This window comes from Rhizobium sp. BK376 (assembly GCF_004341625.1).
Classification (GTDB): domain Bacteria; phylum Pseudomonadota; class Alphaproteobacteria; order Rhizobiales; family Rhizobiaceae; genus Rhizobium.
Map to the genome: position 1 here is coordinate 1 of NZ_SLZG01000034.1, position 42263 is coordinate 42263.

General features: G+C 57.8%; 33 protein-coding genes and 3 pseudogenes. 20 read left to right on the top strand and 16 right to left on the bottom strand.

What is annotated here, in order from left to right:
* Positions 1 to 86: 86 nt before the first annotated feature.
* Positions 87 to 951: pseudogene (locus EV561_RS33165) on the bottom strand (IS3 family transposase); the annotation flags it as partial.
* 23 nt (positions 952 to 974) lie between these two features.
* On the opposite strand from EV561_RS33165, the gene EV561_RS33170 reads away from it, so the two are divergent.
* From EV561_RS33170 to EV561_RS33190, 4 genes are all read left to right on the top strand, one after another.
* On the top strand, positions 975 to 1547 hold the full coding sequence (locus EV561_RS33170; RefSeq protein ID WP_165928010.1) for a HipA domain-containing protein: 573 nt from the start codon (positions 975 to 977) through the stop codon (positions 1545 to 1547).
* Positions 1548 to 2410: 863 nt separating this feature from the next.
* On the top strand, positions 2411 to 3814 hold the full coding sequence (locus EV561_RS33175) for a glycosyltransferase family 39 protein (protein WP_132528148.1): 1404 nt from the start codon (positions 2411 to 2413) through the stop codon (positions 3812 to 3814).
* A gap of 135 nt (positions 3815 to 3949) precedes the next feature.
* Positions 3950 to 4900 (top strand): glycosyltransferase family 2 protein, encoded by a 951-nt coding sequence (locus EV561_RS33185; protein ID WP_132528150.1) that lies wholly within the window; start codon positions 3950 to 3952, stop codon positions 4898 to 4900.
* A complete protein-coding gene (locus EV561_RS33190) occupies positions 4897 to 5682 on the top strand; it encodes a ChbG/HpnK family deacetylase (RefSeq protein WP_132528151.1) in 786 nt (261 codons plus the stop codon). The genes EV561_RS33185 and EV561_RS33190 overlap by 4 nt, the downstream gene beginning before the upstream one ends.
* A gap of 398 nt (positions 5683 to 6080) precedes the next feature.
* Here EV561_RS33190 and EV561_RS33195 read toward each other — a convergent pair.
* The 3 genes and pseudogenes from EV561_RS33195 to EV561_RS33205 all read right to left on the bottom strand — a co-directional run bounded on the left by EV561_RS33195 (position 6081) and on the right by EV561_RS33205 (position 7947).
* Positions 6081 to 7118: pseudogene (locus tag EV561_RS33195) on the bottom strand (IS110 family transposase).
* A gap of 98 nt (positions 7119 to 7216) precedes the next feature.
* Positions 7217 to 7648, bottom strand: a complete 432-nt coding sequence (locus EV561_RS33200) for a type II toxin-antitoxin system VapC family toxin (RefSeq protein ID WP_132528152.1) — start codon at positions 7646 to 7648, stop codon at positions 7217 to 7219.
* The gene (locus EV561_RS33205; protein ID WP_132528153.1) at positions 7648 to 7947 is read right to left on the bottom strand and encodes a hypothetical protein; all 300 of its coding nucleotides are present in this window, start codon (positions 7945 to 7947) and stop codon (positions 7648 to 7650) included. The genes EV561_RS33200 and EV561_RS33205 overlap by 1 nt, the downstream gene beginning before the upstream one ends.
* 230 nt (positions 7948 to 8177) lie before the next feature.
* Here EV561_RS33205 and EV561_RS37445 point away from each other — a divergent pair, with 230 nt between their 5' ends.
* Positions 8178 to 8342 carry a hypothetical protein gene (locus tag EV561_RS37445; protein WP_165928011.1) on the top strand — a complete coding sequence of 55 codons (165 nt, stop codon included), beginning with the start codon at positions 8178 to 8180 and terminating at the stop codon, positions 8340 to 8342.
* A 47-nt stretch (positions 8343 to 8389) separates the two neighbouring features.
* Here EV561_RS37445 and ugpC read toward each other — a convergent pair whose 3' ends face one another.
* Genes ugpC through EV561_RS33240 form a run of 7 tightly spaced genes read right to left on the bottom strand, consistent with a single transcriptional unit; the run spans position 8390 to position 16123 of the window.
* Positions 8390 to 9454 (bottom strand): sn-glycerol-3-phosphate ABC transporter ATP-binding protein UgpC, encoded by a 1065-nt coding sequence (gene ugpC, locus EV561_RS33210; protein ID WP_132528154.1) that lies wholly within the window; start codon positions 9452 to 9454, stop codon positions 8390 to 8392.
* A 41-nt stretch (positions 9455 to 9495) separates the two neighbouring features.
* The gene (locus tag EV561_RS33215) at positions 9496 to 10455 is read right to left on the bottom strand and encodes an amidohydrolase family protein (RefSeq protein WP_165928012.1); all 960 of its coding nucleotides are present in this window, start codon (positions 10453 to 10455) and stop codon (positions 9496 to 9498) included.
* A gap of 31 nt (positions 10456 to 10486) precedes the next feature.
* Positions 10487 to 11362, bottom strand: a complete 876-nt coding sequence (locus EV561_RS33220; protein ID WP_132528156.1) for an aldo/keto reductase — start codon at positions 11360 to 11362, stop codon at positions 10487 to 10489.
* 51 nt (positions 11363 to 11413) lie between these two features.
* Positions 11414 to 12880 (bottom strand): hypothetical protein, encoded by a 1467-nt coding sequence (locus tag EV561_RS33225; RefSeq protein ID WP_132528157.1) that lies wholly within the window; start codon positions 12878 to 12880, stop codon positions 11414 to 11416.
* A 29-nt stretch (positions 12881 to 12909) separates the two neighbouring features.
* Complete coding sequence (locus tag EV561_RS33230) at positions 12910 to 13782, bottom strand: carbohydrate ABC transporter permease (protein ID WP_132528158.1); 873 nt, start codon at positions 13780 to 13782, stop codon at positions 12910 to 12912.
* A 5-nt stretch (positions 13783 to 13787) separates the two neighbouring features.
* Positions 13788 to 14774 (bottom strand): sugar ABC transporter permease, encoded by a 987-nt coding sequence (locus EV561_RS33235; RefSeq protein ID WP_132528159.1) that lies wholly within the window; start codon positions 14772 to 14774, stop codon positions 13788 to 13790.
* Complete coding sequence (locus tag EV561_RS33240) at positions 14774 to 16123, bottom strand: ABC transporter substrate-binding protein (RefSeq protein ID WP_165928013.1); 1350 nt, start codon at positions 16121 to 16123, stop codon at positions 14774 to 14776. Before EV561_RS33240 ends, EV561_RS33235 begins: the two co-directional genes overlap by 1 nt.
* A 224-nt stretch (positions 16124 to 16347) precedes the next feature.
* Between EV561_RS33240 and EV561_RS33245 the strand changes: the two genes are divergently transcribed.
* Positions 16348 to 18546: an alpha-amylase family protein gene (locus tag EV561_RS33245; protein WP_132528161.1), complete on the top strand. Its 2199-nt coding sequence runs from the start codon at positions 16348 to 16350 to the stop codon at positions 18544 to 18546.
* A gap of 163 nt (positions 18547 to 18709) precedes the next feature.
* Here EV561_RS33245 and EV561_RS33250 read toward each other — a convergent pair whose 3' ends face one another.
* Both EV561_RS33250 and EV561_RS33255 read right to left on the bottom strand, forming a co-directional pair.
* Entirely contained in the window at positions 18710 to 19492 is a 783-nt protein-coding gene (locus EV561_RS33250) for an IclR family transcriptional regulator (RefSeq protein WP_245513158.1), read from the bottom strand.
* A gap of 279 nt (positions 19493 to 19771) precedes the next feature.
* Positions 19772 to 20866, bottom strand: coding sequence for a LacI family DNA-binding transcriptional regulator (locus tag EV561_RS33255; RefSeq protein ID WP_132528177.1), 1095 nt, complete (start codon positions 20864 to 20866; stop codon positions 19772 to 19774).
* Positions 20867 to 21102: 236 nt separating this feature from the next.
* On the opposite strand from EV561_RS33255, the gene EV561_RS33260 reads away from it, so the two are divergent.
* From EV561_RS33260 to EV561_RS33300, 8 genes and pseudogenes are all read left to right on the top strand, one after another.
* Positions 21103 to 22719, top strand: a complete 1617-nt coding sequence (locus EV561_RS33260) for an ABC transporter substrate-binding protein (protein WP_132528163.1) — start codon at positions 21103 to 21105, stop codon at positions 22717 to 22719.
* Between the two features lie 130 nt (positions 22720 to 22849).
* On the top strand, positions 22850 to 25429 hold the full coding sequence (locus EV561_RS33265; RefSeq protein ID WP_132528164.1) for a hypothetical protein: 2580 nt from the start codon (positions 22850 to 22852) through the stop codon (positions 25427 to 25429).
* Between the two features lie 112 nt (positions 25430 to 25541).
* Positions 25542 to 26480 carry an ABC transporter permease gene (locus EV561_RS33270; protein ID WP_132528165.1) on the top strand — a complete coding sequence of 313 codons (939 nt, stop codon included), beginning with the start codon at positions 25542 to 25544 and terminating at the stop codon, positions 26478 to 26480.
* On the top strand, positions 26477 to 27361 hold the full coding sequence (locus EV561_RS33275; RefSeq protein WP_132528166.1) for an ABC transporter permease: 885 nt from the start codon (positions 26477 to 26479) through the stop codon (positions 27359 to 27361). Before EV561_RS33270 ends, EV561_RS33275 begins: the two co-directional genes overlap by 4 nt.
* Positions 27358 to 28365, top strand: a complete 1008-nt coding sequence (locus EV561_RS33280; protein WP_132528167.1) for an ABC transporter ATP-binding protein — start codon at positions 27358 to 27360, stop codon at positions 28363 to 28365. Before EV561_RS33275 ends, EV561_RS33280 begins: the two co-directional genes overlap by 4 nt.
* Positions 28366 to 28373: 8 nt before the next feature.
* Positions 28374 to 29354 carry a dipeptide ABC transporter ATP-binding protein gene (locus tag EV561_RS33285; protein ID WP_281026233.1) on the top strand — a complete coding sequence of 327 codons (981 nt, stop codon included), beginning with the start codon at positions 28374 to 28376 and terminating at the stop codon, positions 29352 to 29354.
* Positions 29355 to 29826: 472 nt separating this feature from the next.
* Entirely contained in the window at positions 29827 to 30789 is a 963-nt protein-coding gene (locus EV561_RS33290; protein ID WP_132528178.1) for an MYG1 family protein, read from the top strand.
* A gap of 362 nt (positions 30790 to 31151) precedes the next feature.
* Positions 31152 to 31604 (top strand): annotated as a pseudogene (locus EV561_RS33300) (transposase); the annotation flags it as partial.
* Positions 31605 to 31990: 386 nt separating this feature from the next.
* Here EV561_RS33300 and EV561_RS33305 read toward each other — a convergent pair.
* From EV561_RS33305 to EV561_RS33315, 3 genes are read right to left on the bottom strand one after another with little or no spacing between them, the layout of a single operon-like run.
* On the bottom strand, positions 31991 to 32824 hold the full coding sequence (locus tag EV561_RS33305; protein ID WP_132528169.1) for a TIGR01459 family HAD-type hydrolase: 834 nt from the start codon (positions 32822 to 32824) through the stop codon (positions 31991 to 31993).
* Positions 32821 to 34095 (bottom strand): FGGY-family carbohydrate kinase, encoded by a 1275-nt coding sequence (locus EV561_RS33310; RefSeq protein ID WP_132528170.1) that lies wholly within the window; start codon positions 34093 to 34095, stop codon positions 32821 to 32823. Before EV561_RS33310 ends, EV561_RS33305 begins: the two co-directional genes overlap by 4 nt.
* Positions 34095 to 35180, bottom strand: a complete 1086-nt coding sequence (locus tag EV561_RS33315; protein ID WP_132528171.1) for a class II aldolase/adducin family protein — start codon at positions 35178 to 35180, stop codon at positions 34095 to 34097. The genes EV561_RS33310 and EV561_RS33315 overlap by 1 nt, the downstream gene beginning before the upstream one ends.
* A 196-nt stretch (positions 35181 to 35376) precedes the next feature.
* Between EV561_RS33315 and EV561_RS33320 the strand changes: the two genes are divergently transcribed.
* From EV561_RS33320 to EV561_RS33345, 6 genes are all read left to right on the top strand, one after another.
* The gene (locus EV561_RS33320) at positions 35377 to 36156 is read left to right on the top strand and encodes a DeoR/GlpR family DNA-binding transcription regulator (RefSeq protein WP_132528172.1); all 780 of its coding nucleotides are present in this window, start codon (positions 35377 to 35379) and stop codon (positions 36154 to 36156) included.
* The gene (locus tag EV561_RS33325; protein WP_132528173.1) at positions 36153 to 37562 is read left to right on the top strand and encodes a carbohydrate kinase; all 1410 of its coding nucleotides are present in this window, start codon (positions 36153 to 36155) and stop codon (positions 37560 to 37562) included. The genes EV561_RS33320 and EV561_RS33325 overlap by 4 nt, the downstream gene beginning before the upstream one ends.
* Entirely contained in the window at positions 37559 to 39109 is a 1551-nt protein-coding gene (locus EV561_RS33330; protein WP_165928014.1) for a sugar ABC transporter ATP-binding protein, read from the top strand. The genes EV561_RS33325 and EV561_RS33330 overlap by 4 nt, the downstream gene beginning before the upstream one ends.
* A gap of 34 nt (positions 39110 to 39143) precedes the next feature.
* On the top strand, positions 39144 to 40127 hold the full coding sequence (locus EV561_RS33335) for a ribose ABC transporter permease (protein WP_132528174.1): 984 nt from the start codon (positions 39144 to 39146) through the stop codon (positions 40125 to 40127).
* Between the two features lie 73 nt (positions 40128 to 40200).
* Positions 40201 to 41139, top strand: a complete 939-nt coding sequence (locus EV561_RS33340; RefSeq protein ID WP_132528175.1) for an ABC transporter substrate-binding protein — start codon at positions 40201 to 40203, stop codon at positions 41137 to 41139.
* An 85-nt stretch (positions 41140 to 41224) separates the two neighbouring features.
* Positions 41225 to 42121 (top strand): sugar phosphate isomerase/epimerase, encoded by an 897-nt coding sequence (locus EV561_RS33345; protein ID WP_132528176.1) that lies wholly within the window; start codon positions 41225 to 41227, stop codon positions 42119 to 42121.
* Positions 42122 to 42263 lie beyond the last annotated feature (142 nt).

The following is a 42263-nucleotide window of genomic DNA, read 5'->3' on the forward strand; positions in this document are numbered from 1 at the left end:
CAGCCGAAGCCTGGATAACCATCGCCCATATCCGCATCCTTACGCGGCGGCTCGCAAGATATTGCTATCGTTGAACCCTTTTCGAGTCAGACTCTGAGAGAACCAAGGGAGATCTTAATCCGTTTTTCGTTGTACCAGCGGATGCAGGAATCAACGACCTCAACGAATTGCTCAATTGTTGTGGTCTTCTAGTCTCGCGGATAGAACAATTCCGTTTTCAGCCGTCCAAAGAAGCCTTCGCACGCCGCGTTGTCAGGTGAGCACCTCTTGCGAGACATCGAGCGAGTGAGGTTGGCATCCGCGATCCTCGAGAGCCAGCCTGGCCAGCGATATTGAGCGCCACGATCGGAGTGGACGACAAGCCGGTCGTTCGTATCGACCACCGTCTGGATGGCTGCATCCAGCATAGCGTTGACGAGCTCCGCATCTGGATGCACCCAGAGGGACCAACTGATGACCAGTCCGTCGAAGCAGTCGATGATGGGCGAAAGATATACCTTGCCGGCCGGGATCTGGAACTCGGTGATGTCGGTTAGCCGCTTCTCGTTCGGGGGGCCGCGGCCTGGAAGTCGCGATTAATGAGGTTCTCGGGCGCCGGACTGATCTCGCCAAGATAGGAACCGTACCAACGACGCCTTGGCTTGGCAACGACCAAGCTTTCCTGTTTCATCAACCGCTGCACAACCTTCTCAGAGATCGTGACGCGCTGCCTGGCCAGCGACGCCTTAGCCTGCGGTAGCCGTAGCCGCGATGGTTGAGCTCGAAGATTTCAGTGATGCTGCGACGTATAGCGAGGTATTTGTCTGCCACCTTTGCACGGGCTCGATGGTAGAAGTACGAACTTCGCGCCAGCTTCAACTGGGCAAGCAGCTCTGGCAGCTGATAGAGATCTTTAAGGGCGTCAACCAGCAGTGTCTTTTCCCGGTTACTCAGGAGGTGCAGATCGACGCCCTATCCGCACGCCCGCGACAAGATTGGAACTGGCGGACACGCCGTTCCCGGTTGCGCTGATCCATCGGTTTGATCGGCGCGGGGCGACACGGATTCCCTACATCTCCGCGCGCACCGCACTCGGCAAGACGGGGACAGAGTTGGGTTCTTATACCGAGATCAACGATTTCATGCGGTCTTATTCATCAGACCCCGTAGCCGACTTCCGCGAACTCTATCAGCGTATGGTCTTCACCATCCTAGTGTCCAACAAGGACGATCATCTGAAGAACCATGGTTTCCTGTATGTGGGTGCTGGCCAATGGCGGCTGTCGCCGGTGTTTGACGTGAATCCGGCGCCGGATCGAAGCCCTCATCTTGAGACCGCGATCCTAGAGGGCGGCGCCCATGACCGGTCGATCAATCTCGCGTTGGAAGCTTGCATGTTTTTTGAGCTCTCCGAACCCAAGGCGCGGGAGATGATCCGCATCGCGGCGCGGCGTATTTCGGATGGATGGCGAGAAGCTCTGCGCCAGGTCGGTATCTCGGGTGCGCTGCCCCGCGACTATGGGCAAGCCTTCGTGAATGACCAAATGGCGATGGCGCTCGAAATGTAGTCATATCTGACTAGTAATGGTGTCTTGTCCGTCAAATATGGTGATAACTGGTTAAGGAATTGATGCAGCACAGCCTCTGCCAAAGGCAAACCCGACATGTCGAAAGGCGAGCGAGGCTGTAAAGCCTCCCGACATCGCTACACGCAGGTTTGCAGGGTTGGCTAATCTCGACATCTTCATCACAAGCATATTTCGAATGCTAATACCTTACGGCGGCAGCCGCTCCAAGCACCAAGGCGACTCATTCAGTCGCCTTGCCGCGCCGGCTGCGCAACGCGAGCCGTCGGTCGCAAGGCAGGCTTCGCGGCGCCTGCTATCGAGATTGTCGATATGCTAAAGTTGGCAGGCGCGCCCGTCCGAAGTTGGCGCGCAAAACGCGGGAAGGATAGAGATGAAAGGCCGCCCGCGATGCGTCCGGATAAGAAAATGAAGAAAGACGAAAGCCAGACTGCGGGAGACTGTAGGGCCCCAGGTGGTATTCGAAGCCGCCGGTTGGCCCCGATGCGAAAGAAAGCACGAACCGCGCGATGCAGTATCGTCGTGGCCGCGCAAGATTTCGCCGCCGCTGACGGTGACGCTGTGGATAAAATTCCAATCCGCGTCCTAACTCCATTTGCTGAGAGTCTGATCCATTCTCTTCAGTTTGATGTCAGCCTCCCATGCGATGGGTTTTAAACCGCACGGAAGTTGACGGCAGGGCCGCTATCTTGGGACGAATTGACGATTGAAGGCTTTGACCTTGCAAACCAGCAAAAGCTCCGCGAGCTGCGTGACTATCCCCAATGTTGAATCCCGACATGACAGGCACTTCCGCCTGCTGACCAATCCCCCCGCTGCCGAGCGACTTTTGAAAGCAACACAATATGACCTCTAACCGAGCTCTGGTCTCGGGGTTGTTCCTTCTGTTCGCTATTCGCCTACTGGCGATGATCTGGGTTCCCCTTACCGATCCCACCGAGGCGCGCTACGCCGAGATCGCCCGAATCATGGTCGACACCGGCAACTGGATTACGCCCCAATTCGATTATGGTATTCCTTTCTGGGCGAAGCCGCCGCTGCATACCTGGCTCGCGGCGATCGGTATTGAAGCGTTTGGTTCCTCGCCGTTTGCTGCACGCATAGGCATATTATTCTCAACCATTTTGACCCTGGTGATCGTGTGGCGCTGGACGCGAAGTGTCAGTGATCCCAGATCCTCCATTGTCGCCACTTTGGTGACAGCTAGCACCGGCGTATTCTTTTTCTCCGCGGCTTTCGTACAAACCGACATGGTGTTGACGCTCGGCGTTGTTGCGAGCATGGCCGGCTTCTACAATGGTCTGAAGGGCAGCCGTTCCTGGGGGTGGCTATTTTTTCTCGGGCTTGCTATCGGGCTTCTTGCCAAAGGTCCCATTGCGGTAGTTCTGACAATGACGCCCATCGCGCTCTGGATGATATGGCGGCGCGACTGGCAAATACTGACGCGACTGCCCTGGATCGGCGGAACAATCCTGTGCCTAGCATTGGTCTTACCCTGGTATGCAGCAGCAGAAATAGCTACGCCCGGATACCTGCGGTACTTCTTGATAGGGGAACATATCGAGCGCTTCTTGGTGCCCGGTTGGAAGGGCGATCTTTACGGCTCAGGGCGCGAACATGCCAAGGGTACGATATGGCTTTTCTGGATCATCGCCACTTTGCCCTGGAGTCCGCTGCTGCCCGTTTTGCTCTGGCGGTATCGAAAGACACCCATTTTCGACGATGAGGGCCTTCATCTATACCTGCTGTTGTTCGCGCTGACGCCGCTGGTGTTTTTCACTGCGGCGGCGAACATCCTTATCGCCTATGTTCTCCCTGGCATTCCTGCCGCGGCGATACTTGCTGTCATTCTATGGACCCGGATGAGAATCCCGGGAGGTTTCTGGCTCAAGTTGGGACTGGCTGAAATCACGGTGTTCACAGTCGGTCTGATCAGTATCTCTATTTTTGACGGTACGCGTACGTTGCTTCCAACCGAAGACAGGCTCGTTGCCGTCTACCAGGATAGAGGTCGCCTCGCGATATTGCGAGGTCGCAGTTTCTCTTCCGAATTTTACAGCAAGGGTGAGGTCACAAAGATCAAGTCAATGGACGATCTTTCCAAATGGCTCACTGCTGGCGACGGCGTATTGGTGCGCAAGGCCGATAGGGATGCGCTCGACACGCGTTTCGGAAGCACCCTCAGCTTCCTATCGGAAGACAAAAACTATGCGCTCTACATCAGCAACGGAGCGCCAGGTGTCCAGTAGGCCGTTCTCCGTATTCAACGTCTATCAGAACCGCGTTGTCGACCGCATGGACCATGCGCGCAACCTGCTAAAGCAGGATTTCGGTTTCAGCGTTTCGTTTTTCTCGCCCAACCGCTTTTTCGGGTATTACAAACAATGCCACTGTTGTCCGTCATATCGCCTTTCCTAAACGAGCGGGACACCGCTGAGGCCTTCGCGCGGTTCGTGAAATCCATGTCCCTTGACGTTCGCCAACGCTTTGGCCTTAATGTTGAGGTCGTGCTGGTTGACGACGGCAGCACTGATGGCAGCATTGCCCGTTACCGCCAGGTGCTCGAAGGCGATTGGCGGATTGTCGAGCTCAGCCGCAACTTCGGCAAGGAAATTGCTCTCGTTTCAGGCGTCGAGGAAAGCCGCGGCGATTACGTTCTTATGATTGATGCCGATCTGCAGCATCCTTATGAGGTTTGTATCGATATTATCAACACCTTGCTTGCCGACCCCGATCTTGATGTCGTTTATTCAATACGTGCTGACCGCTTGCAGGAATCATGGTCGAGAGCCTTTGGTGCCAAACTCTTTTACCGGCTGATCAATGGCGGCCAGCGTTTCGTCATCCCCGAAAACGCTGGGGATTTCCGCGTCATGCGCCGTGAAGCAGCAAATGCTCTCCTGACCATCCGTGATAAGCGGCGCTTCAACAAAGGTCTCTATGCTTGGATGGGTTTTCGCCAGAAAGGTATTCTCTACACCCCTGATCCACGGGCGGCCGGGAAGACTAAATGGTCCAAGCTCGCCCTGGCTGCCCTTTCCCTAGAAGGCATTACCTCATTTTCTGCCGTGCCGCTTCGGATTATGTCAGCGATCGGCGTAATCATCGGCTGCGCTGGGATGGTTTATGGAAGTGAACTCATCATTAAGGTTCTGCTTTTTGGCACGGATGTTCCAGGTTACCCGAGCCTGATGGCCTCGATTTCCGTCCTCGGCGGTTTCAATCTCGCACTTCTCGGGCTGCTGGGCGAATACATCTGGGTGACGATCGCGGAAGTGAAGGATCGGCCACTTTATATCGTAAGGCGTATTCACCGATCAGGGCCGATACAATGAACGGCCGGATCATCAAAATCATCGCTGATGACTATGGTCTCTCACCCACAGTCGACGGTGCAATCAGGATGCTTATGGGTTGCGAGGCGATCGATGGTACGTCATGCATGACTCTCTTTCCGGAATGGATGGCGCAGGCGAACTTATTACGCCAACAGGCCTCAAGATCCAAAACACAGATCGGATTACATCTTACCTTGACAGACTTTAGGCCTGCCTCAGTATGGGGAGATCACGAACCCATGCCAAAGCTTCGGCGCTTCTTGATATCTAACCTATTTAGCACCCTTCGTCGCGACAAGATTGAAGCAGAGCTCGACGCGCAACTGCAGCTCTTTATCGAAGGCATCGGCAAGCTTCCGGATTTCATTGACGGTCACCAGCATGTACATTTTACCCCGATTGTGCGCCGCTGGTTGGAAACGCGCAAAGACAGGCTCAGGCACGATAATCGCCTGCCTTGGTTGAGAGGTGCCCCCGCGATCGCTTTGGCGAGCGGCACTCGGACGAAGACGAAGGTTGCTGTTGTTCGTATGCTCGCTAATGGCTTTGATCGACAGATGACGGCCGCAGGATACGTCGTGCGTGGACCACTTGTTGGTTTTTACGATTGGGGAAAGCCGAGCAAGTTTTCCGATGTCCTTCACCTAATAGAGAATGTGCCACCACATGGGGCAGTGCTGATGTGTCATCCCGGTTGGGTAGACGAGACGCTTATCAGAAGAGACAGGATGGTGACGGCGAGGCCATACGAATTTGAGCTGTTGATGCGTCGGATGTAGCCGCATGCGCTTCGATTATCGCTGGAGGAGATATCGTGTTGGCGGATGTGGAGCGGGTCTGCAGTCGGATCACGGATGAAGACGAAGCATTGTCGTGGTCGTGGGTTCACATCCCTTATGTGGACGGCCCCTGACTCGCAAGATATTTGAGATAATTTGATCTGATCGCTTGCGTCCATTTGTCCGGCCTGTTGTTGCGTTCGCACATGAACGCTGGCCAAGATGGTTTCCGCAACACAGGTCCCAAACATCAAGGCGGCCTTGAAGGGCCAAAGGGATATACGGTGCATCCTGTGTCTCGGATCGATCGATCACACTATCTGCTATTATCTTGCAAGTTGTAGTAACACAAAGACGTGGCGAAGATCAGGGTGCCCCGGGCTTTTGCTCCCAAAAATTCATGCGGCGCATCCGGTCAAGGTTGATCCTGATTGTGCGGCGTATGTCTCTCCCGAGACCATGAGCTTCCAGGCTATGCGCGCCATCTTGTTAGCGAGTGCGACAGCTGCCAATTTGGGCGGCTTTCGCGTGAGCAGTTCCGCCAACCATGGAGAAGCCTTACCGGATCGCCGCGCGTGATGAATGACAGGCGTTGCTCCAGCCACCAAGACGGCCCGCAGAGCTTCATCACCGGCCCGCGTGATACCACCGAGCCGCAGCTTGCCGCCGGTCGAGTGATCTTTTGGCGTCAACCCGATCCAGGCTGCGAACTGGCGGCCAGATTGGAACAGCTCCGGAGCCGGTGTCTTCATGATTAGAAGAGCCGAACCGATTGGGCCAATGCCGGGAATGATGTTGAGACGCATGCTGCGTTCGTTGTTACGCTGCCAGGCCTTTACCTTGGCCTCAACGTCTGCAATCTTCCTTTCCAGTTCAGCGTATTCCTCGGCCTGGCTCATGAACAGTTCCTGTGCAAGCTCTGGCACAGTTCCATCGGCTTGTATCCTTTCAAGCAGCAAAGGGATATGTGCCAGCCCCTTGGCTGCGGAGACACCGAACTCATTGGCGTAACCCCGGATAGCGTTGGCGAGTTGGGTGCGGTTGGCTATGAGGCGAGTATGGACGCTGATCAGCATGAGTGCCGCTTGTTCAGCAACTGTCTTAACCGGAACAAACCGCATCGTTGGGCGGCTCATTGCCTCGCAGAGCCCTTGAGCATCGGCCGCGTCGTTCTTGTTCCGTTTGACGTAGGGCTTAGCAAGTTGTGGCGCGATCATTTTTACCTAATGCCCGAATGAGGCGAGCAGCCGCGCCCAATGATGCGAACCACCACAGGCCTCGATCGCGACCAAAGTTGGCGGGCAGGTCGTGAAGAAATCGATCATCTCCTTTCGTCGCATTTTCTTACGCAAGACCGGCTTCTCTTCACCATTCACGCCATGCAACTGAAAAACATGCTTTGACGTATCCATGCCAATACGAATAATCTTGTCCATGGGCGGCCCCTCCGATTGAGATCTCAACAGCTCATTCTGGCACATTTTGATGCCGTTCGGGGCCGTCCACTCCAACATCAAGAGCAAGTCGGGGTGCCTTAGCCATCGCCGGCGCGAAGCGGATTGAGCATTTCTATGCCGTAAAAATCTTTCTCATTGTCGGTAACGACAATACATCCATTCGCTTGGGCCGTGGCGGCGATGATAGTATCAAGGCCGCTGCGGGGGCGTCCGCTTGCTTTTCCCTCGGCCATCAATCGTGCCCATATGAGGGCTGCCGTTTCGTCAAAGGGGAGGATACGATTGGCAAAAAGACGCTGCGGCCCCTCTTCACCGGCAAACCAGTTCTCGAGAGAAGTTCGCTTCTTGCCGGCGGGCTTTTCCAAGATCCCCTTGTGGACTTCAGCCACAGTGAGCGAAGCGATAAAAAGATCTTCATCAGTCTGATCAGCCATCCATGTCATCAATTCAACTGATGGCTCTGGTTTGGTGATGTTGCTCAGGATATTGGTATCGAGAAGGTAGCGCATTAAAGATCGATCTCACGACCTTCCTCGCGATGACGAGCGATATCGAGGTCCGCGCCAACAAGCGGCGAGCGGCGGAGTGCTGCGAGAATTCCCCCTTTTTGGGGTGGTTCACCATTAATCGTCTCATTCACCGCTGCGCGTAATCTGGCTGATTCTGGGCTATTTTCCGCCAACCGGCGTGCTAGCAGCCTGATGAGGTCACGATCAGCGTCGCGGCCGAGTACCTCGAAACGAGCGAGCCCGCGGTCACTCAAGCGGGCCCTGTAGTTTTGAATCGCGCGGGTCTGGGAGCTAGACATTGTGCCCTCCTGGTTATTCCCGGTAATATAGCTGGAAAGACTATATCCTACAAGGCCGACTCCGCGCTTTACGAGGTTATGGCCCCGGCAATGTCAGGGTCGACGGTTCGATGCCGTTGTTCAAGAGCAAGTAGCCATTCGCTTAGCCATCTGGTTGAATATCTCGATGCCGCGGAAGTCTTGCTCATGTCAGTACGACGACACACTCGTTCGCCCAGGCGATGGCTGCAATGGTGGTATTGAGACCGCTGCGTGGCCGTCCGCTTTCTTTTCCCTCTGTCGTCAATTGCCCCCAATACAAGAGCTACACTTTCGTCAAAGGCAAGGATGCGATTGGCGACAGGACGTTGCGGACCCTCGTCACCGGCAAACCAAGTCACGATCTCTCGATTTAATTGTTATCGCGCAGTCGATCCCGCGTGACGCTTCGGTTGCCGGCAAGCTAACCAAATCGTCCGCCACTTGCGGTATCGAACATATGCGCTCTGGTAAGATCGGGCAGGAACGGTACCTTCTGGTCGGGCCTGAGATCGACGCGGTCGCGGAAGACGGCCATGATCGTGTGCTGGCCGGCGCGAGCACTGACCTGTGTTTCGGAACCAGTGGGCTCGACGACGAGAACCTTGGTTTCTATACCGGCCGGATCGATCAGAATATGCTCCGGTCGAAAACCGAAGGTGATCTTGCGCCCGGGCTGCAGCCCCGGCACTTTCGGAAGTGGCAATAGCAAGCCGTCCTCCATCGCCAACCAGGGGACATCGCCGGCGCGGACCTCTCCCTGCAGCAAATTCATGGCAGGCGAACCGATGAAGCCGGCGACGAACAGGGTCTTCGGCTTATCGTAAAGTTCCAGCGGCGGCCCGGCCTGCTCGACCCGGCCGCCGTTCATGACGACGATCTTGTCCGCAAGGGTCATCGCCTCCACCTGATCATGCGTCACATAGACCGTCGTCGTCTTAAGACGCTGATGCAACGCTTTGATTTCGCTGCGCATCTGCACGCGCAGCTTAGCATCGAGATTGGAGAGCGGCTCATCGAACAGGAAGACTTGCGGATCGCGGACAATCGCGCGGCCCATGGCGACGCGCTGCCGCTGGCCTCCGGACAGATGGCGCGGATGACGATCGAGAAGATGGGTCAATCCAAGGATTTCGGCCGCGTGCCGGACTTTTTCGTCTATCTCCGCCTTCGACACGCCCTGCAGTCGCAGCGAAAAGCCCATGTTCTTGGCAACGGTCATATGCGGGTAGAGCGCGTAATTCTGGAACACCATGGCGATATCGCGTTCCTTCGGAGCGAGATCGTTGACCACCCGATTGCCGATCTCGAGCTCACCACCGGTAATCTCCTCCAAGCCGGCGATCATGCGCAGCAAGGTCGACTTTCCACATCCGGAGGGCCCGACGAAAGCCACAAACTCGCCATCCTCGATCCCAAGTGAGATCCCGTGGATCACCTGGAGCGAGCCGTAACTCTTCAACATATTGCGGATTTCGACCGTGGCCATTTGCGCCTCTTTTTAAGACTATCGAGAATGCATATTCGCTTTCAAACGCCTTCCGACGGCGGCAGGCTCCGGTCCATCAGTCGTTCCACGAAGGCGCCGAGATTTCCCTTACCGCCTTCGGCAAGCCAGGCATGCACCAGTCGCCCCGCGATCGACTGATCCATTGGCAAGCCGTTCGCAAGGATCGTTGCCGGGAAAGACCGAGCGCGCGAGAAGGGATCGAAGGGCAGGTCGAGCGGCGCCACCCTAACCGGCCGGCTGAAATAGAGCCGTTCCGTGTTACCGCCATGGAATGCCGCCCGCTCGTCCGCGGTCGGCGAAAGCCGATCGACCCAGTCGATGGCCTCACCCATGGTTTCGGTTCGCCAGTATATGAGCGGCGATTCCGACCCCCACAGGATGCGGAGCCATCCAGTCTCGGCGACGACGGCCTCGGCCCAGGCGAGAACCGCGGAAGCGGCAAAACCGCCGTGTCGGGAAAAGACGACGTGAAAACGGGGATGGGCGAACAACTCGGCCGCCGGGCCGCCGGCAAGAAGCTTGGGATCGCCCACGCCAGCGAAATGTCCGCCGATCACAACGGCGTCCGGATTGCGCTCGAAATTGGCAAGCAGCGCCCGCGCGGTGCGCTCGGACGACGGCTGTCCACATACGATGGCAATACGATCGGCAGCAGCGAGCGCGTCGAGCAACCATGGTCGTTCGACCACATCCTCGTCGGTCAACCGAAGCCCGCTGAAGCCCGCGGCAAGCTGGGCGCGAACCGCAGCCTCCATCTCCGCCCGGTCATGGCCAAGGGGGACGCCGAGACCACGATAGGATTCCGGCGCCCGGCTCATCGCCGCGTGTATGGCTAAAAGATCCGGGCTGCTGTCGAAGGAGCACAACACGGCGCGGCCGATACCGGCTCGCGCCATCTCGGCTTGATAGTCCTCGACGCTCTGGAAACGCGGCATGCCGACATGGGCATAGGCGTCGATGATCGAAGGACCGCCGCTCATCGCCGGCTCGCCTGTGTGCGTCCCGTCGGTGTCATTCGGCATCCTCCGCGCGATAGACGTCGACCGTCATGCGCGGCAGCTGCGCGAAATCGAACGGCGGATGGAATTCGTCGAACAGCTTGACGTTGAGATCCACCTCCTGCGGCCAGCGCATGCCGACGATGGCTGAGTGGACACGGCTGTCGGACAGCACGAATTCGAGGCAGACCTGGAAAAGGTCCTTGGCCTCCTGCCATTCAGGCGCGAGATAGCGCGCGCCGCGCTGGAAGATGCCCGATGTCATCGTCCGCATGGTGACGACGCCGACATTCTCTGCCTTCGTCTCGTTGAGGATATGCCGGGCAGCCGATTGATAGATGAAGTTATAGGCAAGCTGGTAGACGTCGAATTCCTTGTGCTTCAGGAATTGACGTGCCGTCCATGGCTCTTCCGCCGTCAGCCCGATGAAGCCGATCTCGCCCTTCTGCTGCACTTCCAGCAGCCCTTCCAGCGGTCCACCCTTGACGATATGCTCGTATTCCTCGGCCGAAAACATGCCGCCGTGGAACTGCACGATATCGAGGCGGTCGGTATTGAGGCGCTTCAGACTGTCGTGGACGCTTGCAACGACCTCAGCCTTGCCCAGGCCTTCCCAGCGAACCTTGGTGGCAAGCACGCATTCGTCGCGGCGTGTCTTCATGACTTCGCCGATCAGCCGCTCGCTATTCCCTTCACCATAACCGGGCGCTGTGTCGATGTAGTTGATGCCGCGGTCGATAGCGTGATTGATCGTGGCGATTGCCGACTTTCGCCCTTCCTCGGACCAGGGGTCCCAATTGTTGGCGCGGTTGAGCCCACCGAAGGGGTATCCTCCGAGCGCAATGCGCGATACCTGCAAACCGGTTCTGCCAAGAGCTATTTTCTGCATCGATCTCTCCAATATCACTGTCGGGGTTCACACCCCTCAAGCCACGCAACTTCAATTGAGTTCGGTCAGTGCGGCGCGAACCCCGGTCAAATTGTCGAGGCGCATTTCCGAATATTTTCTGCCGAGCACGACACCGCTCGCCCCGCCTTCGAAGGCTGCAAGCACTGCGGCCTTGACCCGACCGGGCGTGGTTCGCGTCAAGTCAGGACCGGAGGTGTCGTCGGCATCGATCATGCTGGCATCGCCGAGCACCGGCCCGGCAATCTCCGCTTCCTCCGGCTGGCCGACAGGAATGTCGACGTCGATGCCGGCATAGACGACGCACCGGCCCTCGCCGCCGACCAGCGCCCGTTTGGTTTCCCGCCTGATATAATCGGCCGAAAATCCGGTCTTCGGCAGCTCCTGATAAGGTGCCTCGTCGAGCCCCAATATCTTCAGCATCAACGGGTAGACCAGCTCCGGATCTGCGTCGCCGAAAATGGTCCGGCTGATACCGGCGATGAAGGTATGGAAGCGCGGACCGGCCGCGTTGTCATAGGTCGATATCTTCAGGAAGTCGGCGATGTGACTGAGGTCGGCGTAATTCTGGCTGGCGCGATAGAACGGGCTGAATGTGATGTTCTGCGGCATATTCCAGCCGACCTTCATCTCCGGCCTGAAGGCACGCACGGTACCAAAGATATCTCGATATATCTGATGTTGCCCATCCGCCCACAGCGATTGCCAGGACAGTAGTTCGGGATAGGTCAGAAGCAGCCGCCAGAAGGTCACGAAGGCGCCGTCGGGAGGGACAGCGCCGCGAGCGATGTCGGCGTTCCAGAGCACCAGCTTGCGGTAACCCTCCTGGGCGCGTCGCCAGCTGATCCCACGTTCGGCACCGAGCGCCTTGCAATGGCTGCAATAGCAGGTGATCAAACCGAGCCCCTGGCGCGTCGGCTCCTGGATCAGCCGATCGAGCGGGCTGGGGCGCTCCGAAGACCACATGATGCCGTCGAGTTCGTAGCTCTTGATGTAGTCCTCGATGAGCCCGAGATGCCAGTTTCGATAATCGGGGTTGTTGAAACAGGGACGCCGCGCTGGCTTGTTCCAAATGTCCACTTCCAGGCACTTGAGGAAATTCGGATAGCTGCGCAAATGCCGTGCATGGCTGCTTTCGTCGATCATCGCGAAGCTGCGCAAGCCGCGCCGTTTCGCTTCCGGGATGACGGTTTCAAGCATATCCCAATCCTGATATTCCGGCGCCCGCCCGGCAGGCCCGAGAATGGTGTTGGCGTAATATTGCGGATGGATGGTCGCATAATTGCCGCCGCGCCAGTCGCGCTCATATTCCGTGACACCATGATCCGGAAAGTTTCGACCCGGCTCCGCCCGTCCGCCGGTCGCACGGCTCCAGGTGGGCGTGGCAAGGAACAATGCGTTGACGCCTGCCTTTTCCTGCACCGTGTCCAACACCGTGCCGACGCCTTCATCCATGAAGGACACCGCGCCGACCTGGACTGCCACCAAACGCTCAGTCATTGCTCTTCTCCGTCATGATTTCAGCCCCGTCAGCCCTTGAGGCCCGTGGTGGCGATGCCTTCGACAAGGCGCTTCTGGAAAAACAGGAAGACGAGGAAGACCGGTCCCAGCGACAGGGTCGTCATGGCAAACATCGCCCCCCAGGAGGATTGCCCCGACGCATCGAGAAATTGCCTGAGGCCGAGTGAAACCGTGTAGTTCTTCTCGGCGTTCAGATAGAGCAGCTGCGAGAAGAAGTCGTTCCACGTCCAGATGAACGTGAAGATCGTGGTCGTCACCAGCGCCGGCGCCATCAACGGTAGGATGATCAAAAGGAAGATCTGGAAGCGATTGCAGCCATCCACCATTGCCGCCTGCTCGAGCTCCATCGGTATGCCGCGGATGAACTGCACCATCAGAAAGATGAAGAACGCGTCGACGGCAAAGAACTTCGGCACGATCAGCGGGAGGAAGGTGTTGATCCAGCCGAGTGCGTTGAAAATGATGTATTGCGGCACGACGGTCACATGGAACGGCAGCATCAGCGTGCCGATCATCAGGGCAAAAAGGATACCCTTGAACCGGAAATTGACGCGGGCGAAAGCGTAGGCGGCAAGTGAACAGGAGAAGAGATTACCGACGATCGCACCGAGGCAGACGATGAAGGAATTGAGAAAAAAGGTCGAAAACGACGTGCCGGTCCCGAGCGTCCAGCCCTTGATGTAGTTCGAGAAATCGAGGCTCGCCGGGATCGGGTTGAGGTTGGAGAAGATCTCCCCTTCCGGTTTGAACGAGCTGCCGATCATCCACAGCAGCGGATAGAGCATCAGGAACGCGCCGGCGATGAGGACAACATGCAGCAGCCATCGCAGGTCCCTGCGTCTGCGCCTGGTTTTGATCGGACTTGCGGCAAGGCTTGCCATCTCGACTACCTCTCGTCCTCGTAGTGGACCCAGTACTTGCTGGAGAAAAATGCGAGCGCAGTGAAGACGCCGATGATGATGAGCAGCACCCAGCCCATGGCCGAGGCATAGCCCATGCGGAAGTTTCCGAAGCCCTGCAGGTAAAGGTAGAGAGTATAAAAAAGCGTGGAATCGAGCGGTCCGCCGGTGCCGCCGCTGACGATGAAGGCGGGCGTAAAGGCCTGGAACGAATTGATGATCTGCAGGATCAGGTTGAAGAAGATGACGGGCGTCAGCATCGGCACGGTGATCATCCAGAATTGCTGCCAGCGGCCGGCGCCGTCGACCACAGCCGCTTCGTAGAGCTCCTTCGGGATCTGCTTCAGCCCGGCGAGGAAGATGATCATCGGCGAGCCGAACTGCCAGACATGCAGGATGATCAGCGTCCAGAGCGCCGTGCCAGGAGAGGACACCCAGCTCGTTCCGGGAACACCGAAGACTGCGAGAATCTGGGATACGATGCCGCTGGGCCCGAAAACCTGGCGCCACAAAATGGCGATCGCCACACTGCCGCCGAGCAGCGACGGGACGTAATAGATGGCCCGATAAAGCCCGAGGCCCCTGATCCTGGAATTCAGGAGCATGGCGAGCGCCAGCGCGAAGGCTAGATTGAGCGGCACGGCGAAAGCGACATAGGTGAATGTCACCCTCAGCGAGGTGAGGTAGCGGCTATCCATTGTGAAAAGCCGGACATAATTCATCACGCCGATCCATTTCGGCGGATTGAGAAGGTTGAAATTGGTGAAGGAGAGATAGAACGACACCAAAGTCGGGCCGGCCAGAAACAGCAGCATGCCGATGACCCAGGGCGTCAGGAAAAGATAGCCCCAGCTATTGTCGCCGAGCTGCCTTCTGCGCCGTGGACGCTCGCTTTGAGCGGATGAGGCGAGCGGTGCAGACGGCGCCTTGTCACGCGCCGCCTGCAGGCTGCTCTGATGTTGGGAGGATGACATCAGTTTAGAATGATCCCGGCTTCGTCGAAGAACTTGCTGACGGTGTCGGCCACGCTGCCCTGACCGAAGGCGACGGCCTGATGCGACCGCTGCATCAGCTCCTGCACCTGCCCGCCGGTCGTCGGCCAGGTGATGCCTGGACCTGCGGCATGGTCCTGCGTGTACTTGATCACGTTGGCCATGCTCTGCTCGACCGGCGAAACGTCCGGCAGGATCGATTGCGCGACCTTTGCCGAGAGTGGCACCCCGCGCGCCATCAATTGGATCTTGGCTGCATCTGGATCGTTGGTGATGAAATTCAGGAAGTCGATCGCCAGATCCTTTTGCTTCGAAGTGCCGTTAACGAACACCTGCAGGCTGGCGTTGATGAAGGCACCGACTGTCGGGCCTGACAGCGATTTGCTGTTGATGCCGTTCGGCACGACGGCGCAGACGAGCTTGTTCTTCGTCAGGGCCTGCAGCGACGATGCGATCGAGCTGTTGACCGGATACATCGCGGCCTTGCCCGTGATGATCGGCGAACTTTCATAGCCAGCTTCGGCCGCGGTGATGTCGGCCGGGGGAACGCCGCCCGCCTTGCGCAGATCGTCCCAGAAGGTGAACCACTCCGTCAGTTCCGCCTGCTCGAAACCAAGCTGGCCGTCTGTCGTGAAGGTGGATTTGCCGCGCTGGCGCAGGAAGAATTCGAAGGGATAGAGAGAACGCGTGCCGGCCGGCGCCCAGATATCGGCGGAACCGTAGACCTTGCCGCCGCTTGCCTTTGTGATCGCCTTGGCCTTTTGAGCATATTGATCCCAGTTCCAGTCCGGTCCTGGCAGCGCGACGTTGGCGTCCTGGAAAGCCTTCGTATCCAGGAAGTAGCAGCCGCAGGCAAGACCCCACGGAATGCTGTAAAGTTTGCCGCCGACCTTGATCGTTTCGACGACGCTCTTGTTGGCGTCGGCGAGATCGATCTTACCATTGCTGATGGCATCGTCGAGCTGCAGTAGACGGCCGGAGGCGATCAGCGCCTCGCGATTGTCGGAAATCTGCATGATATCGGGGGCGCTGCCACCGGCGAACTGCGTGGAGATCTTGTCTTGATATCCGATGAGACCGCCATATTGCGCATCCATCTTAAGACCGGAATGCTTGGATTCGAACAGCTTCAGAAGCTTCAGCGTCTTCTGATGGCGGTCATCGGAGCCCCACCATGCGACGAGCATCTCGGCTGCTTCCTGGGCGCGCGCCATTTCGGGCAGAAACCCGCTTCCGGCAAGTATCGCTGCACCGATCAGCAGGCTGCGGCGGCTGATTTCGCCCTTGTCTGCAAATGTCGCCAACGCGTCCGCGGTCTTGATCTTGGCCATGATATCGGTCCCCTCCTTTGGGCCGTCCAGACTGTGGGCGTCATCTCCTCCCGACGCCCAGCACTGTGTGCATGGGAATCTTTGATCACATTCCCGAACCGGTATCGAATGGTTTGCGGACGCTTTTCCGCATCGTGGAATTCTCGCGCAAAGGCAGACAACTGCCAGCGGAATCCTCCTAGTTTGGCGCCGCAGATCAACCGAGACATGAGTGAGTGATATCCATGGCATTGGAACCCTGGTACAAGACGGCGCTTCGCTGGGCCCAGACGAATCTCGTCGAAATCGACCCGGCGCGCTATGACGAGCAATGGTGGCGGGAGCATTGGCGCAAGACGCGCGTCCAGGGCGTGATCATCAATGCCGGCGGCATTGTCGCCTATTATCCTTCAGCGTTTCCGCTGCATCACCGCGCCGAAACCCTCGGCGAGCGCGACCTCTATGGCGAGATCGTCAAGGCAGCCCGCGAAGAAGGACTCAAGGTCATCGCCCGCATGGATTCGAACCGGGTCGCCGAGGACTTCTATCGCGCCCACCCGGACTGGATCTGCATCGACATCGACGGCAAGCCCTATCGTCAGGCCGACAAATACATCACCTGCATCAACTCGCCCTATTACAGCGAATACCTCCCCAAAATCACGGAGGAGATCATCGGCCGCAGCCAGCCCGACGGCTTTGCCGACAACAGCTGGGCCGGCATTCCCCGCAAGAACATCTGCTATTGCCAGCACTGCACGAAGCAGTTCCGCGAATGGTCCGGGGTAGAGCTGCCGCGCCGCCATGATTGGGCCGATGAAAACTACCGCCTCTGGATCCGCTGGAACTACAAGCGACGCACGGACCTGTGGGAATTCAACAACAAGGTCACGACCAAGGCGGGTGGCGAGCATTGCGCCTGGATGGGAATGATCAGCGGCGACGTGCTGAACAACAGCAATCGCTTCATCGATCTGCCGTCGATCCTCGCTCGCAGCCCGATCGTTATGCTTGACCATCAGCGCCGTAATACGATCGACGGTTTCGAGGACAACACGGAAGCCGGCAAGCGGCTGCACGAAGTCGGCGGCTGGGACAAGCTCATTCCGGAAAGCACGCCGCAATATCAGCTCGGCTCTCCCGCTTTCCGTCTCGCCAGCATGCCGCCCGCCGAGGTGCGCCTATGGTCGTCCTCTGCTTTTGCCGGCGGCATCCAGCCCTGGTGGCATCATATCGGTTCGCTGCACGAAGACCGGCGTCAGTACAACACCGCCGAGCCGATCTTCACCTGGCACGAGGCCAATCAGGATATCCTCGTCAATCGCAAGCCGCAGGCCGATGTCGGCGTCGTCTGGTCGCAGGACAATCACGATTTCCACGGTCAGGACAAGGCCAACGACCGCACGATGAACCCCTACCGCGGCACGACGCGGGCGCTCGATCGGGCCGCCATCACCTACCTTCCCGTCCATGCAAACGATATCGGCAAGGCGGCCGGCCGCTTTGGCGTGCTGATTCTGCCGAACCTCGCTGCCATGTCGGATGCGCAGGTCGCTGCCGTCGAGGCCTTTGCTGCACAGGGCGGATCGGTGATCGCCTCGTCGGAAGCGAGCCTCTACAGCGAATATGGGGACAAGCGCGCCGATTTCGCGCTGGCCAAACTCTTCGGCGTCCACGCGAAGGGCGGCAGCCGAGGTGCACAGGATGTGGCCAATCCGGATATCGAAACCAGCAGTCGCCACACCTATCTGCGCCTGTCTCCCGAGCTTCGCGCCAAGGTACACGGCCCCAAGGACAAGACGGCGCCGGCAGCGGATGGCACGCGCCATCCGGTCCTTGCCGGTCTCGACGGAACCGATACCCTGCCCTTCGGCGGCTATCTACCGGTGGTGAGCGTCGACGACGATGTGACGGTGCTGGCAACCTACATTCCGGATTTTCCGATCTATCCGCCGGAAACCTCCTGGATGCGCCAGCCCTATTCCGATCTGCCGGCCATTACCGTGCGCGAGACGAAGAATGGCGGCAAGTTCGTCTGGTTCGTTGCGGATCTCGATCGCTGCTACGCCCGCGACGAACAGTTCGAACATGCAAAGCTGATTGCCAATGCCGCCCGCTGGATGCTCGGCGATCGTTCGCTTCTGAGCCTGGAAGGAACCCACGGCTTCGTCACCGCAACGCTCTACAGTCAGTACAATCGAGCCATCATCCATCTCAACAACCGGATTTTGACGTCCCGTGTACCGGGCCGGCAGAACGAATTGCTTCCCATCGGGCCGGTCACCGTGCGGTTGCGAAAAACCTCCGGCGACAGCCAGCCCGTAGGTGTTTCGCTGCGGGTAAGCGGCCGGAAAGTCGCAGCAAAATCGGAGGGCAACGAGATCGTCATCGACGTCGGCGAGGTGCTGGACCACGAAGTCGTGGTGATCGATTGGGCGAGGTAATTCGCCAATCCACGAAGGACGGATGGACCTTGCCGGAGGTCCGTCTGTTTCGGTGCATTGACTTAAAATTCGGAGGCCTCGCGCAGCTTGCAGACGAGGCCCAACTTCGTGGAATCAAGGCATATGGCGCAAATATTCAGCCGCGCATCGAGATGGTATAGCTCTATCCCGGCACCGCACCGCCCAGCGCGATCGTCAGTTCGCGTGCCGCTTCGACCACAAGCCGGCCGAGCGCCGGAACTCGTGCCATCGGGATGCGCGACGGCAGGCCCGAAATGGAAATGGCGCAGACGCTTTCCCCTTGGTAATTGTAGACCGCCGCGGCGATGCAGCGTAGGCCGGTGACGAATTCCTCATCGTCGATAGCATATCCGTTCTCACGAATATCTTCGAGCTGCGCCTCAAGCGCTGCGCGGCGTGTCAGCGAGTTGCGGGTGAAGCGGCGCAAGCCGCAACGGGACAGCACCCTCGTCACATCGTCCGAAGCATAAGAGGCAAGAATGGCCTTGCCCATGCCGGAAGCCGGCATTGGTACACGACCGCCGAGGCGATTGATAGCGCGAGCGATTTCGCGGCTTTCGACCTGATTGATCAATACCATCTCGCCGTCTTCCACAACGCCGAGATTGGCCGTCTCGTGCGTCTGGTCGCGCAGACGACGCAGGAAGGGCAGGGCGGGGGCCGCGAAACTGCGCTGCCGAGCAAAAGCCGAGCCGATAGCGAAGGTCTGGCGTCCGATATGCCAGAGCCGGTCTGTCGGGTTGAATTGAATGAACTGGCGCTGCTCCAGCGTGGTCAAGATCCTATGTACCGTTGAAGGTGCCAGACCGGTGCGGCTGACGAGATCGGTCAGCCGATTGCCCTCGTCATCCTCCCCCAGAACTTCCAGCAACATCATGGCGCGCTCGACGGACTGGACGCGACCGTGAAGATCTTTCTCCTCCATAAATACCATCACTCCTGCCGAATGGCTTGCGGACAAATGGCGGGCACACCCGTTCCTGAAGGCCGAGCGCCTGCCATGTTTCCATCGATTGAATTTCCTCCCGAGCGATGGCTTGGCTTGGCCGAAGGCCCCAAGGGGCGTCGGCATTTCCGGTCACGAACCAAGTCATCATGCATTGATGGTAGCGCTACCGTAAAAAGCCGTCAACGACTATCTTTCGACGCTAACGGCAGACCACGTGTGGACAGCTCGCCATTTTGGGTACAGAAACCGGCTTCTCTAAAGCTCAGCTGACGTCAGTCGGCCAGCACGGTCGGTACTGCCCCGCGCCATAACCCGATAACCCAGATCGACAATCCTTGGGCCACTTTCATCGCCATCCAGCCGGCGCCGCATGGCCAACACGGCCTCATAGCCCGACTCCCAGCGTGGGCTGTACACGCTACTGAGCGACGGATGCGCCGCAGCCATGATGTCGAAGTCGTTAAAGCCGGCAATGCCGAAATCCTCTGGTACACGGATACCGCGTTTCAGGCATTCGAACAAAACCCCAAGCGCCATTACGTCGTTGTTACAGAAAACGGCATCCATGCGTGGCTCGGCTTCCAAAAGATTGCTCAGCAGCTTGCGAGCACCAACCGGCGTGGCAAAGCTCGTCTTACCCGGACTTTTGCGCTCATGCACGGGTTCGCCCGTCACAATGGGGGTAATCAGTTTCGGGTTGTACATGCCCGCTTCCTTCAGCGTATCCGTCAAACCGGCAAGACGCCCAAGAGAACGGCTATTCATCCAACCGCTCAGAAAACCGATGTGTCGATAGCCTGCATCGATCAAATGCCGCGCGATCGCCCGACCTGCCTCGTAGTGGGAGAAGCCAATGACGGTATCGATCGGATCATCGGTGATATCCATAATTTGGATGACCGGGCAGCCGGCGCTCTCCAACATCGCGCGGGATCTCGGATTTTGATCGGTACCGGAGATGATCATCCCGGCCGGCTTCTGCCGCAGCATCTGCCCGATCAGGCGCTCCTCTTCGTCCTCGCTATAGTGGGTATTGCCGACCTGTATCTGCAGGCTGCTGCCATCGGCGCCGTCATAGACGCCTCTCAGCACGTCCGAAAAGATGTTCTGCGTCAGGGAAGGAACGAGCACGCCGACGATATCCGTGCGGATCGAAGCGAGCGCACGAGCGTTCAGATTCGGAACGTAGTTCAGTTCGCGAACGGCATCGTCGATGGTACGCCTCAGTGCTTCAGAGACTTGGCTCGGATCACGCAACGCGCGTGAAACGGTTATGGCGCCCACACCGGCTCGGCGCGCGACGTCGGCGATTGTAGGACGTCCATCGGTCCGGCGACTACGCAAATTCATCCCCCAAATACTCCCGCAGACCCCTCGTTGCTGCTCGCCGCTCAATTCTAAAGCAGCCCAGTCCGCGTTCAAAGCCGGTTTATGAAATTCGTCAGAGACACTCGAAATGCGCTTGACGACATTTCTTGGTAGCGCTACCGTACCTTTGCGTTGCTCGTCAACTCACCTAAGTCAATAAAAATCAATAAAAATTTCAGGGAAGAGATGCGACGCCTCGATAAAGGAGGATTTCGAGCGTGACACTGACCAGACGTACATTCATGAACCGTTCCGCCGCTGTCTTGGCTGGCGCTGGGGTGGCTGCTAATTTTGCCATGCCAGCAGCAGCACAAAACGCCACCCAGCTGCGCCTGGCTTTTGCGGCCCGTGGCCTGCGCAATATCGATCCTGCCGCTTATATTCAAGGCGCCGATGAGTGGGGCATCATCCATATTTTCGATACACTGATCGACACGCCACTGGGGCATTTTCCTTCCAGCATGGCGGAGGTCCAGCCAAGTCTGGCCGAAAGCTGGACAATGGCGCCGGATGCAAAGACCTGGACGTTCAAACTTCGTCAAGGTGTGAAGTTTCACAAGAATTACGGTGAGATGACGTCCGACGACGTCAAGTTCACCTTCGATCGGCTGCTCTCGACAACGGAAGTCACGCCGAACCATGTTCTTTACACCAATATCGCCGAAGTGAAGGTCGACGGTCCTTACACTGTCATCTTTACACTCAAGCAGCCCGACCCGCTTCTTCCGATCGGTCCGCTGACCCACGCTTCCGCCAGCATTGTTTCACGCAAGGCGGTGCAGGAAAAAGGGAAGGGGTTCGACCGCGATGCGATCGGCACCGGACCCTATCAGCTTGTGAGCGTCGAGGCCGATCCGTCGCAAGGGATAAAGCTTGCGGCCAATCCAGATTATTTCGGCGGGCCGCCGGCGACCCCCAACATGCAGATCCTCTTCATTGCCGACACGACTGCGCGGACGCTTGCGCTGTTTTCCGGCGACGTTCACATGATCGAGGGTGTACGTGCCCCCGGCTGGGTGCCATCCATCCAACAACGCGGTGCGGGCTTTCATTTCGATGTGTCCTCGCCCGGCAGTATCTTTACAATCTCAATGAACATGAAGGTAAAGCCGTTCGATAGTCTCAAGGTGCGGCAGGCAATGGCCTACCTCATCAATCGCGATGAGATCGGGGCTGCCCAAGCACCCTTCGGCCTCAGGACCTACGGCATCAACCCCACTTCCTACCTTGGCGGGTTCAATGCCGATACGATCCCGGCGGACGTTCGCTACGACTTCAACCCCGACAAGGCCAAGCAATTGCTGACTGAAGCCGGCTTTCCAAAGGGCTTCAGTTTCACGACCGATACGTCTCAACGCGAGGACTACCAGTCCATCATGCTGATCATTCAGCAGCAGCTTCGCGTCGGCGGTATCGATATGAAGCTGAACATCAAGGACCACACGGCCTTCCACGCGGATCAGGGCAACGACACCAATACGCTCTACCAGATGTCCTCCGCTTATCCGCCCGTTCCGACCCAGGCGATCCTGCAGCAACTCAGCAAGGCGGCGGAGGTCAAGTCCGACGGAACCGGCGGCGCGAACTTCAGTCATTACGGCGCCGTCATTCCCGGCATCGACGTTCTGCTGCAAAAGGCGATGGACGAGCCCGATATCAATAACCGCATCAAGCTGGTCCAGGAAATCGAGGTCAAGTTCCTGCAGGACATGCCGCTGCTGCCGGTCTGCGACAACGGCTACATGCTCGTCCGCTCCCCGAACTGCGATCTCGGATATGAGATGAAGTCCGGCTACGCACATTGGCGGATGACGAAAGCCAAGATTACGGCGTGATACGCCACCGATAGGATGACGACCGATATGCCAGACGCCGCCGAAGGTCATTTCTTCGGCGGACAGGAGAATCGCGCTTACGCAACGTCTTCGCAAGTCGAGGACCGGATTTCGCAAGGACGGTACATCAATGACGACAATTTCAGCTGTTACTATTTTATTGCCGGAGAATGATCCGAGGTTCAGTGCCGCGCCAGTCCGCTGGGCCGCGAAAGAATTGGCGCAGGTTCTCGTCCGCCGGGACATTCCCGCCGAGATCGCGGCCGCGGCCGGACGCGAGTTCGTGGTGGAGGCGGTTGCGGATGTCGACCGGATGGCTGGATATATCCCCACCTTGCCGACGTCTGCCGAATCCTTTGCGATACACCGCCTCGACGATCGCATCCTGGTGTGGGGCTCGGATAGTCGTGGCTTGGTCTATGCGCTCACCGAACTGGCGGACCGCGCTCGCTTCTCTGGCGACCAGGATCTATTTTCCGGATCATTTCCCGTTGTCGAAACGCCGGCCGCACGCATTCGCAGCATGGCGAAGCTCTTCTGTAGCGAAGAAGAGGACAAGGTCTGGTTCTACGACCGGCAGCAATGGCGGGATTATCTTACCATGCTGGCGTCGAACCGCTTCAACCGCTTCTCGCTGACACTGGGGATGGGATACAATTATCCCTATCACAACCCCTGGATTACCGACGTCTATTTCTATTTCCCGTACCCCTTCCTGATTGACGTTCCGGGCTACGATGTCGATGTGCGCGAGCTTCCCCGCGAGGAGCGAGACACCAATCTCGACATGTTGAAATTCATCGCTCGCGAAGCCGCCGCGCGAGGCCTCGAATTCCAGCTGGCCCTGTGGACACAGCGTTATGATTTCAACGATGTACCGCGCGCCAACTACACCGTTCGCGGTGTTACGAACGACAATCTGGCGCCCTATTGCCGAGACGCGCTGACGCAGCTGCTGCGCGAAGTGCCCGAGATAACCGGCCTGACGTTTCGTGTTCATGTCGAAGGCGGCATCGCGGAGGGCGAATATGGTTTCTGGCGCGAAGCCTTTGCCGGTGTTGCCGTGGTCGGGCGCCCAATCGAGATCGACATGCATGGCAAGGGCCTCGACCATACCATGCTGCAAATCGCCCGCGAATCCGGGATGCCCTTTGCCGCGTCGCCGAAATATCTCGCTGAGCATATGGGGCCGCCATACCACCAGTCCACTATTCGCGACCGGGAATATCCGCCTGAAGTCGCCCGCAGCGAACGCGAAAAGCTGAGTGAGGGATCCCGCAAGTTCCTGCGCTACAGCTACGGCGATCTGCTTACCAAGGATAAGGATTATAAGGTTATCTATCGCATCTGGGCCGGCACGCAGCGAGTCCTGCTTTGGGGCGATCCAGCCTTTGCCGCCGGCTATGGCAAAAGCTCGATGTTTGCGGGGTCCGACGGGGTCGAGTGGTGCGAGCCACAGAGCTTCAAGGGCCGGATGGGCACGGGTATCCCGGGCGGCCGGTTCAATTACCAAAAGCATGGCCTGCCGACCCGATATGATTGGCAGAAGTATGAGTATCAGTACCGGGTCTGGGGCCGGCTGCTTTACTTTCCCGATGCGCCCCGAGAAAGCTGGATGCGCTATCTCCAGCATGAATGTGGCGATGCTACCGAGGCATGCGCGACCGGACTTTCATGGGCGAGCCGGGTGTTGCCGCTGATCAGCCTGACGCATGGCCCATCCGCTTCGAACAATCACTATTGGCCCGAGATCTACACCAACCTGCCGCTGATAGAGGGTACCGGCCAAAGGGCCTACGGCTTCGACATGGATGGACCCGTCCGCTTCGGCAACGCACCGACTTTCGATTCTGCGCTTTTTGCCAACCCGCGCGAATATGCAGAGTTGCTATTGATTGGGAAACCATCACATCGCTACACACCACTCGATGTCGCCGACTGGCTTGAGACGATGGCCAAGGGCTGCGAGCAGGCCGTGCTGGCGGCCAAAGGCACCGCGGCGTTCGCAAAGCCTGCGGTCCAGCGAATTCTTGCCGATGTCGAAATCTGCGGTGCAATAGCGCGCTTCTTTGCGGAGAAATTCCGCGCGTCCTGTTGGGCGGAGCTGTTCGTCGCGACTAAGGTCACCCGGCTGCTTGAACCGGTTCTCGATCATGCCCGCCGATCGGTCATGGCCTGGGAGACAGCGGCAAATGTCTCGCGCGACCTGTATCACGACGATTTGACATTCGGTCCCCAATCCTGGCTACGCGGCTCCTGGCAATCGCGCCTGCCGGAGATGCGCGCGGAGATCCTGGATCTGGAATCGCTGCGCGGCGGCGGCAAATATGAAACCGTTGAAGCAAATAGGGAAATCGATGCAGCAATTGCCGCGCTCACTGCCCATAAGCCAGTCGTTGGGGAGGCGATGAATGTCGAGGCGGCGCCACGCTTTGCGGCGGGGCAGCCCTTTATGGTTCATGTCGCCGGCGACGGGGATGAAGCGCCGGTGCTGCACTATCGTCATATCAATCAGGCGGAACGCTGGAAGGCGACTACCATGAGCCGCAATGGTCGCGGATATGCCGGCGTGATACCTGGTGACTACACCAATTCCAGATTTCACCTGCAGTATTTCATCAGCGCGAGGAGAGGGGGGCAGGCGGTGCTCTCGCCGGGATTGAACGACGATCTCGCCAATGAACCCTACTACACGGCGCTTCAGGAATAGGGGCTTGCAAGGCGGGCAATGGGAACGAGCCCGCCATGGGACCGGCAACAATTTCGGTTCACCACGAGAAAGCGGAGGGGCTTTCGAACGGTGATGGGAGGAAAAGAGAAGCATGGCTCGATATTTACTGCTCAGACTGTTGGACGCCATACCCACCGTCCTGTTGGTCCTGACGCTTGTCTTCATCGCGATGCGGATACTGCCCGGCGATCCGGCAATCGCAGCGCTGGGCGATATGGCGACTGCCGACCAGCTTGCGGCATTCCGCGAGAAAATGGGGCTGAGCGCGCCGCTTTGGCTGCAATACATCCAGTTCGTCATCAATGCCTGTCGGCTCGATTTTGGAAAGTCGATGATGACCAATCAATCGGTGCTCGGCCTTATCGCCTATAATCTGCCTTACACGATCGAACTGACGATCGTGGCGATGATCATGGGAACCGTGGTCGGCGTGCCCTTCGGGGTGTTGGCGGCAACGCATCGCAACCGTGCGCCGGACTCCGGCATGCGCGCTTTCTCGCTACTCGGCTACGCCATTCCCGATTTCTATCTCGGCGCGCTGCTGCTGATCGTCTTCGCCCTCAATCTCGGATGGTTCCCGATCAATGGCGGCGGCACCGGGTTTCTCGATCGCCTGTATCATGACTTTCTCCCTGCGCTGACGCTTGCCCTGGTCAAGGCTGCCTTCATCGGCAGGCTGACCCGGACTTCGCTGCTGGAAGTGCTGGGCAAAGATTATGTCAGGACCGCCCGCGCGAAGGGCGCCCGCGAGACGCGCGTCATCTATCGCCATGGATTGCGAAATGCCCTGCTGCCGCTGACAACGGGTATGGGCCTCAGTCTGCTTACGACCCTTTCCGGCTCGGTAGCCATCGAGATGGTCTTCAATCGGCCCGGCATCGGCAAGCTGCTGATCAATGCCATCGCGGAACGCGACTACGCGGTAATCCAGGGCGGCATCATCGTCTTTGCGATGTTCGTCGTTCTCGTCAACCTGGCGATGGACCTCCTCTACATTGCCGTCGATCCGAGAGTGAGGGTCAAGTCATGAGCCTATCCATCGACCGCAACGTCATCGAAATTGCGCCGGCTCCTCGGCTTTCCGACAATCTTCGCCATTTCCTGTTCGGCCGGTGGTCGACGATTTTCGCCATTTTACTCGTTTTGGTATTTCTTGTAGTCGCCGTGCTTGCTCCCTTCATCGCACCTTACGATCCCCTCGCGCAGAGCTTCCTTGCGATCAACAAGGGACCCTCGGCCCAACATTGGCTCGGAACAGATCAGTTCGGTCGCGACGTTCTGTCCCGCATGATTTTCGGCTCACGCAACTCGCTGATCTTCGGTCTCGTTTCGCCAATTCTCGCGGCAATCTTCGGGACGACGCTTGGGGTCACCGCTGGCTATTTCGGCGGCACGGTCGACCGCCTCATCTCGCGCGTTGTCGATATGTTGCTGGCCTTTCCGGAGCTGCTTCTGGCTATCATCATCGCAGCCGTTCTTGGCGGCGGATTCTGGAATATCGTTGCCGTCATCACCGTCGCCTTCATTCCCGGCTTTGCTCGCGTTTCCCGTGCATCCACGCTTTCGGTCAAACAGGAACCGTTCATCGAGGCCGCGGTTGCCGCCGGCGTCGGCACGCCGCTAATCATCTTTCGACACATCATACCGAACATTGCCGCACCGATTGTGGTGCTGATGACACTGTGGGTCGCATCCGCGATCCGTCTCGAAGCCGCCTTGAGCTTTCTCGGCATCGGCACCCAACCGCCAAATCCGAGCTGGGGCAACATCATCCGTGATGGGCTCAATAATATGTTCGGCTCGTCCTGGCCGATCATCAGCGCCGGCTTTGCCATCACCTGCGTCGTGCTGGCGTTCAACCTTCTCGGCGACGCCGTTCGCGATATTCTGGACCCGGAGACGGCGCAATGAATGCTCCCTTGCTGAAAGTCGAAAATCTCGCGGTCGATGTTGGTGCAAAGGACGGGGCGATCCGGATCATCGACGGCGTCAGCTTTGAGATCGAAGCCGGCGGCGCTGTCGGCATTGTCGGTGAATCGGGATCGGGAAAATCCATGACCTCGCTATCGATCATGCGCCTTGTCCCCGAACCACCTTGTCGCATCGCCGAGGGCAGCGTCGAATTCAACGGGGTCAACCTGCTCGATCTTCCGGCCTCAAAAATGCCCGAGATACGGGGCCGCGACATTGCGATGATCTTCCAGGAGCCGATGAGCTCGCTCAATCCGGTCATGACCATTGGAAAACAGATCGGCGAAGCGATCATGCTGCATTCGTCGCTTGGCGGAAGCGAGCGGCGAGCCCGGACGATCGAGCTGTTGAAGCTTGTCGGCATCCCCAACCCGGAAGGGAGGCTCGATGCCTACCCGCACCAGTTTTCGGGCGGGATGCGCCAGCGCGTCATGATCGCCATGGCCGTCGCCTGCAGTCCGAAACTTCTGATTGCGGATGAGCCCACAACGGCGCTCGACGTTACGATCCAGGCGCAAGTGCTGGATCTCATGCACAAGATCCGCAAGACATTAAATACGGCCGTCCTCCTGATCTCGCATGATCTTGGCGTGATCGCCGACGTCTGCGAACGCGTCATCGTTATGTATGCCGGTCGTGTCGTCGAGGATGCGGATGTGCGCTCGATCTTTCGCTCTCCAAGCCATCCCTACACGCGCGCGCTGCTGCAATCCATTCCGCGAGTCGACGATGATCGCGCGCGGCTCTTCCAGATACCGGGTTCGGTGCCGCCGGCAGGGACGATAAAGACCGGCTGCCCCTTCTATTCGCGTTGTCCGCTGCGTGCCGACAAGTGCGCGACGGAGGTGCCGCCAATGTTTTCCTTCGGCTCCTCGCATCGGGCTGCGTGCTGGGTAACGGCCGATGCTTTGTCCGGGAACAGGAAGAAGGAGACCGTCCAGTGAATGCGATCCTGCGCGCGGAAGGCGTAAGCAAAGTGTTTTCGGACGGTGGCCCAGTCTCTTTCGGTAAGGCAAGGGAAGTTGTTCGCGCCGTCGACGATGTCAGCTTTGAAATCATGCGCGGGGAGACCCTGGCACTGGTCGGCGAATCCGGCTGCGGAAAATCGACGCTCGGGCGGCTGCTTCTAAGATTGATCGACCCCACGAGCGGCAAGCTCGAGTATGACGGGCAGGATATCACTGCCCTTTCGCGCCATGGTATGCATGATGTTCGCCGCAAGGCGCAGATGGTGTTCCAGGACCCTTACGGTTCGCTTAGCCCGCGGCGATCGATCGCCCAGATCATCGCCGAGCCGCTCGATGCATTCGGGCTGGTGAAGTCTAGCAAGGAGCGGCGGGATCGTGTTGCCGAGCTACTCACCCAGGTTGGCCTGCCGCCACAATTCATGGATCGCTACCCGCGTCAGTTTTCCGGCGGCCAACGGCAGCGCATCGGCATCGCTCGGGCAATTTCCGTCGATCCGAGCTTCATCGTGGCCGACGAGCCTGTCTCCGCCCTCGACGTATCGGTTCAGGCGCAGATCATCAATCTGATGCAGGATCTCCAGGAGCAGAAGGGCTTTTCCTTTCTGTTCATCGCGCACGACCTTGCCGTTGTCCGTCACATCGCCGATCGTGTCGCGGTGATGTATCTCGGCCGCATCGTCGAGATCGGACCAAAAAAATCGGTCTATGGCGCGCGCCAGCACCCCTACACCCAGGCGCTGCTGTCGGCGGCGCCCGAGCCTGATCCAGATAAGAAGAGCCGGCGCATAATTCTGGAAGGTGACGTTCCTAGCCCGACCAATATGCCGTCAGGTTGTGCCTTTCATACACGCTGTCCGCTCGCCAAGGACATTTGTCGCACCGAGCGGCCACCCCTTACTGAAGTTGCGCCCGGCCAGCGCGCTGCCTGCCACTTCGCTAAGCCCAATCCAATACTCGTCGGCTGAGATAAACTGTATTCCCATGGACGATCTCGCTGCCGAGGAGACCGAAGCCGGGGCTCGGAATGCCGTTCGAGTCCGTTCAGGAGCAATACATAGCCTTAGCCTGAGCACCCGTTCGATCCGCGACAAAAGCCTTTCCGCAAGATGCTCAGTTGCGTCACCGGCTAGCGCGGAGACGTGCACGAAAAACGTCCCCACCGCTGTCGTCGGGGCTCATGAAGCCAAAATAATGAAGGGAGCCTCGATGAAATCGCTCCTGTCTTGCCTCGGCGCGCGAGTGTCTGGTAACGGGCGTAAGCCTCCTTCGACGTGCACAAAGTCGATAGCCTGCCAGCAGGAAAATGCGGACCTTGAGCGAGTCGAAAGCTGCCTCCTCTGTCTGACTGGGCCGTTTTGGGTTGAGGTCGTGCCCGACAAGGGCTATCTGGTGCAGACCATCAGCATATTCTCTTCAGACAACAGAGTGCGTCCCGGCATGATCCCAGATTTTCTCGTAACCCATTCCGGTGGCTTCCATGCCGACGAATTGCTGTCCAGCGTCATCTTGACCCGACTTTTCCCACGGGCGCGTCTGATCCGTAGCCGAGAACGGGAATGGACATCCCCAGCCCAGGATCGCATCGTCTATGATGTGGGCGGCGTCTACGATGCAGCAGCGCACATCTTCGATCATCATCAGCGCGGCGCGCCGTTGCGCGACGATGGCCAGCCTTACAGTTCGTTCGGATTGATCTGGAAACATTATGGTCACGATTATCTGGTCGCTTCGGGCCTTCCCAGAGAGGATATCGAGGCGATCCATGGCTCTTTCGATGCCGGCTTCGTCCTGCCCATCGATCTGGTCGATAATGGCGCCCTCAGCCCCGCAACGGCAGGGCCGCTGGCAGGGCTCACGCTGCCGGCTCTTCTGGAAACGTTAAAACCGGTTTTCGACGAGCCCGACGTTGAGGCCGACGATCGCGCGTTTCATGCGGCGCTCGCCGTCGCCCGGTGTTTCGTTGAGGCAAAGATTGCCCAAATCGCCGCAAAATCGCGGGCCGAGAAACTTGTGCTCCAGGCAATCTTGAATACGGGAGAAGGGCGCGTACTGGAGCTTCCGATCGGCATGCCGTTCCGTCCGGCTGTTGTGAAGTCCGGCGCCGACCACTTGCTATTTGTCGTCCATCCGCGGGAAAAGGACTGGTGCCTGACCGGTATCCGCCGCGCGGATGAGGGGTTCGAACTGCGGGCCGATCTGCCGGCAGCCTGGGCAGGACTTACTGGCGATGATCTGGAGGCGGCTTGTGGCATAGCGGGCGCGAGCTTTTGCCACAATGGCCGCTTCATTGCCGCTGCCCGGACCCGTGATGCCGCTCTGGCCATGGCGGAGTTGGCGCTGAGGGAGGCTCTCTCCGACCAGCAGACATCGATGGACAAAGAGGACCTCGTCGAAACCTGATCATTCCGGTCCCGCAGACCAATCTCCCGATGTAGACATTACGCGCTCGCGCAGCAGTCCCAGAGCTCGGCGCCGACCCTTATGGAGTCGGACTTTGTGAGGACATGCGCATCAGCATATAACGTCTGTCGTCCTGTCGCCCGAAGAAGACCGCCAGGATGCGAAGGAACCGATCGCATCATCAACCTCAAAATAAAACACAGCCTGATTCCTTGTGACCTGACCCATGCCCGAGCCGAGTTCAGGCCGAAGGGTTCCTTGATGTGGCAGTCGCGCCAGGCCATGCATGTCTGCGTCGATAGATCGAATTCGAAGCACCGCGCGCTCGAATGCATCCGGTAGAGGATCTCCGAGTGCGACGTCGAATTGCCAGTTTGGAGAAAGCGCTCAGGTCGGAAGCAAAACGCTCTGAGAACACAACCCGATTGATGCCCATGCCCGGGATGGGGCCGATCACCGCCATGGCCATCGAGGCCTTCGCTCCCACGACGACAACATTCCGAAAGGGGCGAGCCTTTGCCGCTTGGCTCGGCTTGGCGCCTAAACAGCATTCGAGCGGTGGGAAGCAAGTGCTAGGCCGAACGTCCAAGATGGGCCAGCGCGACATCCGACGGCTTGTTATTATCGGGGCGATGACGGTGATCCGATGGGCAAGCCGCAAAGCTCCGCCCGAGAACGCATGGCTGGCACGCATGCTGGAGCGCAAACCTCGCATGCTTGTTGCGATCGCTCTCGCAAACAAAATGGCTCGGTCAATCTGGGCGATGATGACGAAGAATGAGAATTACAGGGATTCCGGTCTCGCCGCGGCTTAGCATGCGCTGAGCTGCGGCGAGGACGGATCGTCGGCGTGTGAGGAGGTCAGCGAACGGTAAGGACAAAGATCGGTGAGAGTGGGTCTGGGAACGCATCCGGATCAGTGAGCCACGAGCTCGCAGAAGTGATTTGCACCAGATCCGCGTAGCTCTATAGCGACGTGCCGATCCCGGCAAGATAGTCGCGCGACCGCCAGCCAATTTTGCAGCAGCTTGCTGCAAAATTCGATTTCGCCGAGATCATTGTCGCCGTCGTGTGGGACGGCATCGATCTCGTAGCTCTTGCGATTAGGAACTAGCCAAAGAGGGCCAAAAATTGGCATGGGACTCAGCCGCGGCTGGGCAAGGCAAGCCTATGCTGAAGCCTTCGGTCAGATCAGTCAGTTCTAGCGAAAAGCACTCAAGAGATATGTTGGGGTCGCCACGGACAGAAACAGATCCTGCCTTTCTGCCTCCGTGGAAGAAGACAACACACCCGTCTGGACAAGGACGGATGCAAGCCCCACGCCTTGTGCGCCAAGAATATCGTGCTCAAGACTGTCACCGATACAGACGACCTGCCGACGGTCGGCTGCGGATGCCAGCGTGAGGGCGAAATCATATATTTCGCGATACGGCTTCCCGAGCCATCGGACGTCGCCGCCGAGTGACTCATAGAGCTTGGCGATACTGCCAGCGCCTGGAGCGATCGATCCACCCACAAGTTTATGAATGTCAGGATTCGTGCAAAAACACGGCAGCTGCCGCTGCGCCGCAGGTTGAAGGAGCTGCCGATAGTCATCCATCGAAATGCGTTCGGCCTCGCTGCCCGATATCACCAGTAAGTCCGCTTCCAATGCCGTCTTGGCGACCTTCAAACCCAACCGTTCCGCAAGGTTGGTATCATCGCCACTCGAGATCGTGAAACATAGAGCCCCTGACTTGATCGGTGAATCCGCCGCGGACAGAATCGAAAAGGCGACGTCCCCGGATGTCACGAAATGATCAAAGCTCGATGCCGAAAACCCCAGCTTAACGAGGCGTTTCGCGTTGTATTCTCCGCTTCGGCCCGAATTGGAAAGGATCACAACAGTCTTGCCCGCATCTTTCACCCGTTGCAATGCCGAGGTTGAGCCGTCGTAGGCACCGCGATCGTCCCGGAGGACCCCGAACTGGTCAATGAAGAACACGTCGTATAACTCGATAAGCGCATCGAGAGTTATTCGCGGAACGGTTATCACTCGGCTGTCCTTCGCCTTGCCAAAATCAGAGAGGCAGTCCCGACGGCGGCGTCGGCCGACTTTGGCTGCACCAGATCGATCCCGAGAGCTTCGGCTCTCATTCTAGCCCAGACCTGGTTCTTGGCTCCACCGCCGACAGTTCGAATGCTTCGCAACTGAGGCCCGCCAAGCGATCGAAGACGCGCGTACCCCAAACGCTCAATCTCGGTCATGCCTTCCAAAATAGCTTGAAAGAATTCCGCATCGTCATGCGGTCTTGGTGTAAGGCGAGGAGGGTAGGTGGGATCGTTTATTGGAAATCGCTCGCCGGGTTTCAACAAGGGGTAATAGTCGAGACCCGTCGGCCGATCCGGGCGAAGGCGCTCCGTCAATTCTGAAAGACGTTCATCGCCGACGAGGAAGCGAATGACGGCTCCGCCACTGTTGGATGCTCCACCTATGAGCCAGAAATCGAGGACACGGTGAGCATAGACACCATATTCCGGCGCGTTGATTGGCCGATCAGATGCGAGCTTGAGCACAATCGTTGAGCCAAGCGCTGTAACGCCATCCCCGATTTCCGAAGCCCCGGTCGCAAGAAAGGACGCACAGCCGTCTGTTGTTCCAGCGTGAAAATGGCATGATGCAGGAACGCCCATTGTCCTGGCGTATCCCTCAATTTCCGTAAGTCGCTCCCCAGCGGGCTTGACGGATGGAAACTTACCAACGTCCATTCCCGCGAGCTCGACCCACTCCGGCCACATTTGTCGCTGGAGATCATATCCTGACTTCAAGGCATTGTTCTCATCCGACACCATCGACGGTTGACCAAGCTTCATCAAGATCCAGTCCGCCTGATGGACAACGTGGCAGGCACCTGGCGCTCGCGACAGGTAAATCGAGCGAGCAAGGCCGGAATTGGATCCTCGCGCCGGGCTGTCTGAGGGCGCTGTCGCAGCGATCCGCCGTACGATGTCATCGTCCGGACAAGGATCATTGTACATCAGGACTTCGCCCAGGGCCTGACCATGTCTGTCAAGCGACAAAACAGTGCCAGAGGTGCCGTCAACGGCTATGCCTTCAACGGCACCTAAATCGGTAGTCCGCGACAATTCCTCCAGGCAGTGAGATATACGTTCCCACCATACATCGGGCCGGCGAGCTTCGTGAGGATTATTAAATCGCGCTTCGGTCAAAGCGATTGCTTCACCAGCGGCATTCACCGCGACTGCCCGGGCGCCAGAGGTTCCAATGTCCAGACCGATGGCAATCGCTTCTTCGGAAATTGCCATCAGGCTGTCATTCCCGCTGCTTTACGATCGAGCGCTTGCCGATATTGTTCGGCCTCCCAGTGCGTCAATTCGTATTCCTGCTCGGCAGTGAGATAGCTCACTTTCTCCCCTTCAGGAATACGGGTTACAACTTCGGCTAGGCATCGCGCCATCGCTTCGCCACCTTGCGTCAAAGTTCCCGAGAGCAAGACGCCGACGCCGGGGACGAGTATAATTTTGGGCGCCTCTTCCCCTTTGTCTGCGTAACTTTGAGCAAACTCGATCGCCGACCGATCATCGTCGAGGACCCCGATCTTCGTGCCTAGGAAGATTACATGGTCAGGGTACATCGAACCGCCAAGTGCGAAAGCCATACTGATGGGGCAGAGGGCGGTCTTATGGCTGCCTGCATCCGAGGCAGGGTGATAATCTGACCCTTCCGCGATCGCGGCAAGGGCCGTCATGTCGGGATCGGGTGTTTTCCTGGGTGTGATCGACAAAGCCGCCGCCACCTGTTCCACTCTGTCGGCAACTTGCTCGACATTGTCACCACAAACAATGATTCCGTGATTGAAGAGTGTGAGCACCACTGGCCGAGCCTTAGCAACCTTGTCAATTTCGAGCGCAAGCGGTGTTCCGGGTCGACGATAAGGTATCGTGGTCCAAGGCAAGTCGGGTATCCTGGCCATCCTTTCGGCCAGCAGTTCCTCACGACGCTCCAGTACGGATAAGGCGATTGTGTTCACGCAGTGATAGTGGGCTACTACCGAATTGATCAGCGCGGCATGAAAACTCGTTTCAATTGAAGGGCGTAAGCCACTGGTGTTGAGATCCGCGACAACGAAGTCAATTGACTTCTCGGCCCTCGGATCGCCTTGACGCAATGCGTCCACCAACGGGTCGACGACAACAGGAACCATGATGTCGCGCTCCCCGGCATGGGCGAGCCATGTCCCTGACGCTTTCACCCACATCACCCCTTCCGCTTTAATCGATGTGTTACCTCCGGCTCCTTGCGTCTTCAGGATGTCCGACCCGACCTGATTTGAAAGCTGGAGAAACCGCGCGAACTCCTTAGTCTCGGTGATATCGCCAATGGTGGTCATTTTAGCGCTTCCTCCTCCTGTTCATTCGCATGCGGAAGCCACCCGGGGTTGGGTGATCAAACTTTCCGCCCAATCCTATAAACGTGATCATATATCGTCAATGATGAAGTTTCTGCATCTAATATCTTGCTAGATGAGCTCCATTGTGATTATTGTTAATCAAAGGCGCAGGGAGAAGCGCCAGTGGGAGGCTACGTTGAACGACTCCGATCGTCACCGGATGATCACAGATCTGTTGCGTGAGACGCCGTTCGCGAGTGTTCGTGACCTGCAGGAACGCTTGGGCGTATCTCCCGCGACCATTCGTCGTGATATCGACAAGCTTCACGAGATTGGCAAAGCGCGAAAAGTCTACGGCGGGATCTCGGCCAATGAGGCAGGCGGCGCGACGCGGCTTTCGGCCAAGCCCTATGACGAAAACCGGGACATTGCTGTTGAAGCAAAGCGAGCTATTGCCGAACTTGCCGCAGGCCTGGTGCGTGATGGTGACTCCATCATCGTGCATGCTGGTTCAACCTGTTATCAACTCGGCATCAAACTGGCGCGACGCAATGTCCGCCTTTATACAAATTCGATGCCGCTGGCCGCCTATCTTGGCGAGCATGGTAGTTGTCACCTGACACTCGCCGGCGGTGAGCTGTACCGTGAGCCGGGAATTGTCCACGACCCGTCGGGTGGCGTTCCGAGCTTTTTTGCGTCGCGTTTCTTCGTTGGAACCCAAGGGATCAGTAGTGATGGTCTACTTGAATCCCACCCCTTGCTGACCAAGGCGATCAGAGAACTGAGTGAATGCGCCGACGAGATCATCCTTCTTGCCGACAGTCGTAAACTCTCAATTCAGCCTCGCAACATCGTGTTGCCGTTGTCGCGGATCGGGACGATCGTCATTGACGATGGGCTTTCCGACACCGGAGCGAAAATGCTCGAAGACGCTGGTATCACTATTATGATTGCGACCGTGGGAGGACAGAATTGACCGCCCGCGCTGCAATTGCCGTTTTTGATCTGGGAAAGACAAACTCGAAGCTGTTTGTGCTGTCGCCTGAGGGACGCGTACTGGATCAGAGCCGCACGAAACCACGATGGCACGATAGCAATGGCATTCGCGTCCTGGACGACGCTGCGCTGTTTGAGTGGATGCGCAGCGCATTGGCGTCCGCCGTCGCGGATCACGATGTCGGTAGAGTTATGTTCTCAGGGCACGGCTGCACCTTCGCACTCGTGGCCGGAAACGAACTTTCCCATCCCATCCTTGATTACGAGCAAGAACCACCGCTCGAGATCGCGCGGAAGATCGACGCGCTCATACCGGACTACTCGGAAACCTATTCGCCAATCCTGCCTCTTGGTTTCAATTACGGGCGACATATTCTGTGGCTGAAAGAGAGAGACCCTGCACTCGTCGACAATACGGATACGATCCTCTCCTATCCGCAATTTTGGTCTTGGCGGTTCTCGGGTCGAAAGGCTTCTGAGGTTTCTTATCTCGGCTGTCACTCCCATCTGTGGGCCCCCTTGGCAGACGACTTCAGTAGCTTGGTGGATCGCCAGGGTTGGCGGGACAAGATGCCCGGTTTCGCGAAGGCTGGTGAGCAGCTCGGTACGTATCATATCGAGCTTGAAGGCGGAGCGGTTGCAGACATCGCGGTCCATAATGGCGTTCATGATAGTAATTCGGCTCTCCACTACTACCGATCGCTCGGTTTTACAGATTTCACACTCGTCTCAACCGGCACTTGGGTAGTCATCTTCAATTCGTCGTGCCCGCTAAGTGCGCTGGACAAAACACGAGACATGCTTGCGAACGTCACAGTGGAGCATCGGCCAGCGCCAACGATCCGCTTCATGGGAGGGCGCGAGTTCGACATCGCGAGATTTGGCTGGTCGAAATCGATATCTTCCCAATCCATTTCCTCGGTCATCGCAAAAGGCATATTTGCTCTCCCCTCGTTCGCCCCGGGCGGGCCGTTTCCGGGCGCTGAAGGTCGTTTCGTTGGCCCTGAGCCAAGTGATGAGGAGCGGGCGGCGGCAGCACTTATCTATGTCGTGCTGATGACCGATCATTCGCTTGACTTGATCCGCTCAAGCAACCCGATCGTTATTGACGGCGGTCTCGTTAAGACCGGCCTGTTTGCTGGTCTGCTTGCGGCACTGCGTCCCGGACAAGCTGTCTTTACGAGCGCTAATGCCGAGGGCAGCGCGTTTGGTGCTGCTGCTCTGGTGTTCGAGCAGATTGGCGGAAAGCCTTTTCCCGACGAGACAAAGGCTGTGGCTTCGGCGGACGTGTTTGGCCTGGATGCTTATCGGCGGGCGTGGCGAGGTTTGATCGAGATTGATCAGGCTCGGCAGGGCGAAGCTGAGAAGAAGGAGCTTCTGGCATGAAAACGACAATGAGCGAGGCCGTTGTCGGCGCACCCGTTCTCGAGATGCGGAATATCAGCAAGACCTTCGGCAACGCGAAAGCTCTATCAAACGTGTCGTTGGCCGTTCACGCTGGTGAAGTTCACGCGCTCATGGGTGAGAACGGGGCTGGCAAATCCACGTTGATGAAGGTGCTATCGGGTGCATATAAGGCCGATCCCGGCGGCACTATTCTAATCGACGGGCACCCGATCGTAACCGGTGATCCGATCCGCGCCAAAGCGGGCGGTATTTCAGTTATCTATCAGGAATTATCGCTCGCGCCCAACCTTACCGTCGCTCAGAACCTGTTTCTTGGAGCAGAGCCGGCGCGATATGGCGTGCTCGACCAGAAGACCACAAGAGAGCTCGCCGGACCGATCTTGAAACGCCTTGGTATTGAGTTTGGCCCTACTCAGCTTGTGGCCAACCTCTCCCTCGGTGAGCGGCAGATGGTCGAGATCGCGCGGGCATTGACGACGAATGCGCGGATTATCGTCATGGATGAACCAACGACATCGCTGACCTCTCGGGAGACTGACCGGCTCTTTGAAGTCATCGCCGGACTGAAGTCGCAAGGCATTGCTATTATCTATATCAGCCACCGCATGGAAGAAATCTACCAACTCGCTGACCGCGTAAGCGTACTTCGTGACAGCGCCTACGTCGGCACCTTGGATCGCAGCGAGCTTTCGGCATCAAAACTTGTATCGATGATGGTTGGTCGCGACCTATCGTCCTTTTACAAGAAAGAGCATCGAACGTCCGATGGACAAGCTAAGACCGTCCTGTCGGTGAGCAATATCGGCGACGGACGGCGGGTGCATGGTTGCTCGTTCGATGCACACGCCGGAGAAGTGCTCGGTGTTGCCGGTCTCGTTGGCTCCGGCCGAACCGAGCTCGCGCGGCTGATCTTTGGGGCCGATCAAAAGACATCCGGTACCGTTTCCCTCGACGGACGGGAGCTGACGATCACCGGGCCGAGAGATGCGATGGACGCCGGCATCGCGTACCTGACGGAAGACCGCAAAGGTCTTGGTCTTTTTCTCGATATGACCATCAACGAGAACATCAACATCGGCGTCATTGGTAAGGATGCGTCGAGAGGGGGTGTGTTGAACTTTGCGGCCGCAAAAGCCAGGGCAGCGCACGCGATTTCTTCCCTATCGATCAGAACACAAAGCGCGAGCATCAATGTCGGCGCACTGTCAGGTGGCAATCAACAGAAGACATTGATCGCTCGCCTGCTGGAAACGAAACCGCGTGCCATCATTTTCGACGAACCCACGCGCGGCGTCGACGTCGGCGCCAAGTCCGAAATATATCGCATCATTGACGAACTCGCTCACACCGGCATCGCCATCGTCGTGATTTCCAGCGACCTGCCTGAAATCATTGGCATCGCTGATCGCGTGTTGGTCATGAGAGAGGGGCGCATCGCGGGAACTATCACCGGTTCAGCAGATCAACCTATTACCCAAGAGGCGATCATGGCCTTTTCGACGGGTTCGGCCGCCGAAGTCGCGTGAGCCTACACGAAATTACAAAAGACGGGATGAGATCATGACCGCAACTTCCGCTGAGCAGCCCAAGGTTACTAAAAGTCGGTTTCGATCGACACTCACCGCGCTTGGGATGCTTCCAGTCCTGGTGATCCTGGCGATCGGATTTCATTTGCTGAGTGGCCGCTTTTTGAGCGTCAACAACCTGTCGATTGTCATGCAGCAGGCGTCCATCAATACAGTGCTCGCCGCAGGCATGACGTTCGTCATTCTCACCGGAGGCATAGATCTTTCGGTCGGTTCGATCCTTGCAGCTTCCGCCATGATCGGCGTCATCGTCTCACTCGTTCCAGATGTCGGAATGCTCGGTATTCCAGCAGCGATCGCCGTTGGTCTTGCCTGCGGCATCGTCAATGGCGGGATCATCGCATTCCTCAAGTTGCCGCCATTTATTGTCACCCTCGGGTCGTTGACTGCGATGCGCGGCATCGCTCGCCTGCTCGGCAATGACACGACGGTCTTCAACCCAGACCTGCCGTTCGATTTCATTGGAAACGGAAGTTTCTTTGGCGTTCCGTGGCTTGCGATCATCGCGCTGTTGACGATCGTCATTTCGTGGTTCGTGCTGAAACGCACCGTTCTGGGAACCTGGATCTATGCCGTTGGTGGCAACGTCGAAGCCGCCCGACTGACCGGCATCAAGGTCCCGCTGGTCCTGCTGTTCGTCTACTCCATGTCCGGCCTTTTGTCCGGCCTCGGCGGTGTGATGTCAGCTGCTCGCCTCTACGCCGCGAATGGTCTTCAACTCGGCCAGGCTTATGAACTCGACGCCATTGCAGCCGTAATCCTTGGCGGGACCAGCTTCGTCGGGGGTGTCGGCTCAATCTGGGGCACGTTGATCGGAGCGCTCATCATCGCGGTGCTCTCCAATGGCCTCATTCTCGTCGGCGTGTCCGACATCTGGCAGTACATCGTCAAAGGACTTGTCATCATCATCGCCGTAGCGCTCGACCGCTATCGGTTGAAAGGGCTTAGCCGCACGTGAGGTGCGACTGAAGAGACCGGAATCTTACCGGAAACAGGGGTGCGCCGGGAGTGCCACCACAAAGGAGGAAAATATGCGTATGATTTCCAAGCTTCTTATGGGAACGGCACTCGCGGCGGCGATTGCGATGCCTGCAGCCGCCAAAGATCTCCAAAAGATCGGGATCTCGGTTGGCCTTCTCGGCAACCCATTCTTTGTCGCGACGATCAAGGGTATCGAAGACAGCGCCAAGAAGATAAATCCGAATGTTCAAGTGACCTCGGTATCAGCCGACTATGACCTGAACAAGCAGGTTTCGCAGATAGATAGCTTCATCGCAGCTGGCGTCGATATCATCATGCTGAACGCCGTCGATGCCAAGGCGATCGCACCCGCCGTGAAGAAGGCCCAGGCCGCTGGCGTTATCGTTGCCGCGTTCGACGTTTCCGCACCGGGCGCTGACGTTACCGTGATGACCAACAACATCAAGGCTGGCGGGGAAGCCTGCCAATACATCGTCGATCAGCTTAAGGGTAAGGGCAACGTCGTCATAATAAATGGGCCGGCCTCGTCGTCTATCATTGACCGGGTCCAGGGCTGCAAGGCTGTCTTGGCGAAAAGCCCTGACATCAAGATCCTGTCCGACGATCAGAACGGTCAAGGTTCGCGCGACGGTGGCCTCGCAGTAATGCAGGGTCTCCTGACACGTTTCGACAAGATCGACGCCGTTTTTGCGATCAACGATCCGACCGGTATTGGCGCGGAACTGGCTGCCAAGCAGCTGAACCGCAATGAATTCTTCATCACCTCGGTCGACGGCGCACCAGATATAGAAAAGTCGCTTGCCAGCGGCAAGTCGATGATCAAGGCGTCCGCCTCGCAGGATCCGTACACCATGGCCGGCGACTCCCTGAAGATGGCTGTCGACGTCTTGAACGGCAAAAAGCCCGCAGAGCCGACGGTACTCCTCGATCCGAAGTTGATCACGGCTGACAACATCAAGGATTACAAGGGTTGGACAGCAGCTCGCTAAGAGCCTCCTAAACGAGGGACCCGCTCAGCGTAATTTTCTGTAGCGGGCCCTCAAACTCTGACTGCAAGCAAGGAACGGTCGTCACATGTCCAAAATCGGTGTTCATTCATTCGTCTGGAGCGCAGGTTCATCTAGAGATGAGCTGGAAAGAGCTCTTACCCGCACCCATGAGCTTGGATACAAGCTGATCGAGTTTTCCTATCTTGATCCTCAGCAAGTGGACGTGAAGTGGCTCGCCGGCAGACTACAAGAGCTCGGCCTTGATGTTGCAATCAGCATGGGACTTCCACCGGAGGGGGATATATCGAGCACAGACCCATCGGTCGTACGAAATGGCGAAGATATCCTAGACAGGGCAGTCGGACTTGTTCGGGATCTAGGCGGCACGAAACTCGCAGGCATCCTTAGTTCGGCGCACGGGAAGCAAGAACAAGCACCGACGAGAAGAGCCTGGGACACCAGTGTCTCCGCCCTGACGAAAGTTGCCGATCGAGCCAAGGCATCCGGCGTCACCCTTAATCTTGAGATCGTCAATCGCTTCGAAAGCAATATGCTGAACACGGCCGCACAAGGCATGGCCTATATCAGGGACACTGGAGCCTCGAACGTCCTACTGCACCTCGATACGTTTCATATGAATATTGAGGAGGCTGACGTTGGCCTGGCGATCCGCCATGCAGCTGATAAGATTGGATACGTTCATATCGGTGAAAGCCACCGCGGCTACCTCGGAACAGGCAACATCGATTTCGCCGCGATATTTGACGGTCTTATTGCTATCGGTTGGAGCGATTACGTCACCTTCGAGTCGTTTTCGACTACGATTGTCGATAAAGAGCTGTCTCTCAAGACGGCCATCTGGCGAAATCTTTGGACCGACAACGTGTCTCTCGCAAAGCACGCCCGGACATTTATTGAGATCGGACTGGAAACGGCAAAGCGTAAGGCTGATCTGGTCAAAAGTGCGCACTTGCCTGGCTGACGATTCATGGCTGGTTGACAAGTTTCAAAAATGCGTTGTGCCACGAGCCGGCTCACCGATCACGACGAGTTGTCCTCGGAGACCGTGCGTCGCCGGCTGGCTGAGAACCATCTCAAGCCTTGGCGCAAAGACATGTGGTGCA

Bases quoted from the DNA above. Each gene is read 5' to 3' on its own strand.
- EV561_RS33335 (WP_132528174.1), top strand. From the start codon at position 39,144: ATGACCGCAACTTCCGCTGAGCAGCCCAAGGTTACTAAAAGTCGGTTT.
- EV561_RS33275 (WP_132528166.1), top strand. From the start codon at position 26,477: ATGAGCCTATCCATCGACCGCAACGTCATCGAAATTGCGCCGGCTCCT.
- EV561_RS33265 (WP_132528164.1), top strand. From the start codon at position 22,850: ATGACGACAATTTCAGCTGTTACTATTTTATTGCCGGAGAATGATCCG.
- EV561_RS33255 (WP_132528177.1), bottom strand. From the start codon at position 20,866: ATGAATTTGCGTAGTCGCCGGACCGATGGACGTCCTACAATCGCCGAC.
- EV561_RS33235 (WP_132528159.1), bottom strand. From the start codon at position 14,774: ATGTCATCCTCCCAACATCAGAGCAGCCTGCAGGCGGCGCGTGACAAG.
- EV561_RS33280 (WP_132528167.1), top strand. From the start codon at position 27,358: ATGAATGCTCCCTTGCTGAAAGTCGAAAATCTCGCGGTCGATGTTGGT.
- EV561_RS33230 (WP_132528158.1), bottom strand. From the start codon at position 13,782: ATGGCAAGCCTTGCCGCAAGTCCGATCAAAACCAGGCGCAGACGCAGG.
- ugpC (WP_132528154.1), bottom strand. From the start codon at position 9,454: ATGGCCACGGTCGAAATCCGCAATATGTTGAAGAGTTACGGCTCGCTC.
- EV561_RS33315 (WP_132528171.1), bottom strand. From the start codon at position 35,180: ATGACCACCATTGGCGATATCACCGAGACTAAGGAGTTCGCGCGGTTT.
- EV561_RS33345 (WP_132528176.1), top strand. From the start codon at position 41,225: ATGTCCAAAATCGGTGTTCATTCATTCGTCTGGAGCGCAGGTTCATCT.
- EV561_RS33215 (WP_165928012.1), bottom strand. From the start codon at position 10,455: ATGAGCGGCGGTCCTTCGATCATCGACGCCTATGCCCATGTCGGCATG.
- EV561_RS33245 (WP_132528161.1), top strand. From the start codon at position 16,348: ATGGCATTGGAACCCTGGTACAAGACGGCGCTTCGCTGGGCCCAGACG.
- EV561_RS33190 (WP_132528151.1), top strand. From the start codon at position 4,897: ATGAACGGCCGGATCATCAAAATCATCGCTGATGACTATGGTCTCTCA.
- EV561_RS33225 (WP_132528157.1), bottom strand. From the start codon at position 12,880: ATGACTGAGCGTTTGGTGGCAGTCCAGGTCGGCGCGGTGTCCTTCATG.
- EV561_RS33205 (WP_132528153.1), bottom strand. From the start codon at position 7,947: ATGTCTAGCTCCCAGACCCGCGCGATTCAAAACTACAGGGCCCGCTTG.
- EV561_RS33240 (WP_165928013.1), bottom strand. From the start codon at position 16,123: ATGGCCAAGATCAAGACCGCGGACGCGTTGGCGACATTTGCAGACAAG.
- EV561_RS33250 (WP_245513158.1), bottom strand. From the start codon at position 19,492: ATGGAGGAGAAAGATCTTCACGGTCGCGTCCAGTCCGTCGAGCGCGCC.
- EV561_RS33340 (WP_132528175.1), top strand. From the start codon at position 40,201: ATGCGTATGATTTCCAAGCTTCTTATGGGAACGGCACTCGCGGCGGCG.
- EV561_RS37445 (WP_165928011.1), top strand. From the start codon at position 8,178: ATGGTGGTATTGAGACCGCTGCGTGGCCGTCCGCTTTCTTTTCCCTCT.
- EV561_RS33310 (WP_132528170.1), bottom strand. From the start codon at position 34,095: ATGGCAATTTCCGAAGAAGCGATTGCCATCGGTCTGGACATTGGAACC.
- EV561_RS33290 (WP_132528178.1), top strand. From the start codon at position 29,827: ATGATCCCAGATTTTCTCGTAACCCATTCCGGTGGCTTCCATGCCGAC.
- EV561_RS33185 (WP_132528150.1), top strand. From the start codon at position 3,950: ATGCCACTGTTGTCCGTCATATCGCCTTTCCTAAACGAGCGGGACACC.
- EV561_RS33220 (WP_132528156.1), bottom strand. From the start codon at position 11,362: ATGCAGAAAATAGCTCTTGGCAGAACCGGTTTGCAGGTATCGCGCATT.
- EV561_RS33330 (WP_165928014.1), top strand. From the start codon at position 37,559: ATGAAAACGACAATGAGCGAGGCCGTTGTCGGCGCACCCGTTCTCGAG.
- EV561_RS33175 (WP_132528148.1), top strand. From the start codon at position 2,411: ATGACCTCTAACCGAGCTCTGGTCTCGGGGTTGTTCCTTCTGTTCGCT.
- EV561_RS33200 (WP_132528152.1), bottom strand. From the start codon at position 7,648: ATGCGCTACCTTCTCGATACCAATATCCTGAGCAACATCACCAAACCA.
- EV561_RS33270 (WP_132528165.1), top strand. From the start codon at position 25,542: ATGGCTCGATATTTACTGCTCAGACTGTTGGACGCCATACCCACCGTC.